Origin of the sequence: Streptomyces decoyicus, from assembly GCF_019880305.1 — a bacterium.
Lineage (GTDB): Bacteria > Actinomycetota > Actinomycetes > Streptomycetales > Streptomycetaceae > Streptomyces > Streptomyces decoyicus.
This window is the reverse complement of the sequence record NZ_CP082301.1, coordinates 748141-805424: the sequence shown is the minus strand read 5'-3', so window position 1 is coordinate 805424 and position 57284 is coordinate 748141. Positions and strand designations below refer to the sequence as shown.

Genomic DNA, 57284 nt, shown 5'->3' with positions numbered 1-57284 from the left:
CGGGCCGCCGTACTCCTCGCCCATGTCGAGCCGGGCGGCGATGCCCTGCTGGAAGGTCCAGCCGGTGCCGTCGCCGCGGGCGAACTCCGCCGCCACATGACGGTTCGTCATCACCACATCCGGGCCGACCAGGAACGCCGTGCCGAGCCAGTCCAGACTGAGATGGCCGGACAGCTCGACCCGCCCGACCCGCGAGAGCGAGGCACGGATCGCCGCCCGGTGGCCGTCGAGCACCGCCCAGTCCCCCTGCTGCGGCGCGAAGTCGTGGTTCCGGACGAGGATGGCCGGCCGGCCTTCGAGCAGCACGATGGCTTCCACGCCGAAGGACTCGTCGTCGTCGATCTCGTCCGCGCGCCCCTCGGCGAGCTTCTCCAGACCGCTCACCCCCGCCGACAGCACACGGGTCCGCTCCTGCTGGGCGAACTGCGCGATCTGCCCGGCGGGCAGCTCGTCCGCGGGCAGCTCCTCCAGGGACTCGGGGACCTCCCAGGACAGCCCGTCCCTCACCCGCGCCGCGACCTCCCGCAGATCCGAGAAGACCTGCTCGGGACCGGCCGCCACCGGCGATCTGCGCCGTCCGTGCATCTCGTCCTCCTCAGCCGCGCTGTGCGGCCTGTTGTGCCGTCTCGATCTCGGCATGGACACCGGGACTGCTGGTCTGCAGATGGCGCATGATGCGGCACATCTGGGTACCGACATTGACGAAGGCCGTGGTCCGGCCCTGGAACAGCACGTTCTCCACGCGCCGGGTCCCCCGGTGGAGCGCCACCACCTTCCAGTCGTCCGTGAAGACCGGCGAGCCCGAGGACCCGCCGCGGGTGTCGGTGAAGTAGCGCACATCGTGCTCGTCGGCCTCGTAGACGAGGTTGTTGCGCAGCGCGACCCGCTTCGGCTGGCCCCCCGGGTGCTGGATGATGTTGACGGCCACGAAGTCCCCGCCGGCGACCGCCAGCGGTTCCGTCGCCAGCCTCAGCACCGGCCGGGCGGGCTCGGCGGCCAGCCGCAGCACCGCATAGTCCAACTCCGTGTCCGCGGCGACGAGTTCGCTGACGGTGGCCTCCTCCGTCTCCACCTCGTCGGTGTCGTAGTCGAACCGGGCGCGGGTGTGCCGGGCCTGGAGGCTCAGATCCTCGGCGTCCGCCACCGGCCGCCCCGCGCCGGTCCCGGTCCTGGCGTTGACCACATGGTGGTTGGTGACGAGCAGAGCGGGAGCGATCAGCCACCCCGTACCGGAGTGCGGGAAGCCGTTGGGCTGAAGCGGCGCGCCCCCTTGGTACGGCGGCACCTTGAGCCGGGCCACCGCCCCTCCGGCCAGCTCGCCGCCCCGCAGGAACCCGATCGGGACCGTGTCGTCCCGGTGGACGATCTGCTCCTTGACCTCCGCGGTGGGGGAGGGCAGCCCGGCCAGCACATCCGGCTCACCGCCCGCCTTCCGCGCCACCTCGTCCAGGGCCTTCTGGAACACGGTGAGCGGTTCGGCCGCGGTGGTCTCGGCGACGGCGTTGCGCAGCCAGATCTCCAGCGGCACCGAGCCGTCCACCAGCCGCTCCACCCGGTTCATCTCGTTCAGGTCGGAGTGTGCCTGTCGCCCGGGCGCGGGGTTCAGCGGCAGCGTGCTGCGGTAGCGGGGCATGATGCCGTCGAGCAGCAGCGGCCGGACGGCGGGATCGGCAAGGCCGGTCTCCACCGCGGCGTCCAGCACCTGCCGGATCTCGTCCGGCGAGAGGTAGGCGTTCACCGGCCGTCAGAACCCATGGGGCTCTTCCTTTCCTCCGGGGGGCGGCTCCTCCCGGGCTCCGGCCCGGTGGCCGCGCGGGTGCCGCTGCCCACACCCATGGCCGCCGCCACCCCGGCGACGAGCTCGCCGCTCTTGTCGGGGACGGCCAGCAGCCGCCGGGCGAGAGTGTCGAGGGTGCCGCGGTCGCGCGCCAGCCGCAGGATCCCCGCGATGCTGGTCGGCGCGCCGCCGGCCGGCTGCCGGGCCGGCCCCGCGGCCTCGTCCAGGATCTCCATCACCGCACCCAGCAGCGCCGGTTGCCGTCCGGTCGCCCGCCGCATCGCCGCGCCCAGGGCGTCCAGCGTCTCGTCGTCGGCCGCCAGCCCCACCACCTCCAGCGCATGGTCGAGCGCGCCGGGGGCCCGGTCGTAGATCTGCGAGGCGACCGCGCGCACGAGGACGGGCCGGTCGGCGAGGACGGCGTCGGGCAACATCCGCAGCCGCTCGGCGAGTTGGCGCCCCGCCTCCAGGTCCGTGCCGTCGACGCCCGCCGTCAACCGGGCACGGGCCAGCAGTGCGCCCATCGCTTCGAGGTCCTGCCCGAGACCTACCGCGACATCCTCCGCCGTGCGCAGCGCGCGGCCCGCGCTCCCCGGATCGCCGGCGTCCTCCGCGAGGCGGGCGGAGAGCAGCAGCAGTTCCAGCCGGCGCTCCCCGCAGCCCGCGTGCTCCGCCGTGCCGATGGCGTCCGACACGGCCCGACGGGCCTCCTCCTGCCGCCCGAGCCGGTTCAGCGTCTCGGCGAGCAGGGCGTGCAGGGGGCTGCACGGCGTCCAGGGCTGTCGTCTGCCGAGCCGTTCGAAGGCCGCGTCGGCGAAGCCCTGCGCGAGCAGATCCTCCACCTCACGGGCCGCGATCCGTTCCCAGTCCTCCTGGTCGGCGCCCGCCGTGACCTGATCGGGAGCGTCTCCGCCGAGCCGGGCGGTGAGCAGGCCCGCGGCCCTCGGGGTCATGTCCTGCTGCGCCCCGATCAGGAACCGTTCGACGCCCGGCAGCCACCGCTCCTCCACCGACCGCGGGTTCTCGTCGAGCCGCAGACGGTGGTAGATCTCCTCGGCGCGCGCCTCCAGCCCGTCCCGTGCGGCGTAGTGGTCGACCGCGCGGCGTTCGACGGCGCGCATCACGGCGGTACGGTCGCCGCCCGGCAGCCGCAGCATGATGGCGCGGACATCGCTGCGGTAGCGCACGGCGTCGGGACGGGCGGGCTCCATCATGTCCAGGCGGCTGAACTCGTCGAAGAGCGCGCGGGCCTCCTCCGGCGTCGTCACCCGCAGCCCGCAGGGTTCGGCGAGGACATCCTTGATGATCTCGGGGGTGATGACCCGGAGCACCAGACCGGGGTGGGCGAGCCGGCGGACGTCCTCGTCGGTGATGTGGCTGAGGATGCGGTCGTAGAGGATGCCCTGGACCAGCATCTGGTCGACCCGGCGGAAGACCTGATGACGGCGGTCGGGCAGGCTGCGGATCAGCTCGCCGGTCCGCTCGGCCCCGAGACCCGCGAGGGTGGCGGCCCGGGCGGCCAGCTTCAGACTCAGCGGATGGCCGCCGACGCGGTCGGCCAGCGCCCGCGCCACTTCGGGGTCCTCCACCCCGCAGGACGCCAGCAGGCCGACGGCCGCCTCCGTGTCGAGCTCGCCGAGTTCGATGTCGAGCGACTTCATGGTCTTCGCGGGATGATCGACCGGCGCCCGCCCGGAGACGATGAGCCGCATCCGCGGATAGACGCTCTGGAACGAGAGATAGATCGCCACCATCCGGCCCACCACCGGTGATCCGCGGTACTGCGCCGCCTCGAACGAGTCGACGACCCACGCGAACGGCGGGTCCTGCGCGCTCTCCCCGCCCTTGCGCTCCGCCACCGCCCGCGCCAGGACATCGGCGAGCCGCCGGATCAGTTCCGTCTCCCGCCCGGCGGCCAGCGACTGGAACTCCTGCGAGGAGCGCCGCCCCAGCACGGCCCGGGTGGTGGCGAGTTCGTGCAGCTGGGTCACCCGCTCCTGCCCCTCCCGCTGGCTGCGGGCCACCTGCTGGCACTCGAGGGCCAGCGCATCCAGCTCGGCGCGGTGGGCGGGGAACTGGATGCCCAGCTGCCGGGCCGACTCGGCGATCAGCGTGACCGGTTCCTGGATGGAGAGGGTGGGCCGCTCGAAGTCGATGTAGGCGAACGGGAAGCAGCCGGCCGGGTCATGGATGCCGTCGAGCACGAACTTGGCCAGGAGCGTGCTCTTGCCCATCCCGCCGGGACCGTGGACGACCAGCGGGGGCACCGGCGCCGGGTGGTGCGCACGGCCGTCCGGCCGGGTTCCGGCAGCCGCGGACCCGCCGGGCGAAGTGACATAGTCCCGCAGCTCCGCGAGTTCGCGCGTGCGCCCCTGGAACGGGCTGCGCAGGAGGCGCTCCAGGGGGTCGAGCAGCCGGGCCCGCTCCAGGGTGTGCTGAAGCTCCGCGGTGTCCGGCAGCCCGGTCATGCCCGGCACCCGGGAGAGCCACAGCACCGCCTGGAGGGCGTCGGCCAGTTCGTCGGTGGTCAGCCGGTCCGTCGCCGGGGGGCTGCCGGACAGATAGGCCAGACAGAAGCGCTCCGGGCCGGGTTCGGCGGGGAGACCGGGATGGCACTCCAGGACGCGCCGGGCGGCCTCGGGTCCGGCCAGCCCGCGCAGTGCCCGCTCCCTGACATCGTCCTTGAGGGACCACTCGGGCTGGTCCTGTGTCCCCATGGTCGTGCAGTCGTCGACCAGTTCCAGTACCGCGCCGCCGGCCCCCTGCCGTTCCCCGGGCAGCCGGAGCCGCAGCGGATCGAAACGGCCCAGGAGACAGGCCGCTTCCCGGTAGGCCCGGCGGGCGGGGGAGACCTCCTGCCTGCGGTCCTCGCCCGTGTGCAGCTCCGCCCGTAACCGCGCGGCGAACAACTCCCGTACGGCAGCGGGCCCCACCGCGGGACGTTCAGAGGGATCGGTAGACACGAACGGCCCCCTCCGCTGCCGTGCACAGCTTGCGCATGTACCCCTCCCGGTCCCCGCCGTCCCCGCCGTCCGTTCCGGTGGCCCGGAGCACCTCGTGCACCGCCACCTCCACGAGCTCGGCGATGGCGGACTCCCGGGGCTGCCCCGTACCGAGGATTTCCGGCGGCGCTTCATGGAAGACCTGGTCGAAGAAGTGGCGCAGATCGCCGGGTTCGACGATGCGCGCCGTGTCCCAGCTCAGATTTCCCCGCAGGTCGTACGGCAGTTGACGCATCGAGCGCCCGTACCCCAGGAGCACCAGCCGGGGCGCCTGGTCGCCGCGTACCGCGGCGTGCTCGTAGATGGCCGTGGCGAGCTGTCCGATGAAGTCCCACACATCGGAGCTGGGATCGAGCTTGTCGCACTCGTCGAGGACCAGCCAGAAGCGCTCCTCGCCGGCCGTCGCCCGGCCGGCCACCCAGTGCGCTGCCTCGTCGATCGACGGCAGCAGGTCGTTGAGCTCCGTGGGGTTCAGCGGTGCGGCCCCTGCCTGCGGACCGGCGACGAAGTCGGCCAGCCGCCGGACGACCTTGGCGGCGGTGGCGGTGCGCGACAGGGTGACGCGCACCGGACGGAATCCCCTGTGCTGCCCGATGTGGCGCAGAAAGCTGTAGGTGTACGACCTGCCGCTGCCCGGCTCGCCGTCGACCAGCAGAACGAACTTGTCGGGGTCCGCGAGGAACCGGCGCAGCGTCTCCCGCAGGCCCTGGCGGTCGATGAAGGCCTCGGTGCCGTTCTTCAGGACGCAGGTACGGAAGGTGTCCTGTGCGGCGTGGTCACGGAAGTCCTCCCGCAGCCGGTCCAGGAATTCCCGGGCCTTCGCGATGTCCGGGAGCACCGCCAGCCGGTCGATCGTGGTGACGGCCTCGACGAGCCTCAGCTGCCGCTGGATGTCCGTGCGCGAGTGGTGGACGAGGGTGCGGGCATTGTCCGTGCTGACGTGCGTCAGCCGCAGTGCGCCGATGAATTCCGGCGGGAAACCGTACTGGGCGAGCTGTGTGTGCGGCTCGGTGGTGTCGAGCAGATAGTTCCGCACCCAGGTGGTGACGAGATCCCACTCCGTTTCGGTCAACGGCATACCGCGCCTACCCGGCACCGTCGAAGACCCGCTGAACCGGCGACCTGACCTCGTGCTGGGCCAGATACTCGCCGATGCCGTGATGATTGCTGCTGTCGTTCGTGACCAGCAGATCGGTGACGCGTTCCTCCGGGGCGTACTCGGGCCGCAGGGTGTGGTCGAGCGCCACCAGATCCCGCAGGTCAGAGGCGTTGCGCCAGGCCGCGACCCCCGCCGGGACGGCCGGCGGCCGCGCCAGATGGCCCTGCACCTCGGCAATCGCCAGCGGCGACCCGACGGTGACCAGCAGCTTCACCTCCCGCGCCTGCTCCATCAGCACCTCATAGGCGATGATCGTTCCCAGGCTGTGGCCGACCACCACGAGCGGGCCCCCGCCCAGGCCGTCCAACTGCTCCTTGACCACCTCGCGCATCGCCGGGCCCGCACCGCCGAAGAAATAGCCGTGGACGTCCTTGAAGGCGTGTTTGACCAGCAGCCGGAACACTGCCGTACGGCCCGGCCGGGGCAGTGGGAGCGCCTCCAGCGGAAGCTCCGCACCGGGCTCGTCCGGCTCCCCGGAAAGGGCCAGGGTGTCGGCGAGATAGGTCATGTCCCGCAGCCAGTCGACCAGCGCGCTCTCGTCGGCGCCGGCCCGCGCCTCCAGCCCGGTGTCCCCGGCTTCGAGGCGCGCTTCGTCCAGCGTCCGCGCCACGAACTCCTCCGGCGGTTCGGGGCCGGCCCGGTCCGGCCGGACGGGCATCTCCTCGATCAGCTCCGGCGGGCCGGCCGGCTGGTCCGTCCGGAAGTCGGGGAGCGGCTCGGGGTACCGCACCGGGGCCCAGTACGCCATCCGCGACGCCTCGGCCATGTCCCTGCCGAAGAGCGCCGTGTCCCACTGGGACTTGAGCAGCTCCGAGCGGACCTTGTTCCCGTTGCCGTGGACGTAGACGACCCTGGGTCGCATGCTCGCGCCTCCCGCCGCTCAGCCGTGCCGAAGCACGATGTCGTCGTGTGAGGCGAGCCGCTTCCAGCGTTCCTCCGGGGCGCGCACGACGGGCATCAGATCGGCGGCGGGGAGCGGGCCCAGGTCCAGCGAGGTGAGCTCGACGACGTCCTTCACCGGCACCTGGAACGTCCGGAAGGCGCCGAGCGGCGGCGGCGCACCCGCCTGCGCACCGGCCAGCGCCCGGTCGGCGTCCCGGGTCAGATCGGGGCTCTGGTCGAGGACGTACGCCGTCGCCGCCAGCGCGCCGTCCTGGAGGAACGCCGCCACCTTCCAGAAGCGCAGCGGCACTTGTACGCCCCGGTACGGCGGGTCGGAGTCGTGCAGTACGGGCCCGGTGAGCACGGTCAGCTTCCGGTCGAAGCCGGCGGCGTGGTCGAGCAGATAGTTCTCCAGCCCCTGCCAGAGCTTCTTGCCCTGGTTGAAGACATCGGCCTGCGGGGCGGCGTTGGTGTAGTGAAAGGTGTCCTCATTGGCCTGGTTCGCCTCCGCTGCCTCGCCCCACACGGGATCGAGCCGGCGCACCAGATGCCCCTTGTCCAGGGAGTTGTCGCGGTACACGTCATTGCCGGCCTGCCGGTCCTTGCCCAGCCGCGGGTCGAACTGCCAGCTGCTCTCCCGTGGCACATGCTCCACCAGACGCTGACCGTCGATACAGACCGCGGTGGCCGCCGCCATCCTCCGGTCCGGGCGCAGCACCACGGTGAAGTGGGTGTACGGCAGCACCACGGTCTCCACGGCGGGGTTGCTCGGCATCGGCAGCGGTACCGGGACTCCGAGGAAGTGCTCGTCGTAGCCCGTACGGCCGGCCGACGACGGCCCGGACCCCGTCCCGGCCACTGCCCCACCGGCCCGTGGGGAATCTGATGGGATCATGCGATAACCGCTTCCCGGTGGCGCGGACCGCCGACCGGTGCCCACCCCGAAGCCACTCGAACAGCCGCGAGCATGGGCGGCGCCCCGTCCGCAGGGGACCGTTCAGGCGGTTGGGCGCACCGACGTGTTCAGACACCGAGGGGCTACGGAACGCATCCAGGCGTTGCCCTCACCAGCCCCGCGAAGGAGCCCCCGCATGGCCACCGGCCTCTCCCTCCACCTCGGACTCAACCAGGTCGATGCCACCAAGTACGGCGGCTGGGACGGCCGGCTCGTCGCCTGTGAGAACGACGCCGACGACATGGCCCGGCTGGCCGGCGAAGCCGGATTCGAGGGCACGACCCTGCTCACCTCCGAGAGCACCGTGAAGAACGTCACCGCCGAACTGCGCAAGGCGGCCAAGAAACTCAAGCGCGGCGACATCCTGCTGTTCACCTACTCGGGCCACGGCGGACAGGTCCCGAACGTCGACGGTTCCGACGACGAGCCGGACGAATTCGACGAGACCCTGGTGTTCTACGACCGTGAATTCCTCGACGACGAGCTGCACCGGGAATTCGCCCGCTTCGCCCAGGGCGTGCGGATCCTGGCCCTGCTCGACTGCTGCCACAGCGGCACCGGCATCGAGGTACGGGAGGTCCTCAGCCCCGAGGCGATGGAGGAGCAGTTCCAGACCCGCGACCCCCAGCAGATCGAGAACACCGCGCGCCTCATGCCGGTCGTGCAGCAGCACGAGGTCTACCAACGCGACAAAGAATTCTTCCAGGAACTCCAGCGTGATCTCGCCGCGGACAAGAGCCGTGCGGCGGAAGCGGACGCCCTGCTCATCTCCGCCTGCCAGGACAATCAGCTGGCCTCCGACGGTGCCGTGAACGGCAAATTCACGGCGACGCTGCTGGACGTCTGGGACGGCGGCTCGTTCCGCGGCGGCTACCGCGCCTTCCACCGCGACATCCTGCGCAATATGCCGCCCACCCAGAGCCCGAATCTGTATCTGGCCGGCCGGCCCGGCGACGCATTCCTGGAGCAGCGGCCCTTCACGGTGTGAGGGACGGGCGCGGCGGCCGCGCACGCCGTGGAGCACAGTGACGGGACGCGGCGCCGGGCGCGCGTCCCGTCCACGGATCACCCCATCCTTCCGCTGCCGGGTGAGAACGCGGAGCCCTACTCGGCGGGGTAGATGTCTCCGCTGGCCATACCGCTTTCCTGCTCACTCTGGGACGCGAGCCTGCGGGCCTTCTCCTGGAGCCGCTTGCGCTCCTCCGGGTCGCCGGACCGTTCCGCGGCCGCCTGCAATTCCTGGGCCTTGTCGCGCATCTGCTGGATTCGTCCGCGTGATTCTCCTGTGGCGCTCATGATCTGTCCTCGAACGGTGTAGAGAGAGCTGCACCTCCCAGGCAATCAGGCTCGGCGGCCCTCGGCACTTCGAAAAGTCACGTTCCGCGAGGGCGCATATCCGGCTGTAATCAGTGGGGGAGGACAGGTGCCGCGACGCCCGGATTCGGGGATCGCGGAACCCTCCCGAACCGACCGGACGGAGCCGGCCGGAGCCCTCGCTCCCGGTCCACCGTTGCGCGACCGTCGACCGCGGCGCGCCCGGCCGTCCCGGCGTGTCTCCACCGGATGGCCTTCCTGGATGGCGAGGGCACACAGAAGGGACGTTGGCTGAACCACAGCACTCTCAACGTCCGCCGAGTGTCAGCGCTTCTGGTGTTTGACGCTCCCCTCGTTCAGTGGAGTCCCTCCATGACATCCGAACCAGCTCTTTGTGGGGGCGACGCCGGACTGTCCTCGACAGAACCCGGCGAGCACTTTCCGCCCATGTCCCCTGAGAAAAACTCGGCCCACACCCTTTTGTGGGAGGCAGTCACCAATCGGCCCTTGGAGGAAGTCGCCGCCCTGGTGGAACTGCTCAAGCGCAGCGGCGACGTTCCCAACCCGGGCGATGAAGCCCTCCGCATGGCAGTGGTCGCCCGTCCGGTGAGCGAGGTCGCCGCGCTCTTCGACATGCTGCGGGCCACCCCGCACACCGCGGAATCGAGCCATGAGGCGCTGCGCGCGGTGGCCGTCGACAGATCCGTCGAGGAGGTGGCGCAGCTGATCGAGCTGTTCGACCGGACGAAGGCCGGCGGCGCCGGTGTCCACGGCATGGCCGATCACTTCCCGGCCGGCCCCGGGGACCCCTTCGAACCAGAACCCCAGCCCACCGCGTCCATGCATGTGCTCGACCCCGATGTGCGCCCCCTGGGCCCCAACGGGCAGCCGCTGAACACCGCCCAGCGCGAGTCCGCGATGGGCCAGCCGCCCCAGCGCGCGCCCTGGGCCCAGCCGCCTGCCCGCACCATGCCGCAGGGCAGCCCGCCGTGGGCCGCCTCGGGGGCCTCCTCGGGCGACGAGGGCCGGCCGCCGGGCTACGCGGTCTCCGGTGTGCTGCGGTCCGTCCTGCGCTGGCCCGGGGCCGTGGCCCTGGCGCTGTGCGGTCTGAGCCATCTGCCCGTGAACTCGTCGCATCTGCAGGGTGCCCAGACGACCGCCGGGCTCTCGATGGCCATCGCCATCGTCTACCTGCTGCTGGCCGGCTGGCTGGCGATGCGCGACACCGCCCTGGTCTGGACGGTGAGCGCCGCCGCGGCGATGATCATCATCGCCCTGCACGCGCTGTCCCGCGCCGGCGTCTTCGCGCCCATGGGCAGCGGCCTGGGAGAAACGGGAATGTGGCCCGAGCTGATGGCCGTGGGACTGGCGATCGTCAGCGCCGGACTCGCGGGCGCGGCGCTGCTCTACCGCCCGCGCCGGGTGGGCCCGGCCGCCGCGCGCGCCTAGCCGGCGACGGCGCAACGGCCGCCAAGGGCGCGGGCCGAGACCCTGACCTGGGTCTCGGCCCGCGCCCTTGGCGGCCGTTGACGCATGGGGCGGCGGGGCGCATCGGGCGTCGGACCGCCGGCACCCCAGGGGCACGAGAGGTCCGGGCACCGGACGCGCCCGCGGTGTCCCCCGCTCGGTCTGCTCGGTCCGCTCGCTCCGCTCAGTCCCTGGTCGAATACCGGTGCAGAATCCAGGCGGGCAGCACGAACCAGCAGACCACGAACCAGACGACCAGCCCCGCGACGACCCAGGGGACGGCGGCATTGTGCAGGGCGATGCGCAGGATCAGCAGCAGCGCGGAGGCGACCGTCCCCAGCAGGAGGACGATGCCGAGCAGGGCCAGGCGCGAGGCCCACATCACCGTCTCGGGCTTCAACCGGTGGCCGGTGACCAGCCGGTGAAAGGTCACCGTGCCGATCAGCGCGCCGGTCGTGGCCGCCCCCAGCAGGACCGTCACCACGTAAATGGCCTTGTCGGTGGGTTCGAGCGTGGTGAAGCGCGGGGTGAAGGCGACGGTGAGCAGAAACGCGAAGAGGATCTGCACCCCGGTCTGGATCACCCGCACCTCTTGCAGCAGTTCGTTCCACCGCCGGTCGGCCCGCTCCTCCGGCGACTCGTCGCGCCCCTCGGACGTGTCACGAGGCCCCAGCGCCGCCACAACGGCTCCTACCGTTTCTCGTCGGTGCGGAACGCCAGCTCGTCGTCCTTCACCTCGACGCGCACCTCGCCCCCGGCCGTCAGCGCACCATCCAGCAGCAGTCGCGAGAGCGCATTGTCCACCTCGCGCTGGATGGTGCGCCGCAGTGGGCGGGCTCCGTATTCGGGCTGATGGCCGCGGTGGGTGAGCCAGTCCACGGCGCCGGGGGTGAACTCGACGGAGATGTCCTGGGCACGCAGCCTGCGGGTGGTCCCGTCGAGCAGCAGGGTGGTGATCTGACGCAACTGGTCGTCGGTGAGCCGGCGGAAGACGATGATCTCGTCGAGCCGGTTGAGGAACTCCGGGCGGAAGTGTTCGCGCAAGGAGCCCAGCGCCCGTTCCCGCGCGCCGTCGCCCCCGTCCGTGCTCTCCGGGCCGAAGCCGAGCACCCCGCGGCCGCCGCTGAGCGCCTCGGAGCCGAGATTGCTCGTCATCACGACCACGGTGTTCTTGAAGTCGACCCTACGGCCCTGGGAGTCGGTCAGATGCCCGTCGTCGAGGACCTGGAGCAGGATGTTGAAGACATCGGGGTGGGCCTTTTCCACCTCGTCGAGCAGCAGCAGCGCATACGGGTGGTGGCGCACCGCCTCGGTCAGCTGTCCCGCGTCCTCATGGCCGACGTATCCCGGGGGAGCACCGACCAGCCGGCTGACCGTGTGCCGCTCCTGATACTCGCTCATGTCCAGTCGCACCATGCGGTCCTCGGTGCCGAACAGCGCCTCGGCGAGCGCGCGGGCCAGCTCGGTCTTGCCCACACCCGTCGGGCCGAGGAAAAGGAAGCTGCCGATCGGGCGGTCGGGGTCGGCAAGCCCGGCCCGCGACCGCAGGATCGCCTCGGAGACGGCCGTGACCGCGTCGTCCTGGCCGATCACCCGGGTGTGCAGCCGTTCCTCCAGCCCGAGCAGCAGCTCCTTCTCCTCCTGGGTCAGACTGCTCACGGGCACGCCGGTCTGCCGCGACACGATCTCGGCGATGTCCTCCGCGGTGACCTGCACGATCCGGCCGTCGCTCAGCGGCTCGCCCCGGCCGGCCTCGATCCGCGCGGCGAGTGCGGCGATACGGTCACGCAGCTCGCTGGCCCGCTCGTACTGCTCGGCGGCGACCGCCTGGTCCTTGTCCCGCACCAGCTGCTCCCGCTCGCGTTCCAGGTCGCGTACGTCGGTGGCCTTGGCGCCGGAGCGGAGCCTGACCCGTGCGCCCGCCTGGTCGAGCAGGTCGATCGCCTTGTCGGGAAGGAAGCGGTGGGCGATATAGCGGTCCGAGAGCTCGACCGCCGCGAGCAGCGCCTCGTTCGTGTAGCGCACCTGGTGATGGGCTTCGTAGCGGTCCTGTAGCCCGCGCAGAATCTCCACCGTGTCGGAGACATCGGGCTCGGGCACGAGGATGGGCTGGAAGCGGCGGGCGAGCGCGGCGTCCTTCTCGATGTTCCGCCGGTACTCCTCCAGGGTGGTGGCGCCGATGACATGCATCTCGCCGCGTGCCAGGGCGGGCTTGAGCATATTGCTCGCCTCCAGCGAACCGCCGTCTCCGCTGCCCCCGCCGGCACCGACGACCGTATGCAGTTCGTCGATGAACACGATCAGCGAGTCGGGGTGCGCACGGACCTCCTCGATGATGCCGTTCAGCCGCTCCTCGAAGTCACCGCGGTAGCGGGTGCCGGCGACGACCGCCGTCAGATCCAGGGCGACGACGCGCCGTCCCGCCAGGTTCTCGGGGACGTCCCCGTCGGCGAGGCGCTGCGCCAGGCCTTCGACGATCGCGGTCTTGCCCACCCCCGCGTCACCGACCAGCACCGGGTTGTTCTTGCCCCGGCGGGAGAGCACCTCGATGGTCTGCTCGATCTGCTCCTCGCGGCCGATGACCGGGTCGATCCGGCCCGCCCGGGCCAGGTCGGTCAGGTCACGGCTGTACTTGTCCAGGGTCGGCGTGTCGTGCTTCGGCGGGGTGCCGTGCTCGGGGCCCGCGTGCTGGCCCCCGAGGCTGCCCTGCGGTGCGGCCTGCGGATCGAAATGGGCGAGGTTCAGGATGCGCCCCGCTGCCGAGTCCATGTTGGCCGCCAGCGCGTCCAGCACATGCTCCGGGCCGATGTACGAGGCCCCGTTGTCCCGCGCCAGATCGTGCGCGCCCAGCAGGGCCCGCTTGACCGCGGGGGTCACGGCCACGCTGGCCTGCTTCGGCCCCGAACCCGCGCCGCGGTCGATCTCGGCCGCCAGCGTGTCGGGGTCCGCCCCCGCCTGTTGCAGCATGCTGCGGGTCGGTTCGGCGGCGAGGGCGGCCCGCAGGAGGTGCTCGGTGCCGAGTTCCGGACTGCCGTGTTCGGCGGCGTAGGCGGCTGCGGAGGTCACCAGATCCCGGGCGGGCCCGCTCATCATGCGGGCGATGTCCGCCTGCCGGGGTGCGGGCTGCCCCGGCTCGCCGCTCGCGGACTGCGCGGCACCGAAGAAGCGCGCGAGGAAGTCACCGAACGAGTCCGGGCCGTAACCCTCCGGACCCATGAATCCGTTGCTCATGTGTGTCCGTTCCGCTGTCACGGCGGTACCGCGACATGCTGCCTTGTCGGGTTCCTTGTGCTGTCGCTACGTGCTCCTGCCCGGCGGGTGCCCGTGAAAGGCGACACCACACGTCGTACACGGCTTCACTGCTTCAGGATCAGGTCCCGCAACCCCATCCGCACCCGGGCAGGCCGGAGCCCGGCAACCCCGCGGCCGGACCCGTGCCGGAACGCCCCGGCTCCGCCGTATGCCGCTCCCGGATGGCGCGGGCGCCCGGAAGACATGTGGCTCGCAGTGCCCGGAGGGATGGTGCGCGGAGGGAAGCGGGTAGGGCCGTCGAGCGTGTTCCGGCCGGTGACGGCGAACACCTGCTTCAGGACTTCCTGACGGCCGTCCGGGCCATCCACCGCCCCTGTTGATCCGCGACCACCAGGTCCTGAAAAAGGCACCGGAGCGCCCCGGCGAACCCCCGATGGGCATGCCCGCCGCGCTCGGCGACGCCCCGCGCACGGTCCACCGGGCGGCGCTGGAGCCGGGGGACCGGGTGCTGCTCTACACCGACGGCGTGACCGGGGCCCGCACGACCGGCGGCGGCCGCTTCGGCCTGGCGGCCTTCACCGACTCCATCATCCGCGCCACCGCGGCCGGAGAACTCGCCTCCGAGGCGCTCCGCCAGCTGATCCACGCCCTTTTGGAGAGCCAGGACGAGAGACTCAGCGACGACGCCACGATCCTGCTGCTCGAATGGCGGCCGCCCGGGGCGCGTTGCAGCGAGCACCCGCCGATCGGCGGCGCGGCCTCACATCTCCTTGTGGATCCGGTTCAGATCGGCGGTCAGCCCATCGAGCCAGATCACCGAGTCCAGGAGCAGCGCGGCGGCCAGCGCGCGGGTGTCCCGGTCCGGGCTCTCGCGCGCGATGGCCGGGGCCACCGCCAGCAGGGCGCGGATGTCGAGTGGCCGGGCCTCTTCCCAGGCCACCTCGCCGTCCGTGCGCAGATGCCGGGCGAGGGACCGGTAGTCGGCCGCCGTCCGGTCTGCCGCATGCCGCAACCAGGCGCCGGCCCCGTGCGCGGTGATGCGGCCGGGCCGGTCGGGCAGCAGCCGTTCGCCGCGCCGCGCGTCCGCCCCGGCGACCAGCAGCGCGGGCCAGTCCGGCTGCGTGGCGGTCTTCTCCCGCAGCTCGCACTGGTACTGGGCCAGGCTCTCCTGCGCGAGCATGAGGGCACGGTTGATCACGAAGACGTCGGTGCTGCCGGAGCGTTCGACGACCCGTGCGGTGGTGTGCCCGATGGCGTCGGCGATGGCCGAGCACAGCCCTGCCATGCTTCTGCGCACCTCCCGGCCCGCGCCCCGTGGCCAGGCCACCAGCCCGCAGGCCAGCCCGATGAGACTGCCGACCAGTACATCCACCAGCCGGACCGGGGCCAGCTGCCAGGTGACGGGGGAGACCTGCGCGAACAGCGTGGCCACGACCAGCGTGAACCCGCCCTGCGCCCAGGCCAGCCCGCGCAGCGGCCCCACGGTGAACGCCACCAGCATCACGACCGGCAGCACGACCGCGTAGACCGTGTCCCGGTCGTGGACGAGCGCCAGCAGCCCGCCGGCCAGTACCGCGCCGACCAGCGTGCCGCTCAGCGCCTGCCGGACCGCGGACCACGTCTCCAGGCTGGTGGTGCGGGTGAGCGTGAGCGTCGCCAGCAGGACCCAGAAGCCGTGCTGGAGGTCGAGGAGTCCGGCGATGGCCCGCGCGGTGGCCAGGCCGAGCGCGAAGCGGCAGGCGTTCTGGAAGATCACCGACCGGGGGGTGAGGTGCGTGGTCAGCCGCTGCCACCACAGCTGGTGGGCATGCGACTGCGCATAGGCGAAGGCGTGCCCGGCGGGGCTCCGTTCGACGGAACGGTCGCCGAGCAGCAGCCGGGTGGCCAGCGCGAGAACGACGGCGCAGTCGGCGGCCTGCACCACCTGGGACCGTCGGCGCAGATAGACCAGCCGGTCGTCGGCGCTGAGCCGCTCCAGGGTGTCCACGGCCCGGTGGGCCCGCACGGGGTTCAGCTCACTCTGGAGGGCCGCCGCGCAGGGGCCCTCGCCGGGCCGCAGCCGCTTGCCGCGCCGCAGTGCGTCCGCCGCCTCACGGGCGGCGGCGCTGATGCCCTGGAGCAGCACCACTGTCTCCGGGTGGTAGACGTCGTGCGGTCCGGCCGCGGTGTGCAGGGCTTCCAGCCGCGCCAGCAGGGTGCGGACCGACTCGGTGGCGTGCGCCATGGCCTTGTGGGTGAGGGTGGGGGAGGCGGGCAGGTCGGCGGGCGGCACACGCGACGGACGCAGGGCGTCCCCGGTTTGGCGCGCCCGTGCGAGCGCTTCCGCGGGAAGGGGCCCGCCGTGGTGGTCGGCCAGGTCCGCGGCGGCGTCGGAGGCATCGGCCAGCAGCCGGCAGAAGGGCGGGGTGTCCGGTTCGGGCAGCACATAGCGCTGGGCGAGTGCGAGCAGGACGGCTCCCAGCAGGAAGCCGGACAACCGCTGGCCCAGGGCGTCCGGGGCATACGGCGGGAAGCACGGCAGGATGTAGAGCAGCTGCATGCCGGGTGCCGCCCCGGCGATCCGCGGTCCGGTGGTGCCCGCGTACGCCACCACGAAGCCGATGACGAGCATGCCGAGGACGGCGGCCCAGGTCTGCACGGCGAGCAGCGTGCCCAGCGTGACGAGCGCCAGCCCGGCCGGGATCGCGGTGAGGACGGTTGCGGCGCGCTGGCGCCCGGACCCCGGGATCCGGGCCAGCACGCCGAGCGCCACCACGGTGAACGTGGCGTAGACGGACATGACGGTCAGGCCGAGCGCGTAGCGGCAGAGGTAGAAGGCCACGCACGAGCCCGCTGTCACCCGGACCGCGTTGCCGACCACGGAGCGGTGTCCGCGCAGGCCGTGTCTGCCGTGCTCCAGCAGATAGCGCAGTCTGCGCAGCACCGCCCCGGCGGGCCCGCCGGCCGACTGCCGCGGCCCGGTCCGCGGGGAAGCTCCCTGTAGCGGGCTCACCTCTCCACTATTGGCCAGCGGGTCCGGGTCCGCACCGCGCGGGCGCCCGGCGGCCGCGTCGAGGAAGCGGTCGGCGGCCGCCCCGGGCCCGGAAGCGCCGGGTACTTCGAACAGAAATACCTCTTTGCTGGAAGACCGGGAGCACCAGGAAGAGCGGGACCACCAGGAAGGCAAGGGCCGCGGAAGGGAGTTGGTGATCTCCGCGGCGGGCCTGCGCGGACACGGACCGTAGACTGCGGCACGTGACGGAGAAGAAGGCGGGCGCCGTGGACACCGGGGACGCGGAGCAGCCTGCGCTGCCGGCCACCAGTTGGGCGGTGCTGGGCCTGCTCTCCTTCGGTGAGGAGCTCTCCGGCTACGACCTGAAGAAGTGGTCGGACTGGTCGCTGCACTTCTTCTACTGGAGCCCGTCCTTCAGCCAGATCTACGGCGAACTGAAGCGGCTGGAGAAGGTGGGCTACGTCAGCTCCCGGATGGTCGCCCAGGAGACCGGCAACCGCGACAAGCGGGTCTATGTGATCACCGACGAGGGGATGGCGGCGGTCCGCCACTGGGCGCGCGAGGCGCCGGTGGAACCTCCCGTCCTCAAGCACGGGGTGATGCTGCGGCTGTGGCTCGGTCATCTGCTGGAGGCCGACCGGATGCGTGAAGTGCTGGGCCGCCACCGGGAGTACGCGGAGACGATGCGGCAGCGCGCCGAGGTGGACGTCGCGGGCGCCCACGCCGATGAGGCCTGGGCCTACCCCTCGCTCGTCCTGAAGTGGTCGGAGCGGTACTACACCGCCGAGCGGGATCTGGCCGATGCCATGCTGGCCGACCTGGAGGAGAGGGACCGCAGGCACCTGTAGGGGGGGTGCGGCGGACGCCGGCTCGTTCTGCGGAACGTCGGATTCCTGAGCCCGCGATGTGGCGGCGCGGCGCCGTCGTCCGAGACGCCGGACGACGGCGGCACGTCCGCGGTCAGCCGGCGAGGACACGGGCGCGGCAGTCGGCCGGAGTCCCCCACGCGTCCCGCAGCGGGCGGGCCTTGCGGATCCACAGCGAGAGGTCCAGCTCCTCCGTGTAACCGAGAGCGCCGTGCAGTTGCAGTGCCGTACGCGCCGCGGCATAACCGGCCTCGCCCGCCGCGACCTTCGCCGCCGCCACCTCCCTGCCTGCCGACGGGGCGCCCGCCGCCAGCGCCAGGGCCGCCGCGTACACCAGCGGCTGGGCGAACTCCAGCCCGATGAGGGTGTCCGCCAGCCGGTGCTTGACCGCCTGGAAGGAGCCGATGGGCACCTGGAACTGGGTGCGTCGCTCGGCATGGGACACCGTCGCCGCGAGCAGGGCCCGGCCGAGGCCGAGGGACTGCGCCGCGGTGGCGAGCCGTGCGACCTCGACGGCGTGCGCGGCGGCCGCGGTCACCGCGGGGCCCCTGGCCACCACGGTGCCGCCGAGCGGGCGGGCCAGCCGTCGGGCCGGATCGAGGGAGGGCTGCACGGGGCCGTGGGTGTCCGTACGGCGCACCGTGTCGCCCTGGACGACGAGGACGGCATCGGCGGCATCGGCGTCCAGCGCGTAGGGGGCTCCGGCGCACAGGCTGACCACGGCGTCGCCCGCGGCGATCCGCGGCAGCCACACCCCGGCCCCGGCCTCCTCGCCCAGACGCTCCAGGAACGCGGCCGCCGCCACCGTCTCCACCAGCGGACCCGGCACCGCGTGGCGTCCCAACTCCACGAAGGAAAGGGCGAGTTCGACAGGAAGCGGCCCCACCCCTCGGTGCCGCTCGGGAACGGCGAGCGCGAACACGTCCGCCGCCGCGACCCGCGCCCACAGCTCACGGCCCGGCTTCTGCTCCCCGGCCGCCCAGGCGCGCACCACGGCCGGCGTGCCGGACGCCCCCAGCATGCCGTCCAGCGTGCGGGCGAACTCCCGCTGTTCATCGGTCAGGAGGAACCGCATCACCTGCGCCCCTTCGGCAGGCCGAGCAGTCGCTCGGCGACGATGTCGCGCTGGATCTCGTTGGTGCCGGCATAGACCGGGCCGGCGAGCGAGAAGGTGTACCCCTCGGCCCAACTCCCGTGCGCGGGTGCCTCGTCGGCGTCGTCGGCGAGCATGCCGTACGGGCCGAGCAGGTCCAGGGCGGTCTCGTGCAGGGCGATGTCCAGCTCGGACCAGAAGACCTTGTTCAGGCTGGACTCGGCGCCGATCGACCCGCCGGCGGCGAGCCGGGAGGCGTTGGCATAGGTGAAGAGCTGGTACGCGCGGGCGCCGATCAGCGCGTCGGCCACCCGCGCGGCCAGGGCCGGGTCCGCCGCCCCGGGAGCCTCGCGCCACAGCGCGGCCAGCCGCTCGGCGGCCGCGGTGAAGCGGCCCGGACTGCGCAGCGTCAGGCCGCGTTCGTTGCCCGCGGTGCTCATCGCGACCCGCCAGCCCTGCCCCGGCTCCCCGAGGACGTCCGCATCCGGCACGAAGACGTCATCGAGGAAGAGTTCGGCGAAGGCCGGCTTGCCGTCCAGGCGGCCGAGGGGGCGTACCGTCACGCCCGGTGCGTCCAGCGGGAACATCAGATAGCTGAGCCCCTGGTGCGGCCGGGCGGTGTCCGGGTGGCTGCGGAACAGCCCGAAGGCGCGATCGGCGAAGGCGGCCCGGGAGGACCAGGTCTTCTGCCCGTTCAGCAGCCAGCCGCCGTCGGTCCGTACGGCGGTCGAGCGCAGCGACGCCAGATCCGATCCCGCCTCCGGCTCCGACCAGGCCTGCGCCCAGATGACCTCGCCGCGGGCCATGGGGCCGAGGATGCGGGCGCGTTGGGCGGCGGTGCCGTGCTCGAAGAGGGTGGGGGCGAGGAGGTTGATGCCGTTCTGGCCGACCCGCCCCGGGGCGCCCGCGGCGTAGTACTCCTCCTCGAAGAGCAGCCACTGCAGGAGCGAGGCGCCCCTGCCGCCGTACTCCTCGGGCCAGGAGACGACCGACCAGCGGTCCGCGGAGAGCCGGTGCTCCCACTCCCGGTGGGCGGCGAAACCCTCCGCGGTCTCCAGCGACGGCAGCGGTTCGGCGGGTACGTGCCGGACGAGCCAGTCGCGGGCCTCGGTGCGGAACTCCTGGTCCGCGGCGCTGACTTCGAGGTCCATCAGGCCCCCGCCTCTCGGGTGGCGGTCGCGACCGGCCCCTCCCGTTCGTCGTACACGGCCTCGTCGTCGTGGGCAGCGGGCATCCGCCCTCCTTCCCTAACAAGTGTTTGGTAGATTAACGTACCGGCACGAGCAGCGTCGAGGCCTCCGCCACCGCCGAGCGCCTTCGGACCGGATCCGCAGCCGGCTGCGGGAAGAGGAGGCTCACGTATGACACCGCCCCCCTACGTGCCCGGCCACCACCTGCTCGACGGCCGGACCGCCGTCATCACCGCGGCCGCCGGAGCCGGCATCGGCGGTGCCACCGCCCGCAGATTCCTGGAGGAAGGCGCCAGTGTCGTCCTCGGCGACGCCCATACGCGCCGGCTGAAAGAGACCACCGAGGCGCTCGCGGAGGAGTTCGGCGCCGCCAAGGTCGCGTCCCTGCCCTGCGATGTCACCGACGAGGACCAGGTCGACGCCCTGCTGGCGAGCGCCGAGGAGCGCCATGGGCGCCTCGACATCGTGGTCAACAACGCCGGGCTCGGCGGCACCGCCGACCTCGTCGAGATGACCGACGCACAGTGGGCCAAGGTCCTCGATGTGACCCTGAACGGCACCTTCCGCTGCACCCGGGCCGCCCTGCGCCGGATGAAGGACACCGGCAGCGGCGGCGTGATCGTCAACAATGCCTCGGTGGTCGGCTGGCGTGCCCAGCGCGGCCAGGCCCACTACGCCGCGGCCAAGGCCGGGGTGATGGCGCTGACCCGGTGCGCGGCCATGGAGGCCGCCGAGTACGGCGTGCGGATCAACGCGGTCGCCCCCAGCCTCGCGATGCACCCGCACCTGGCGAAGGTGACCACGCCCGAGCTGCTGGCGGAGCTCACCGAGCGGGAGGCGTTCGGCCGCTACGCCGAACCATGGGAAGTCGCCAATGTCATCGTCTTCCTGGCCGGCGACTACGCCTCGTACATGACCGGGGAAACGGTGTCCGTCAGCTCCCAGCATGCGTGAGGCGCAACGGGTGCGACGGGCCGTGTGCCGCACCGCCCCGGGGAGGACGCACACCGGAACCCGTCGACCGTGCCGCCCTGCACCGCCTTGCGGAACCGGCCGCAACCTCCGCAGAATCTGACCAAGGAGACCACCATGTCCGAGGCCTATATCGTCGACGCGGTCCGCACCCCGGTGGGCAAGAAGGGCGGCGGTCTGTCGGCCGTCCACCCCGCCGACCTGGGCGCGCATGTGCTGACGGCGCTGATGGCGCGCAGCGGGGCCGATCCGGCCGCCGTCGAGGATGTCGTGTTCGGCTGCCTGGACACCGTGGGCCCGCAGGCCGGGGACATCGCCCGGACGTGCTGGCTGGCCGCCGGCCTGCCCGAGGAGGTGCCCGGCGTCACCGTCGACCGCCAGTGCGGCTCCTCGCAGCAGGCCGTGCACTTCGCGGCGCAGGGGGTGCTCTCCGGCACCCAGGACCTGGTCGTCGCGGGCGGTGTGCAGAACATGTCGCAGATCCCGATCGCCTTCGCCAGCCGGCAGGCCGCCGCTCCGCTGGGGCTGACCGAGGGCCCGTTCGCCGGGTCCGCGGGCTGGCGGGCCCGCTACGGCGAGGCGCCCGTCAACCAGTTCCACGGCGCCGAACTCATCGCCGCCAAGTGGCACCTCTCCCGTGAGGACATGGAGGAGTTCGCGCTCCGCTCGCACCAACGGGCCGTCCGCGCCCTCGACGAGGGCCGCTTCGACCGCGAGATCGTCCCCTTCGGGGAGGTCACCGCCGACGAAGGGCCGCGCCGCACCACCTCGTTGGAGCAGATGGCCGGGCTGCGGCCGGTCGTCGAGGGCGGCCGGCTGACCGCGGCGGTCTCCTCGCAGGTCTCCGACGGCGCGGCCGCCATGCTCCTCGCCTCCGAGCGGGCGGTGGCCGAGCACGGCCTCACCCCGCGGGCCCGTATCCACCATCTGTCGGTGCGCGGCGAGGACCCGATCCGGATGCTGTCCGCCCCGATCCCGGCGACGGCGTATGCGCTGAAGAAGGCGGGCATGCCGATCGACGCCATCGACCTGGTCGAGATCAACGAGGCGTTCGCGCCCGTGGTGCTGGCCTGGCTGAAGGAGACCGGCGCCGACCCCGAGCGGGTCAACGTCAACGGCGGTGCCATCGCCCTCGGCCATCCGCTCGGCGCGACCGGCGTCCGGCTGATGACGACGCTGCTGCACGAACTGGAGCGCACCGGCGGCCGGTTCGGGCTCCAGACCATGTGTGAGGGCGGCGGCCAGGCCAACGTCACCATCATCGAGCGACTCTGACGCCGCATCAGGATTGCGTGACCGGCAGCGCGGCCAGTGTCGCGCGCGCCTCGGCCATGATCCGGTCGACGAGTTCCGCGCAGGACGGCAGATCCTCGATCACCCCGGCGACCTGGCCGGAGGCCATCACCCCCAGATCGGTACGGCCGTCGACCATCGACGCCTTCAGCAGCATCGGGGTGTTCGCGGCCAGCAGGACCTGGCTCCAGGAGAGTTCCCTGCCGTGTTTCATCGCCAGGCCGTCGCGGACCAGCTGTGCCCAGCTCAGGCCGGACAGCTTCCTGAACGATGCGGCCCGGCGGACTGCTTGGAGCAGCGCGGTGGTGCGCCCGGACCGCTCCAGCGCCTCGACCAGCTCGCTGCGCAGCATCCGGTGCGGCAGCCCGTCGACCTTGGTGGTGACGGTGATGTCCTTGGCGTCCGCCGCCAGATAGCGGTCCTGCACGGCCTGCGGCACGGTGCTGTCCGACGTCAGCAGAAAGCGGGTGCCCATGGCGACACCGGCCGCGCCGTAGGCGAGCGCCGCGACCAGGCCCCGGCCGTCGAAGAAGCCGCCCGCCGCGATCACCGGGATGTCGACCGCGTCCACGACCTGCGGAAGCAGCACGCTCGTGGCGACGCTCCCGGTGTGGCCGCCGCCCTCCCCGCCCTGGACGACGACCGCGTCCGCGCCCCAGGCGGCGACCTTCTCGGCATGGCGGCGGGCACCGACGGACGGGATGACGACGACACCCGCGTCCTTCAGCCGGGCGATCAGCTCACGCGAGGGGGCCAGGGCGAACGAGGCGACCCGTACGCCCTCCTCCACCAGCAGGCGCACCCGCTCGCCCGCGTCTGCCGCGTCCGCCCGCAGGTTGACCCCGAAGGGCGCATCCGTACGGGACGCGACCTCGCGGACCGCCGAGCGCAGTTGCCCGACGGTCATCGTGGCCGAGGCGAGAATCCCGAGTGCGCCCGCGTTGGCCGTCGCCGAGACCAGCCGGGGCCCCGCCACCCACCCCATGCCGGTCTGCACGAGGGGGTGGCGCACCCCGACCAGCTTCGTCAGCGGCGTCTCGATCCGGACGTCCGTCATGGCGTCGGCACCTCGCGGTCGCGCCGCCCCTCCGGGTCGAGGACCGTACGGATCAGCCGCAGTTCGGTCGGAGTGGGCTCCCGGGTGGGGGGCACCTCGTCGGGCAGCGCCAGCGCGAACCCGGTGGCCTCCTGGACCTCCTCGACCGTGACTCCGGGATGTACGGAGGCCAGGCGCATGGTGCGGTTGGGGGTCGCGAAGTCGAAGACGCCGAGGTCGGAGACGACACGGGGAATGCGGTGGTAGCGGGTCGCGGACGGTCCGGCGGCGGCCGCGCTGTCGTACCCGACCCCGCTGATCATGTCGACCTTCTCGACGAAGACCCGCTTCGAGTGCGTCGGCACCCAGTAACTCACCGGATTGTTGAGGGTGTTGACCGGTGCGCCGCGGACGCCGAGGAGCTGGCGGGCGGGCCGCTGCCAGTCGCCGATGCAGGAGATGTTCTGGTTGCCGAAGCGGTCGAGCTGGCTTGCGCCCATCATCACATGGCGCCGGCCGCCGGAGACCATGGTGAGGTGCTGACGGTAGGGCAGCCAGCCCTCGGCCGCCCCGTCGAGGCAGACGATCATCGCCTCACCGTCGGTGAGGAGCAGATCGGGGGAGAAGGTGCGCTGGGCGAGCCGGGCGCCGATCGACGGGATCAGGCCCATCGGGCTCGCGAGCACCTCGCCGTTGTCGCGCCAGGCGTCGGCGCAGGCGATCGCGCAGTACTCGGCACGGGTCGTCGTGGTGGTGGCGCTCACTGCTGCTCCTCGTGCCAGGTCTGGACTGCGGACTGGTAGGCCTTCTCGTCCCCGGACAGGAACCGCTCGGCGAACTGCGGCCAAGGCGTGGTCGCATAGAGCTTCTGGAAGGGCTCGTCGCGGCCGTAGTCCGGGACGCAGGAGGTGAAGTGCGCGCCGTTCGGGGTCTCGACGACGCCGGTGACCGCGTGCCGCTTGACCAGGAGGGTCTGCGGGACGGCCCCGACGAAGCCGTCCACGAGCCGCTCGCAGGAGACATATGCCTCGTCCGCGGCCTCGCAGAACAGGTCGTCGAAGTACGGGTCGGGGCCGAGGTACTGGCCGTTTCCGCGCCGGTCGGCACGGTGGAGGTGGACCAGCGCCGCGTCCATGCGCAGGGCCGGCATCGCGACGAAGGTCTCGCCGTCCTCGTAGGGCGACGTGACGGTCTTCAGAGCGGGGTTGACGCGCATCACGTCCGAGCCGAGGCCGGACCGTACGGGCAGGAACGGCAGCCGGTTGGCGGCGGCGTGCAGGCCCCACATGAACATCGCCTCGTCGATCTCCGTCAGCTCGAACGCGCCGCGCTGACGGGCCGCGCGGAAATGCGGTTCGAGGGGGATCGAGTCGAGGGTCGCGAACGCCGCGACGAGCCTGCGGATCCTGCCCGCGGCGGCGAGCAGACCGACATCGGGGCCGCCGTACGAGACCACGGTCAGATCGGTGACATCGGAGCGGAGCAGCGCCCGCACCAGCGCCATCGGCTTCCGGCGGGAACCCCAGCCGCCGATGCCGAGGGTCATACCGCTGCGCAGCCGGGAGACGACGTCCTCGGGCGTCATGGTCTTGTCGGTCACGGGTCAGGCCCCTTTCGTCGGTGTGCCGCCCGGCGCACCGAAGGTGTCGCGGACGCGGTCGGCGACTCCGCTGAGGTTCGCCTCGAAGGTGAAGCCCTGCTCGAAGCGGTAGCTGCGCCGTACGTCGACGGGGTCGATGCCGTTGAGGGCGGCCTTGGCCAGACGGAGGAGAAAGCCGTCCTTCTGTGCGATCTCGTGCGCCAAGTCCCGTGCCGCATCGCGCAGTTCGGCGCGCGGGACGACCTTCCAGACGGAACCGTGTGCCTGGAGTTCGGCGGCGGTGGCGGTCCGTGAGGTGTAGTAGAGCGCGCGCATCAGGTGCTGCGGGACGAGCCGGGCCAGATGGGTGGCCGCGCCGAGCGCGCCGCGGTCCAGCTCCGGAAGCCCGAAGGTGGCGTCGTCGCTGGCCACGATGGCATCCGCGTTCCCGACGAGGCCGATGCCACCGCCCAGACAGAAGCCGTGCACCGCCGCGACGACGGGGACCTCGCACTCGTAGACCGCCGAAAACGCCTCGGCACAGCCGCGGTTGGCGCCGATCAGGGCACCGTGCCCGCCGGCTGCGGTGTCCCGCTGCATCTCCTTGATGTCGACCCCCGCGTTGAAGCCGCGGCCCTCCGCGGTCAGCACGACGCAGCGGACGGCGGGGTCACGGCCGGCCGCGCGCACGGCCGCGGCGAGGTCGTACCAGCCCTGTACGGGAAGGGCGTTGACCGGAGGGAAGTCGGCGGTGATGACGGCGATGCCCTGGTCCGGCTCGGAGGTGGAGACACCCATGAGCAGATCAGCTACCTTTCCACCAAGCGTTTGTTAGGTAGCGAAGTTAGCAGCGGATGCCGCGCTGCGGGAGGGGTGCCCGTTGAGCCTGGCTCTCGATCTGTCCGGGCGGCTGGCCGTCGTCACCGGCGGCACCCGGGGCGTCGGCGCCGGCATCGCCCGCGCCTTCCTCCAGGCCGGTGCGGAGGTCGTGGTCTGCGCACGACGACCACCGGACACCCCGGTCACGGCGGCCGGCCGCCAGGCGTACTTCCGCGCCCTCGACCTGCGCGACGCGGCCGCCGTACCCGCCTTCTTCGCCCGACTCGCCGCCGACTACGGCCGCTTGGACTGCCTCGTCAACAACGCAGGCGGCACGCCGTACCGGCTGCTGGGGGAGGCGGACGCCGCGCGGCACGCCCGGGTCGTCGCACTCAACCTCCTCGCGCCGCTGACCGCCTCGCTCGCCGCCTACGAGGTGATGCGGGACCGGCCGGGCGGCGGTTCGGTCATCATGATCGGCAGCGTCAGCGGCACCCGCCCCTCGCCCGGCACCGCCGCCTACGGCGCCGCCAAGGCCGGTCTGGACCACCTCGCCCGCTCCATGGCCGTCGAATGGGCCCCGGAGGTACGGGTCAACACCCTCGTCCTCGGCATGGTGCGCACCGAACTCGCCGCCCTGCACTACGGCGACGAGGCGGGTATCGCCGCCGTCGGCGCCACCGTCCCGCTCGGCCGGCTCGCCGAACCCGCCGAGATCGGCGACGCCTGCGTCTTCCTCGCCTCCGACCGCGCCGCGTATCTCACCGGCGCGAGTCTGCTCGTCCACGGCGGAGGGGAGCGCCCCGCCTTCCTCGACGCCGCCACCGTCAACCACCCCACCGCGCCCGACGCCACGAAGGACATCTGACATGACCGGAAAAGGAGCACGGACATGACCGGCACGGGGATCTGCACGGGACGCGTGGCCGCCCTCACCGGAGCCGGCCGTGGCCTCGGCCGCGCCCACGCCCTGGCCCTCGCCGCCGAAGGCGCCCAGGTCGTGGTGAACGACCTCGGGGTGGCTCCCGACGGAGCCGGCTCCTCGGCCGGTCCGGCCCAGCAGGTCGCCGACGAGATCCGGGCCCGCGGCGGCCGGGCCGTCGCCCACACCGGCGACATCACCACCACCGACGGCGCGGCCTCGCTCGTCGCCACCGCCCTGGACGCCTTCGGGCGCCTCGACACCCTCGTCAACAACGCCGGCTTCCTGCGCGACCGGATGCTGGTCAACCTCGACGAGGACGACTGGGACGCCGTCATCCGGGTTCACCTCAAGGGCCACTTCCTGCCACTGCGGCACGCCGCGGCGCACTGGCGGGCCGAGGCCAAGGCCGGCCGCAGGCCCGACGCCCGGATCATCAACACCAGTTCGGGCGCCGGTCTGCTCGGCAGCGTCGGCCAGGGCAACTACTCCGCCGCCAAGGCCGGCATCCTCGGCCTCACCCTCGTCGCCGCCGCCGAACTGGCCCGCTACGGCGTCCAGGTCAACGCCCTCGCACCGGCGGCCCGTACCCGTATGACCGAGCGGACCTTCGCCGGGACGATGGCGGCGCCCGCCGAGGGGGAGTTCGACGCGATGGCCCCGGAGAACGTCTCCCCGCTGGTGGTCTGGCTGGCCTCGGCCGACAGCGCCGGGGTCACCGGCCGGGTCTTCGAGGCCGAGGCGGGCCGGATCACCGTGATGGAGGGGTGGCGCCCCGGCCCCACCGCGGACCGGAAGAGTCGCTGGACACCGGCCGAGGCGGGCGAGGCCGCCCGCGAACTGCTGGCAGCGGCCGGGACCCCACAGCCGGTGTACGGCACGCGGTGACGCACGGCATCACGGCCCCGGACCGGGCGCCGCCAGCGGCCCTCCACGGCGCCCTTCAGCCGGAGACCGTGGCACCACCGTGTGCACGCCGCCGCGGCGCGCTGACCGCGAGCAGACCGAAGGCGCCGAGGAACGCCAGCACGGACGTGCCGCGCAGGACGGACTCGATGGCGGGCCCGTCGGCGGCCGCGGTCGACGGGGAGCCGCTGATGACCTCCAGCACCGTCGTCGCGACGGTCACGCTCACCGCACCGAACAGCACCAGCGCGGTCAGCACCAGCCCCGACGCCGCACCCGTCCGCTCCGCAGGGACATGCGCCTGGGTGGCCACGTTCGTCAGCGCCCACCCCAGCCCGATGCCCACCCCGCAGAGCGCGAAGACCACCGCGTACCAGCCCAAGGGCCGCACCCAGGTCAGCAACAGCAGCCCCGCACCGCTGGTGAGCATGCCGCAGGCCATCAACCGCTCGGCACGCCACCGCAGGGCCAGTCGTCCGGCACCGTAGCTGGCCGCGCCGACCCCGCAGGACAGCGCCAGGAAGACCACCCCGGCGTGGAACGGCGACAGCCCCCGCGCCTGTTGCAGATAGAGCGCCGAGAGCACCGCGATCAGGCAATAGACCACATTGGAGAGCGAACCCGCGAGGGTGATCACGTCGAACTTCACATTGCGGAAGAGCGACAAATCGATCAACGGCTCCGGCGTGCGCCGTTCCAGCGCCACGAACAGTACGAGGGAGGCGATCCCGACCGCGACGGCGGCCAGGGTGGGCGCGGAGGCCCACCCCCAGCCCTGTCCCTGGTCGACCGCGAGCATCAGGCAGCTGAGGCCGAGGGCCACGGTCGCCGCGCCGGGCAGGTCGAGACGGCGGGTCGCCTGCTCGTCGCGGGTCTCGGGGACAAAGCGCAGCACCAGCAGCGCGGCGGCCAGACACACCGGCACATTCAGCAGGAACACCGCACGCCAGCTGACGTGTTCGGCGAAGACACCGCCCACGAACGGCCCCAGCGCGGTGCCGACGGCGCTGAACGCCAGCACCGTACTGACCGCCCGCCCCTGCCGGTCGTCGCGGAAGTAACTGCTCACCACCGCCACGGAAACGGGAAAGATCAAGGCCGCGCCGATGCCCTGCACGATCCGGGCGGCAATGAGCCAGGGCGCGTTCTGTGCGGCGCTGCACACCACGGACAGGGTGGCGAACACCATCAGTCCGATCACGATGACCCGTCGCCGCCCGTGCAGATCGGCGGCCCGGCCACCGACGATCATCAATGCGCCGATGGCCACCATGTAGCCGCTGACCAGCCATTGGAGATCGGTCGACGTGGTGCCGAAATCCCGGGCGATGACCGGGAGCATCAGGTCGAGCGCGAACCAGTCCATCTGCACGATGAGCATGGACAGCGCGGCAGCACAGATCACTGCCCGGTCCCGGTGGGAGAAGGTGCCGCCCGGGGCGGCCTCCTCTGCCTGCTCCGCCAAGCGATGGCGCACGAGCACTCCTCGGCCGTAAACCCGTAACCAACCGGTCTGCGCAGCCGTCTTGGTTCTCAGGATAGGAGGCGGCGTCCGGGGCCGCATGGCGGCGTATTCCTGGTGCCCCTGGGGCGTCAGTCTCCTGGGCCGGCCGGCCTCGCGAGTGCGGCGGCGCGGGCGAGCAGCTCGACGAGCATGTCGAAGGTGAGCCGGCCGGTGAACGTATTGCGCTGGCTGGGGTGGTAGCTCCCGAGCACCTGGAGTTCCTGCCGCCGCCCGGTGGCGGGCAGGGTCAGCTGTACGCCGTGGCCGAACGCGGGGCGGGGCCGGGGGAGCGGCCACCCGGCCTCGCCCAGTACGGGCAGCAGCGCCTGCCAGCCGAAGGCGCCCAGCGCCACGACCGTGCGCAGGTGGGGGCTGAGAAGTTCGAGCTCCGCCGACAGCCATGGCCGGCAGGTGTGCCGTTCGGCGGGTGTGGGCCGGTTCTCCGGCGGAGCACAGTGGACCGGTGCGGTGACCCGCACTCCGTACAGCTCCAGCCCGTCGCCCTGGTGCGTCGCGGTGGGCTGCGAGGCGAGACCGACCGTATGGAGAGCGGCGAACAGGAAGTCACCGGAGGCGTCCCCGGTGAACATCCGGCCGGTGCGATTGCCGCCGTGCGCGGCGGGTGCCAGCCCGACGATGGCCAGCGCCGCATCCGACGGCCCGAACCCCGGGACGGGACGCGCCCAGTACTCCTGGTCCCGGAACGCCGCACGCGGATGCGCGGCAACCTCCTCGCGCCATTCCACCAGCCGGGGACAGGCCCGGCACCTGGCCACCTGCGCATCGAGCTCCGCGAGCTTGCCGCACCGCCCTGCATGAAAGGCGGGAAAGGCACCGTCGTCAGGTCCCGGCGGCGACCCCGCCGCTCCTGTCTCGTCCATCCCTCCACGCTAGAGGACCGAGGGGAAGGGTGAGGGTCACCGGCAGTCGGTGAGCGCATGACGTGCTGTCGTGCTTGTCGTGCTGTGGTGCTGTGGTGCTGTGGTGCTGTGGTGCTGTCCGGTGTGCTCGGAAATCCTTGTTGCCCTGTTCGTGGCCCTGCGGCTATGGGCCTGGTCATCCGTAATCGAACAGAGGGAGTGGCGAGAGCCACAACGAACACGGAAGAACCGTGATCAGCAGCTCTGCTGACGACTGATCAACGGTTGAGAGGGCCTTGCCAAGGCCGGAGTCGGACGAGATCCGACCACCCCTTCTCCGCTGTCGATGACAGACAGCGTTCTCCTGGGCCTGATCAACTACCTGGTTCTGTGGTTCCGGACGGTCCTCGGCCTCGACGTCGAGAACTCCGGCTACCTCCTCACCGCCATGATGCTCGGGGTCGTGCTGACCTCCTGGATCAGCGCCAAGGTCATGGCCCTGCTGGAGCTCAAGCGCCAGTCGACCGCCTGGGACTGGAAGATCTCCGAATCCGTCGAGCAGATCACCGGAGAGCCGCCGCTGACCCTGCGCAACTGGGTCGACGAGAACCTCCACCTCTTCGGCTGAGCCGACCCGCCCATCGGCTCCCCGACCGATAAGGCCGTACGGGTCCGAAGGCCGGCAAGACCGCCTTCGGACCCGTCGGCTTCGGTCGATGACTCGATCGGCTGCTGGGCATCGGTCATCCGGACCGGGGCTGGGGCTGGGGCTGGGGCTGGGGCGTGGGCGCGGCGCGGCCGGCGAGATGCGAAGGGGGCTCGATGCCTGCGGGAAGTGCGGGGTCCGGTTCCAGGGGACCCCAGGAGGTGTGCAGCGGAAGAACCCCTGCCCACAGGCCGAGTTCGGCGTCCGCGCCGTCCGCGTCGTCCGGCGGTCCGGTCCGGATCTTCACGGATGCCTCGTCGAGCGAGAGGGCGAGCAGCGCCGTCGCGGCGAGTTCCCTGCGGCTGGGGCGCCGGGCGTAGTCCCACTGGCCCGGCGTCGCCTGTTCGGTGAGACAGCGCAGACCGGCGAGCTTCTCGTCCGGGTCGGTGACCGGGCGGGGCGTGCCGAACACCATCGCACTGCGGTAGTTGACACCGTGCTCGAACACCGAGCGGGCCAGCACCAGCCCGTCGACATGCGTCACGGTCACGCAGACGCTCGCCCCGGGCGAGGCGGCCAGGCTGCGACTCGCAACCGACCCGTGGAAGTACAGCGTGGTGCCGTCCGAACCGTAGACCGTGGGCACGACCAGCAGCGTGCCGTCCACCATCACGCCGATATGGCAGAGGAACCCGGCAGCCAGCACGGCATCGAGGGCATCGCGGTCGAGACTGCCCTGCTCGCGCAGCCGGCGATGGCGTGTGCGCGCGGTCTCCGGAAGCTTCCGGGCAGGCGGCGGGGAGGTCATGACGGCCCTTCCGAGGGGTGACGACGGGGACCGGGCGCCCTCACGACAGCGCGCCCACGCCAAGGACGCACCGAACTCACCTCGGGTACCCGGCACTGCGCGAGATCCTACTGATTCCACGCATTGCTGGCTACATAGCGCATGAATTCGTTGCGAGCGCGCCTTATCGCGACGGATTTCGTAGGTGCGCTATGAGGTAGGCCGACAGTGTGACGCCGGGCAGTGCGTCAGATCAGCTCGACGGTGTCCCCGAGGCGTACACGTCCCGGCCGGGCGACCGTGGCCAAGGCGTCCAGCCGCATGTCGTGTGCCTGTGCGATGGCTCGCAGGATCAGTGGGGAGTGCGGCAGGTCCTGCTGGGCCTCGTTGGTCATCACGCATCGCTCGCTGGCGCGCTCGAACCGTACGCACAGGGCGCCGCCGATGCCGCCGAACCACTCGTCCTCCACGAACGGAGGCGTACCCGGCGGCGTCCGGACCAGCAGGTTCGGACGGAACCGGCGCTCGTCGACCGGCACGCCGGGAACGGCCGCGCGGACCCAGTCGAGGGTGGCGGTGGTCAGGACGCTGAGGGGGAGCTGGTCGAAGTGCGAGATAGTGCCCTCGCGGGCCACTTCGACGTCGTCCCGGTCCAGGTAGTGCCGCACATAGGAGGTCGGGTCCGGTACCGGCTCGCCGTCGGGGTCCAACAGCTCGGGCGCCGCCGTCGCCGCTCCTCCGGGGTACCGGGACCGCAGCCGCAACAGTCCCGGCATGCGCCGGAACCGGCGGGTGTTCTTGCCCGAGCCGAACTTGCCCTCGGCGTCCCGCACCGCGTGGAGCCGGTCGCCGACGAGGCCCCGGGCATCCACGGCGGCCCCGTCCAGCAGCTCACCGCCGGTGGACTTGATGGGGTACCGCCAGATCCGCTCGATCGTGCCGAGCACCGTGCCCATGCCCGCCCCTCCCGCGAGTCGACTGTCGGTGGTGTCAGTTGGCTTCCGCGGCCACTCGCACCCCGAAGCCGATGAGCACCACACCTGTCACGCGGTCCAGCAGCCGCCGGACGCGCGGCCGTTCGAAGACCGAGCGCGCCCGGGACACGAGGCAGGCGTAAGAACCGAGCCAGGTCAGGGTCAACGCCGCGTGCAGCAGGACCAGCAGACCCATGCCGGCCGCCGAGGGCAGGTCTTCCGGGGCCAGGGTCGGCAGCAGGCCGGTGTAGAAGACGGCGATCTTCGGATTGAGGACGTTGGTGATCAGGCCCGTCAGGTACGCGCGTCCCGAGCCGGTGGCCGTCGGCCCGGCGGCCCGCGGCGCGCAGCGGCGGCTCTGCCAGAGGGCCTGCAACCCGAGGAAGCCCAGGTATGCGGCGCCCAGGACCTTGACGACGAAGTACGCCTCCGCCGAGGCCGCGAGGATCGCCGCGAGCCCGACGACGGTGAACGCGCCCCACACGAGCAGCCCGGTGGTGATCCCGGCGGCGGTGCGCAGGGCCTCCGCCCTGCCGGAGGCGATCGCGCGCTTGGTGACCACGGCCATGTCCGGCCCCGGCACCACGGTCAACAGGGCGAGCACTCCGGCCGCCATGGCTGTCTGCGTCCACATATGACCAGTCTGCTGGGAAGCGATCACATCCGGGATGTGACACCAGTCACGGTCGGACGCGCCCGCGGCGTCGGGAAGCGCCCGGACTCCGGATGCGGCGGTTCTCCGGTGCGGGCCGCTCGCCTGTCCCGTCGCCCTGGGGGAACTCGCCCGCGAGCAGGGGTGGTTCCGCTCTCCTGCCGACCTTGGCAAGTCCCTAGGACACACAATAAAATGTCACACCTCATAGAAGGAGACTTCGTATGGTCACGCGCACCCGCCCATGGCACGGCATCATGGTCGCCACCACCCTCCCCTTCCGCTCCTTCCGCAATGAACTCTCCGTCGACTACGAGGCCTACGCCGCCCAGGTTGCCCGGCTCCTCGCCGCCGGGTGCGACGGTGTCGTCCCCAACGGCTCCCTCGGCGAGTACCAGACGCTCACCGACGAAGAGCGGGCCCGTGTCGTCCGCACCGCAGTGGAAGCCGCCGGTGACGGCGACCGGGTGATGCCCGGCGTCTCCGCCTACGGCAGCGCGGCATCGCGCCGCTGGGCCGAGCAGGCCGCCGAGGCGGGCGCCGGTTCCGTACTGCTGCTGCCGCCCAACGGCTACCGGGCCGACCCGGCCGCGGTCCGCGCCCACTTCGCCGAGGTGGCCGCGGCCGGGCTGCCCGTCGTCGCCTACAACAACCCCTTCGACACCAAGGTCGACCTCACCCCCGGCCTCCTCGCCGAGCTGCACGCCGACGGCAGCATCGTCGCCGTCAAGGAGTTCAGCGGCGATGTTCGCCGCGTCTACGAGCTCGCCGAAGTCGCCCCGGAACTCGACCTGTTGATCGGCGCCGACGACGTCCTCCTCGAACTCGCCCTGGCCGGCGCCGTCGGCTGGGTCGCGGGCTACCCGAACGCGCTGCCCGAGGCGTGCGGCACCCTCTACCGGTCCGCGGTCGCCGGCGACCTCGACACCGCGCTGCCCCTCTACCGCGCCCTGCACCCGCTGCTGCGCTGGGACTCCAAACCCGAATTCGTGCAGGCGATCAAACTCTCCATGGACCTCGCCGGACACCACGGAGGACCGACCCGCCCACCTCGCTCCCCGCTCACCGCCGAGCAGTCGGCCGCGCTCCGCTCCGCCACCGAGAAGCTCCTCGCCGACGGCCACCACTGAGAGGGGCTCCCCATGCGCACCCGCCATGTCTTCCACGCCGTCGACTCCCACACCGAGGGCATGCCCACCCGTGTCATCACCGGCGGCGTCGGCACCCTGCCCGGCGCCACCATGGCCGAGCGCCGGGCGCACTTCGCCGCCCACCGCGACGACATCCGTACGCTCCTGATGTACGAGCCCCGCGGCCACGCCGCCATGAGCGGTGCGATCCTCCAGCCGCCGACCCGCCCCGACGCCGACTACGGCGTGCTGTTCATCGAGGTCTCCGGCTACCTCCCGATGTGCGGGCACGGCACGATCGGCGTGGCCACCGTCCTCGTCGAGACCGGCATGGTGGAGGTCCGGGAACCCGTGACCACCGTGCGGCTGGACACGCCCGCCGGACTGGTGACCGCCGCGGTACAGGTGCGGGACGGGGCGGCCACGGCCGTCACCCTCACCAACGTGCCCGCGTTCTGCGCCGGACTCGACCGCAAGGTCACGGTCCCGGGCTACGGCACGCTCGGCTACGACCTCGCCTACGGCGGCAACTTCTACGCGATCCTGCCGCTGGACCGCGTCGGACTGCCCTTCGACCGGGCCCGTAAGGACGACATCCTCGCCGCCGGGCTCGCCCTCATGGACGCGGTGAACGCCACCGACCGTCCGGTCCACCCCGAGGACGAGCGGATCGGCGGCCTCAAGCACGTCTACTTCGCCGCGCCGGGGTCGGACGCCATCCGCTCCCGGCATGCGATGGCCATCCACCCCGGATGGTTCGACCGCTCGCCGTGCGGAACGGGTACCTCCGCGCGGATGGCGCAGCTGCATGCACGCGGTGAACTCCCCCTCCACCAGGACTTCGTCAACGAGTCCTTCATCGGAACGGAGTTCACCGGCCGCCTCGTCACGGAAACCACGGTCGCCGGGCGCCCGGCCGTCGTCCCCACGGTCACCGGACGGGCCTGGGTGACCGGCACCGCGCAGTACTTCCTCGACCCGTCCGATCCGTTTCCCGGGGGTTTTCTGCTGTGACCACCGGCCGTGGTGACGGCCGTTGACACCACCGGGGAGTTTGCACAACGTGACATTGTACGCTGGCACTCCGCGTCAACTCGGAGGAGCACGATGGGTGAACTCAAGCACCGCAGCCTGGTCACCGCTCAGGAGCGGCTGCGCGATCAGGTCGCCCATCAGCTGCGCGCGGCGCTGATCGCGGGGGAGCTCCGCCCGGGGTCGGTCTACTCGGCCCCGGGCCTCGCCGCGGACTTCGGTGTCTCCGCCACCCCGGTACGCGAGGCGATGCTCGACCTGGCCCGGGAGGGGCTGGTCGAACCGGTCCGCAACAAGGGCTTCAGGATCACCGAGGTCAGCGAGCGCGACCTCGACCAGTACACCGAGATCCGTGCCCTGATCGAGGTCCCGGTGGTCGGCCAGGTCACCCGCACCGCAGGCCGGGCACAGCTGGAGGCCCTCCGGCCGGCCGCCCTGGAGATCGTCGCGGCCGCCCGGGCGCACGACCTCATCGGTTACCTGGAGGCCGACCGCCGCTTCCACCTCGAACTGCTCGGCCTCAGCGGCAACGACCGCCTCGTCGAGACGGTCGGCGATCTGCGCAAGCGCTCCCGCCTCTACGGCCTCACCCGCCTCGACGAGCGCAACCAACTGCTGCCCTCGGCCGAGGAGCACGTGGAGCTGCTCGACGTGATGCTGACGGGCGACGCCGAGGCGGCCGAGTCCTGTATGGCCCGCCACCTCGGTCATGTCCGGTCGCTGTGGGCCCAGGGCCGCGACGAACCGCTGGTACCGCACCCACAGCGCGCGTCGGTCGTCCGCCAGGGCTGACGACCGGCGCCGCCGGGTCAGGCCCCTCCGGTGAGCAGCCCTGCCATCCACTCCTCCACCCCGTCGGCGGTGCGCGGCAGCGCCGACGACATCAGCCGGGCCCCGTCCGCGGTGATCACCAGATCGTCCTCGATACGGACACCGATGCCGCGCAGTTCCGGTGGCAACGTCTCGTCGTCGGGCTGGAGATAGAGCCCCGGTTCGACCGTGAGGACCTGCCCCTCGGTGAGGACGCCGTCCAGATACTGCTCCGCGCGCGCCCGGCCGCAGTCATGCACATCGAGCCCGAGCATATGGCCCGAACTGCACAGCGTGTAGCGCCGGTACAGGCCGCTGTCGGGGGTGAGCGCTTCCGCCGCCGGGACGGGCAGTACGCCCCAGTCGGCCAGCCCCTCGGCCAGGACGCCCGTGCAGGCCCGGTGGAAGTCGCGGAAGCTCGCGCCCGGTTTGAGGGCGGCGATGCCCGCGTCCTGCGCGGCGAGCACCAGGTCGTACACCCGTCGCTGGACGGGGGAGAAGCGCCCGGAGAGCGGCAGGGTGCGGGTGATGTCGGCGGTGTACAGCGTGTCGGTCTCCACGCCCGCGTCCAGCAGCAGCAACTGGCCGGGATCGAGCGGGCCGTCGTTGCGGATCCAGTGGAGCACACAGGCATGGGCGCCGGCGGCGGCGATGGTCTCGTACCCCGTGCCGTTGCCCTCGGCGCGGGCGCGCAGCTGGAAGACCCCCTCGATCCAGCGTTCGCCCCGCGGGTGGCGCAGTGCGGTGGGGAGGGACCGTACGACATCCTCGAAGCCGGTGGCGGTGTGATCGACGGCCTGCTGTAGCTGTGCCACCTCCCAGTCGTCCTTGACCAGTCGCAACTCGCTGAGTACGGATGCCAGTTCGGCATCCCGGGAGGCGTCGCGGTCGGTCCGTCGGCGGACGAGGTCGTCCAGATGCGCACAGCGGAGGCCGGTGAGCCGCCCGGCCTCGGCCAGATCGGGGTGGCGGCCCACCCAGAACTCGCCGTAGCGGCGGTCCCGGTAGAACTCGCCGCCGCTGTCCCGAGGTGACCGCGGCCGCAGGTACAGCACCGCCTCCCCGTCCGGCTCCAGCACCAGGACATGCCCCGGCTGGTCCTCGCCCGTCAGCCCGGTCAGCCAGGCGTAGGCGCTGTGCGGGCGGAAGCGGTGATCGCAGTCGTGGGAACGGACCGTCAACTCACCGGCAGGGACGAGCAGTCGTTCGCCGGGGAAGCGTGCGGTGAGCCGGGCCCGGCGGCCGGCGAACCGGTCGAAGCCCGGAACGCGGGACCCGTCGGGGAGCGGCGTGGCGGCCCAGTGGTCGGTCATGAAGCCGGCGAGGGCGTCCGACACCGGCAAGTCATGGCTGCCGGTGTGGAGTTGGGGGGCGGGCGAGGTCATGTCGACACCTCCGGGAAAGAAAAGTACCTGAAGCCTTGTCAGTGCAATTTCACATTACTATGTTACGGGTCACACTTCGTGGAGTGAAGGCCATGGCCCCCACCCCCGGACAAACCCCCACCCCCCTCCCGGAGGTTCAGGTGTCACATCCGCGTATGCCGCGCAGGATCCTGCTGGCCGCGACGCTCGCCACCACCCTCGCCCTGCCGGCCGTCCAGGCGGCCCAGGCGGCACCCCGCACGTCGGCGCTCCCCGCACAGCGGACCCAGGCGCAGCAGTCCGGACACCGGCCCGCGGCGCCCCCGGCCAACCCCTTCGACCAGGTCCAACGCCTCGCCAGGACACCGAAGTTCGACGCCTCCCCGGCACCGGCGCCGCGCACGGTCACGGAGAGAGGTCGCATACCGGGCCCGCAGACCAAGCCCTCCACCGCGCCGCACCGTCAGAGACCCGGCGTCGCGCCCTGCACCCTTGACGGCATCACCGGCCTGAGCCCCGAGCGGTTCGCGGACTTCCTCGCCGACCCGGCCGTCACGGCCGACGACTGCCTGCGCAGCCTCGTCTGGACGTGGGACGCCCGGCTCAGCCCCGTCATGTCCGACGCGCACGTCCAGGCCGTGGCCCGTCGCATCACCAGCCTTGCCGCCGCCCACGACGGCAAGAACAGCAGCCATCTGTACGAGATGTTCACGTATCTGCACGCAGTGGCCTACCAGGACTTCTCGCACGACGAGATCGACACCACCGACGCCCCCACCGTCGACGCCGTACGCCGCGCCGTCGACGCCTTCCGCTCCGCCGCCCGCACCTTCGACGTCACCCGGGCCAATGCGGACACCCTGCGCGAAGCCCTGTACGCCGCCAGCGCCCCGGGCCTGCGCCAGCATCAACTCGACCTGATCCAGCGGGTCCTGGCCACCATGGACGCGGCCCACCCCGCCACCCACAAGGACCAGGCCTGGGGCAACGCCGCCCTCGCCGCGCTCTCCGTCAACTACCTCGGCGTCTACCCCGGCAACAAGGACACCGCCTTCCAGTACGCGGTCGCCTCGGACCCCGGCTACCGCGCCGTCTTCAAGGCCTTCGTCGGGTACACGCACCTCAAGGGCACCCCCAACGCATGGGTCGTACGCGACGCGCTCGGGGAGTACGGCCGCTTCGGTCAGATCCCCTCACTCAAGAAGGCCGTCGTCGCCGACCTCGGAGCCCTCCTCCCCACCACCGTGGCGAACTTCGGCGAGGGCAGCGAACCCTGGGCCAAGGTCGCCACGTGGCTGGGCTTCTTCGACGCCTGCAAGCCGTACGGGGTGTGCAAGGAGGACATCGAGAAGCGGATCTTCCCGCGCACCTACTCCTACGACAACGGCTCCATCAAGGTCCGCACCGCCCTCGACCGCGCCGTCGTCGATCAGCTCTACTACGCGTCCAAGCAGGTCAGGGCCCAGTTCCACCGGGTGCTCGGCACCGGCGAACCGCTCGCCGGCGACCCCAACACCACGCTCACCATCGTCCTGTACGCCTCGCGCGGCGACTACGAGGTCTACCACCCGCTGCTCACCGGCATGGGCACCAACAACGGCGGCGTCTACATCGAGCAGGGCGCGACCTTCTACACCTACCAGCGGCGCGTCCCCCAGGACTCCAGCCTCACCCTCGAAGAGCTCTTCCGGCACGAGTACGTCCACTACCTCAACGGCCGTTTCGCCGTCCCCGGCTTCTTCGGCGAAGGCCCCTGGTACGAGGGCGACCGCACCACCGCCATGGACGAGGGCAGCGCCGAGTTCTTCGACGGCTCGACCCGCGACAACGGCATCGCCGTCCGCCGGTCACTCGTGCGCGACATCATCGCGGACACCGCGGGCGGCAAACCCCGGATGACCGTCAACGAGTTCCTGCACGCGACGTACGACCACGACGGCTTCCGCTTCTACTCCTACGCCGGGACGTTCTTCGAGTTCCTGTGGCGCGAGCACCCGGCGCTACTCCAGGAGATGTACCGGCATCTGCGCGCCGACGACCCGGCCGCGTTCGACTCCTGGCGCCACCGCATGGGGTCCGACGGGGGCCTGCAGCAGCAGTACGACGCCTTCCTCGACGCACAGATCGCCCTCGTCGACGACCTCTTCGTACCGAACACCACGTTCACGCCCCAGGGCTCCCTGAAGTTCGCCACCCCTGCCGAGGTGCAGAGCGCCTTCGCCGCCGCCACCGCCAACACGCCCGCCTGCAAGGAGGGCGACCCGGGCCTCGGCCGGTTCACCTGCACCGGCCGGATCACCGCCAATCTCGGCAACTCGGGCAGCCCCGACCAGGTCTTCAAGGACATGTCCGAAACCGTCGACTACTTCATCCTCGACCGCACCAAGCCCGCCGCGAACAACTTCACCGATATGAACTGCTCGTTCGGGCCCACCGAGATCTGGCCCTCGGGCCGGGCCGGCAGCGCGGACTTCCGCTGTGAGGGCCCGTTGCGGCGGTGACCCGGCCGTCGCGCTCGGCGGTCGCACGGCCCGTCGTGCCGCGGACGGGCCGTGGCCGGGCGCGGCGCACCGGGCCTCCCGGGCTCGATCGGGCCCGCCGCCCGCCGCCCGCCGCCCGGTGGCCGCCGGCCACCGGCCGTCAGTCGTCGGGCAGGGCGAGCCGGCGGGACGTACCGGGCGTGAGGGAGAACGAGCGGTCGCGCAGCTTCACCCGCACCGCGGCGTTCTCGGAGGCCGGTACCGCGATCCGTATCTGCTCGGCCCGGATGCGCAGATCGATGTCCCAGTGGCGTCGGAAGCGGATGCGGACCCCGAACTTCGAGAGCTCGGGCAGCGGCGCCGGGTCGAGCCACAGCGCCTGGTCGCGGGTTTCCAGGCCGGTCATCCCGCGCTGGACGAATTCCAGGGTGCCGGCCATCGCCCCCAGATGGATGCCCTCCGCCGTGGTGCCGCCCTGGACGTCCGCCACATCCCCGGTCAGCGCCTCCTCGCAGTACGTCCACGCGTCGGGACGGTGGACACGGGCCAGGACCCAGGCGTGGACCAGGGCACTGAGAGTGGAGCCGTGGCTGGTGCGGTGCAGGTAGTAGTCGACGGTGGCGTGCCAGATGTCGTCGTCGAGGGGGTGCCCGAGGGCGCGGAAGACCGAGGCGAGTTCCGACGGCGAGAACAGATAGCCCAGCATCAGCACATCGGCCTGTTTGGAGGCCTGGTAGCGGTTGGCCGTATCGCCCTCGGCCTCCAGGATCCGGTCCAGCCGGCGGATGTCGCCGTAGCGGTGCCGGTAGCCGTGCCAGTCGAGCTCGGCGAGGTCCCCGTATCCGGCGAACTGGCTGATCACCCCGCGGTGGTAGGGCACATGCAGCCGGTGGGCGATGTCCTCCCAGCGCTCGGGCTCGTCCGGGCACAGCTGGAGACGTTCGGACAGCTGCCGTTGCTCGGCCTCGGGGAGCGTGCGGCAGAGTTCGAGGGCACGCATCAGCACCCAGGCCGCCGTGACGTTGGTGTAGGCGTTGTCGTCCACGCCCGGTTCGATGGCTCCCGGATAGCCGTCGTGGTACTCGTCGGGACCGACGACCCCGCGGATGCGGTACCGGCCCAGGCCGGGGTCCCATTCCGCGGCCGATGCCCAGAAGCGGGCGATCTGGAGCAGCATCTCCGCGCCCCTGGTGTGCAGGAACTCCGTGTCGCCGCTGGCCTGTCCGTACTGCCACACGTTGTAGGCGATCGCCGACCCGACGTGGTGCTGGAGCCGGGAATGATCGGGCAGCCAGCGCCCCGAGTGCGGATTGAGATGGAGCTCCTGGGTCTCCTCGCGGCCGTCCCCGGCGCTCTGCCACGGGTACATCGCCCCGGAGCGGCCCGCTTCCCGTGCCGCGTGGCAGGCGGCGGGCAGCCGCCGGTAGCGGTAGTCGAGCAGGGCCCGGGAGACCTCGGGAAGGTGCAGATTCAAGAACGGCAGCACGAACAGCTCGTCCCAGAAGACGTGCCCGCGGTACGACTCTCCGTGCAGGCCCCTCGCCGGTACCCCGACGTCCAGCTCGGCGGTGTGCGGCGAGAGGGTCTGGAGGAGGTGGAAGAGGTGCAGACGCAGAATCCGGCCGGGCTCTCCGGGGACCTCCAGCTTGGCCTGCCGCCACAGGTTCTCCCAGGCGCGGCGGTGCGACGCGCGCAACTGCCGGAAGTGCGGGGCCAGCACCACCGCGTCCACGGCCGCATGCAGCGGGCTGTCGATCGCCGGGTCGCGGGAGGTGTACAGCGCCACCGTCTTGTCGACGACCGCGGGGGAGTCGGGGCTGACGGGCACCACCAGGGTCTGGGCGGCCTGTAGCGCGGTGAGCTGCGGGCGGGGCACCACGCCCCGGCCGGAGGTGGCGCGGGTCCGGGCGGCCAGCGCGATACGGATGTCCGAGTCGAGGGTGCGGCAGCTCAGCCACACCGTGTCCCGCCGCTCGGTACCGGTATCCCACCCCGTCAGATGCTGGTCCGCCAGCTCGCGGTAGCGCGCGACCCCGGCATTGCGCACCGCCCCGTCGATCCCGGACTCCACCTCCACCGTGCCCGCCCATCCGTGCGGGACGAAACAGGTGCGCAGCGCGGCCAGATGGGGTTCCCCCATGTGCACCAGGCGGCATTGCTCCACGCTCAGGCGCCGGCCGGCCTCGTCCTCGTAGACCGACCAGCGGGTCAGCGTGCCGTGCCCCAGGTCCAGGGTCTGCCGGTGCTCCGTGAGGTGCGCGTGGTCGGGGGAGAGCCAGGGGCCGGGAGCCGCGTCGGCGGGACAGATCCGGTAGCGCAGCGGGAGCCAGTTGGGCAGGTTGACCATGTCCTCGTTCTCGACGGGGCGGCCCCCCACGGTGGAGAGGAGCCGGTTGTAGCAGCCGGCGGCGTAGGTGCCCGGGTAGTGCGCGGGCCCGGCAGGCACCTCGGACGCCGCGCCGCGGGTGGCGAAGTAGCCGTTGCCGAGCGCGCACAGCGATTCGCGCAGCCGTTCCGCGGCCGGGTCGTACCCCTCGTACGACCAGGTCCACGCCCGCGTCATGCCCCCTCCCCGGACGTCAGCAGTTCGCCCGGGTCGCTCACGACCACATCGGCGCCACGGCGGCGCAGCGCGGTGGCGCTGTACGGGCCGGCCGTCCGGTCCACGCCCACCACCAGGCCGAAGCCGCCGCGGCGGCCGGCCTCGACACCGGCGAGCGCGTCCTCCACCACGGCGCTGTCCTCGGCCGGGACACCGAGCCGCCGGGCCGCTTCCAGGAACAGCGCGGGGTCGGGTTTGCTCGGCAGATGGAGCCGGCGTGCCTCGTTGCCGTCCACCACGGCCTGGAAGAGTCCGAGCAGATCGGCGGCGGCCAGCAGCTCGGTCGCATGGCGGGACGCCGAGACGGCGGCGCACGGCACCCCGTGGTCCCGCAGCGCCTGCAACAGGCGCACGGTGCCGGGCCAGGTGGTGACGGCACGGTTTTGCAGACTCGCGGTGAACAGCTCGTCCTTGCGGGCCGCGACGGCGCCGACGGTGCCCGTGCCCGGCGCGTCGTCCGGAGAGCCGAGCGGCAGCTCAAGACCCCGGGAGCGCAGGAAGGCCGCCGCCCCGTCCTGCCGGGAGCGGCCGTCGACATACTGAAGATAGTCGTCCACCGGGTCGAAGGGCCGTTGTCCGCCCGCGGCCGCCAGACACGCGTCGAAGGCGCTCTTCCAGGCCGCGGCATGCGTCCGGGCGGAGTCGGTGATGACCCCGTCGGTGTCGAGGACCACGGCCCGCATCGAGTGCAGGCAAGCGGCCAGGGACGGCGCGCCGGTCATGGTGACGGTTCCGTTCGTCGGTGTCTCCCTTCCATGGCACCACGGCCGGCGGCCCCGGGCGCGCCGCACGCCCTGGGGCGAGTGCCGTCCTGCCGCGTCGTCCCCTGCGCGCACCGGAACACGGTGCGACGGTGGCAGTACGGACCTCTTCGCCGAGCAGCGGGAAGGGAGTGGGGGCGATGGAGCATCCGCTGACCGTGGGGACCGACGGATCGGCTGCCGCGCTCCGTTCGCTGGACTGGGCGGTGGACGAGGCGGCACGGCGCGGGCTGCCGCTGCGGATCGTCCACGCCTCCCGGTGGGAGCGCTACGAGGGAACGGCGCCGCAGGGGCCGGGCCGCCCCGGTGAGCAGGTGCTCGCGGAGAACACCGTGGCGTCCGCCGTCGAACACGCCCGCCGCCGTCACGCGGACCTGACGATCTCGGCGGAGGTGCTGGCCGACGACCCGGTCACCGCCCTGCTGAACGAGGGCCTCCATGCGACGGCGCTGGTCCTGGGCTCGCGGGGCCGCGGGGAGGTCGCCGGACTGCTGCTGGGGTCGGTCGGTCTGACGGTTGCGGCCCGCGCCCGGTGCCCGGTGATCGTGGTGCGCGGCGACGAGGCCGCACTCGCGGGGACCCACGAGCGTGTCCTCCTCGGCGTCACCGACCCGGCCGACGACCTGCCGGCCGTCCGCTTCGCGTTCCGCGCGGCCGAGGCCCGCGGCTGCACGCTGGAGGCGGTGTGCGCCTGGCACCGCCCCGCCCATGAGCCGCCCGAGGCGCCGCCGCTCCCCGCGGGCGCCCGCCGCTACCACGAGCAGCAGGCAGCGGCGGTGCTGACCGACGCGCTGACGGAGGCGGCCGGTGAGCATTCCACGGTGCGGGTGCACCGCGCCCTGGTCGAGGGGCCGGCACACAAGGTGCTGGTGCACCGCGCCGCCGCCGCGGATCTGCTGGTGGTCGGAGCGCAGCGCCGCCACGGTCACTTCGGCCTGCGCCCCGGGCGGGTGGCGCACACCGCTCTCTGCCATGCCGCGTGCCCCGTGGCGGTGGTGCCGCGGCATGCCTGAGCCGGCGTCACCGACCCGCCCTACTCCTCCAGCGCCGCCGCGTGATCGGGAACGTAGGTCTGGAGATCCCGGGGCGGGCGCTGGTAGCCGGTGGCCGGCGGCCGCGGCGGCAGGGTCAGCTCCGGCGGGGTGATGTCGCGGTAGGACACCGTCGACAGGAGATGCGCGATCATGTTCAGCCGGGCCCGGCGTTTGTCGTCGCTCTCGACGACGTACCACGGTGCCTCCGCGATGTCCGTGTGGACGAACATCTCGTCCTTGGCCCGCGAATACTCCTCCCAGCGGGTCAGCGACTCGAGATCCATGGGGGAGAGCTTCCAGCGCCGCGTCGGGTCCTTCAGCCGGCGCCGGAACCGCTGTTCCTGCATCTCGTCGCTCACCGAGAACCAGTACTTGCGCAGCAGGATCCCGTCCTCCACCAGCATCCGCTCGAAGACCGGGCACTGCCGCAGAAACCGCTGGTGCTCGGCCGGCGTGCAGAATCCCATGACCCGCTCGACACCGGCCCGGTTGTACCAACTGCGGTCGAACAGCACGATCTCGCCGGCCGCGGGAAGGTGCTCCGTATAGCGCTGGAAGTACCACTGGCCGCGTTCCCGTTCGGTGGGCCGGGGCAGTGCCACGATCCGCGCCACCCGCGGGTTGAGGTACTGGGTGACGCGTTTGATCGTGCCTCCCTTGCCGGCTGCGTCCCGTCCCTCGAAGACGACGACGAGCCGGGCACCCTCGGTACGCACCCACTCCTGGAGCTTCACCAGCTCCGTCTGCAAGCGGTACAGCTCCCGCTCGTACAGCGACCGCGGCAGCTTCCCGGGGCCGATGCCGTGCTGCTTGTGCGCCATACGACGACGGTACGGAGAAAAGCCTCCGGTGGCTCAGGCGTGCGAGCCGAACGGGGCCAGGACCTCGCGTTCGATCCGCCGCCGGACATGCTCGGTCAGCGCGGCGAGCCGCTTCGAGACCTTCGCCCGCACGGGGTGCGGCGACCGGATGTACCGGGCCGTGGCGGGCAGCCCCGCGACATCCGCCGCGACCCGCCGCCGGGCGTCCTCCAGCCGGTCGCGCGGGGTGCAGCGCTCGCCGCCGCGCATCAGCGTCTCCAGCAGCGGCGTACTGCCCGCAGGGACCGGCTCGTCGGCCAGGCCGAGCACATCGACGCACCCGGGCCGGCGGAAGACCTGCTTGCGCCCCGGGGCGGTCGCCTTCGCCGACGACAGCTTCATCAGGGGGCGGCCGTCATAGGCGACGAGCTTGTAGGCCGAGTCCAGCGCGGGAGCATCCGCGCTCACCCCGACGAGGCTGCCCACGGCGTAGACGTCGATCGGCGCTCCCGCCCGCGCCAGATCGTGCACCGCGAACTCGTCCAGCCCGCCGCTGGCGACGATGCGCACCTGCGGCAGCCCCGCGTTGTCCAGGATCGAGCGTGCGCGGAAGGCCAGCCCGGCGAGGTCCCCGCTGTCCAGCCGGATGGCCGATCCGTCACCACGGCCCAGCCCGTTGAGCACCCGGGCCGCTGCCGCGACGCCGGATTCGGTGTCGTAGGTGTCCACCAGCAAGGTCACCGGTCCGGGATGGCAGAGCGCGAACGCGGTGAACGCCGCCTCCTCGTCCCCGAACGCCTCGATGTACGAGTGCGCCATCGTGCCGACCGCCGGCAGATCCTCGGCGTGGGCCGCCGCCACATTGCTGGTGCCCGCGAAACCGGTCATCGCACCCAGCCGTGCCACCTGGTGGGCGGCGTCGGTGCCATGGGTGCGCCGCAGCGAGAAATCCACCACGGAGCGTCCCCGGGCGGCGAGCACGCATCTGACGCACTTGGACGCGATGGTCGTCTGATGGCTGAGGTGGTGGAGCACATACGACTCCACGAGCTGCGCCTGCGGCAGCGGAGCGGTGACCTCCAGCAGCGGCTCACCGGCCAGCACCACCCGCCCCTCCGGCACGGCCCGGACCTCCCCGGTGAAGCGCATGCCCAACAGCGGAGCCAGGTCACTCGACGGCCGTTGCAGCACCTCCGCGAAGACCTCGACATCCTCGCGTCCGACAGCGAAGCCGGAGAGAAAGTCGAGAGCCGTCTCGGCCCCGGCGGCGATCAGAAACCCCCGGTCCGGCGGCAGGGCGCGGACGAAGCAGCTGAACGTCGCCGGTTGCGTCATGCCCTCGTGGAGGTACGAGAGGGCCATGGTCACTTCGTACAGGTCGGTGATCGTCGCATCCGACATGGCCGACTCCTTCCGCGGACCGCCGCGCCACCGGCCGGCCGGGGACGGCGCCCGCACCTCACGCCATCGCGCTCGTCCAGCCGTAGGCGGCGCGATGCTCATGCCGGGGCGGTGCGGCTCCGACGCCTTCGAGGTCGAGGTCCGCCACCCGCTGCAGCTGCCCGGCGAGGTCCCTCATCGCACGCCCGGCCGCAATCTCGTCCCCGATCTCCGGTACGTCCGGGTCCTCGGGGCTGCACCGGGCCGTCCCGTGCCCGGTCAGCGTGGTGGTTCCGGTCCGGAGCACCACGCGTGCCTTGGTCGTTCCGTCCTCCTCGGAGAGGTACAGACGGACGGGCCACTCGACTGTCGTTGCCATGGCTCACCTCTGCCTTCCTGCCGGGGGCCGCCTCCTCAGGCCGCACACGGGTCCGTCGTGCCCTTGGCAGCCCGTCCCCGCCGCATGAGCCCTCACCGTCATCATCCGCCTTCTCCCGCGGGGCGTCCTGGTGCCGGCCACCGGCCGTCTCGGACCGTGGACGCCGGCTGTCGCACGGTCACTCGTGCGGCACCACGGCCACCGGACACGGCGCGTGGTGGACGACCGCCTGCACGACATGGCCGATACGGCGCGTGGGCAACCGGAGCAGGTGCCGTCGGCCGACGACGAGCAGGCCCGCGTCCGCCGCGCTGTGCAACAGGGCCGGCGCCGGGCTCTCCATCACCACCCGCTCGTCCACCCGCAGGTTCGGGTGCTTCTCCCGCCACGGCTCCAGGGCCGCGGCCAGCTCCTGCCGCGCGTCCCGCGCCGCCTCCTCGGCGGCGATCGGCTCCACGCCCCCGCCCCGGTTGTACGCGTACGCGGGCAGGTGCCTGCCGTGCACGACGCGCAGGGTCACACCCCGCCGTGCGGCGCTGTCGAAGGCGAAGGCGAGCAGTGCCTCGCACGGTTCGTGCAGGCTCAGCCCGACCATCACCTCCCCGTCCCGCCCGACCGCCGGCGCGCCCTTCCGGGCGCGTACCAGAACCGTGGGGGAGGCGGTGTGGGCCACCAGCTGCAGACCGAGCTCGCCGAGGGCGAAGCGGCCCACCGGGCCCAGGTCCCGGGAGCCGAGGACCAGCAGGTCCGACTGCTCCGAGGCTTCCTGTAGGGCCTCCAGCGGGTCCTTGGGCACCAGGAGCTCGTCCACCGGAAGGTCCGGGAAGCGGGTGCGCACCGCCGTGCGGGCCTCGCCCATCATCCGATCGGGCCAGTAGTTCTGGTCTCCTTTTTCAGGGGGGTGGCGCGCCGGTTCCGCCGCCAGCATCACCCACGCATGCAGCAGCCGCAGGCGTGCCCGGCGCAGCTGTGCTTCCTGTGCCGCCCACAGGGTCGCGGACAAGGACTCGGGCGTACCGTCCACTCCGGCGGTGATGACATCCTTCATGCTCTCGCTCCGTTCCTGGCGCGCTCGGCGCCTTCGCGCCCCTACCTCAAGGGTGCTCGACCTCGCGCGCTCCGGCACGAGCCGACCGGCCCCCACCCGTCGACGCCGGTCAGCGCGGGCCGTGCCGTGCCGGGTGCCGTCGTCCGCCGCCCGGCCCGCGTCAGACGGCCGGACTCCCGTCGGCGTCAGACCGCCGGCCGTCCCGTCAGTGCGTCAGACCCGTCCGTGCGCCTTCTGCGCCCGCCTCGCCAGCGAGTCGATGACCACGGCGATGAGCAGCACACCGCCCGTGATCATGAACTGCACGGCCGTCTGGATACCCATGAGGGCCACCCCCGAGGCGATCGACTGGATGACCAGGACACCGAGCAGGGCCGACCAGGTCCGGCCGCGTCCGCCGAACAGACTGGTGCCGCCGATGACCGCGGCGGCGATGGCATCCATCAGCAGCAGGCCCGCCCCCGACGTCTGGCTGGCCGACGTGACGCGTGAGGCCAGGAACAGACCGCCGATCGCGGCCATCGTGCCGGACATCATGAAGACCGAGATTCGGACCAGATCCACATTGAGGCCGGTGCGGCGGGAGGCCTCGACGCTGCCGCCGAGCGCGAAGATCATGCGTCCGTAGCGCGTGCGGCGGAGCACGTAGTCGAGACCGACGAGCACGACGAGGAAGATCAACAGGGCCAGGGGGAGCCCCAGGAACTGGTTGAGCACGGCGGCGGAGGCCATGGTGATCACCGCCAGCACGCCCGTGCGCAGGAGGATCTCGCTCAGCGGCCGGGCGGGCACGCCGGCGGCCCGGCGCCGCCGCGCGTCGTGGAACGAAGCGAGGAAGTACCCGGCGGTGCCGAGTGCCGCCAGGCCGTAGGCGGCGGCCACATTGGTGAAGTAGTAGCCCGTCAGCATCGCGAGCAGGCCCTTGTCGTCGAGGTTGATGGTCCCGCTGGAGCCCAGGATGTAGAGCATCAGGCCGTTCCAGCCCAGCAGGCCCGCAAGGGTGACGACGAACGCGGGCACCCCGACCTTGGCAAGGAAGAACCCCTGTATCGCCCCGATCACCATGCCGCCGAGCACCGCGACCAGCAGCGCCAGCCCCTCCGGCACGCCGTGTTGCACGTTCAGCACCGCGAAAGCAGCCGCCGCGAGGCCGCTCACCGAACCGACCGAGAGGTCGATCTCGCCGAGCAGCAGCACGAAGACGACGCCTACCGAGATCATGCCGGTGCCGACGATGTCCACGCTCAGACCGGACAGATTGCGCGGCGAGAGGAAGTTCTCGTTGAGGCTCTCGAAGATGATCCAGACCACGACCAGGCCGAGGGCGACCGGGACCGAGCCGAGTTCGCCGCTGTGGAACCTGCGCTTGAGCAGGTCGAGGGTGTTCCGCGGGCCCAGCCCGACCTTGAGCCGGCGCAGGCCGGCGGTGGTCCCGCTCTTGGGGGTGCCGCCTTCCCCGCCGGCCGGTCTGTGCTTCCTGAGCGCCCATGTTCTGCTCACAGTTCCCCCTCCCGCCCGTGAGCCTTGCGGCGCGTCACGGCGTTGTCCGTGGCTCCGGTGATCGAGGAGATGATCTGTTCGTGGGACGTGGTCGTCACATCGAAGAACCCGTTGTTGCGGCCGAGTCGCAGTACGGCGATCCAGTCCGCGACGGCCTTGACGTCACCCATGTTGTGGCTGATGAGCAGCACGGCGAGACCACGTTCGCGCAGCCGCTCCACCAGGTCGAGCACTTGGGCGGTTTGCTCGATCCCGAGGGCGGCGGTGGGCTCGTCGAGGAGCACCAGCCGGGGTTCGCCGAGCAGCGAGCGGGAGATCGCCACGGTCTGCCGCTGGCCTCCGGAGAGCGAGGCGACCGGGAGGCGCACATTGGGCATCCGGATGGAAAGGGTGTCGAGCAGGCCGAGGGTGAGGCGCTCCATCTCCACCTCGTCGAGGATTCCGGCCCGGTGGATCTCGCGGCCGAGGAAGAGGTTGCCGACCACGTCGAGGTTGTCGCACAGCGCGAGGTCCTGATAGACGGTGGCGATTCCCAGGTCCTGGGCTTCGTGGGGGCGGGTGATCTGCACGGGCCGGCCCTCCCACTCGACCACGCCCTCCTCGGCGGGATCGACACCGGCGATCACCTTGATCAGCGTGGACTTGCCCGCGCCGTTGTCGCCCACGAGCGCGACGACCTGACCGGCACGTACCTCCAGATCGACATCCGCCAGCGCCTGGACGGCGCCGTACCGCTTGAAGACTCCGCGCAGCGCCAGCAGGGGTGGTGCCGGCCTCGGCCGCCGGAGGGTTGCGCCGGACTCCATACGTACCTGCCTTATCCGGTGAGCCCCGCCGCCCGGCAGGCGGACGCGAACTTGGGGGTGCAGATCTGATCGATCGTGTACATGCCGTCCTTGACCACCGTGTTCTTGATGTTGTGCACGGTCACGGAGACCGGGGTGAGCAGCACGGCCGGGATGCCGCGGGTGGTGGGGCTGTTGACCGTGTGTGTCGTGATGCCGTCCAGCTTCTTGCCGCGTCCCAGCGCGACGGCCATGGCGGCGGCGGTGTCGGCCTCGGGCTTGAAGGGCTTGTAAACGGTCATGGACTGATCGCCCTTGACGATGCTCTGAATGGCGCTGAGTTCGGCATCCTGCCCGGTGATGGGGGGCAGCGGGTCGACCTTGGCGGCCCGCAGGGCGGAGATGACGCCGGCGGCGAGCCCGTCATTGGCGGAGTAGACGCCGTCGATGTTCTCGGCACCGAGCGCCGAGATGGCGGCGGACATGTTGAGATTGGCGTTCTCCGGTCGCCACCCGGCGGTCTCGTAGGCCTTCCCGATCTTCACCCGGCCCTTGAGCACGGCCAGTGCGCCCTGCTGGAACCAGGCGGAGTTGGGGTCCGTCGAAGCGCCGTTCATCATGACGATCTGGGCGCCGTGGGCCTTGTCGCCGAGGGCCTTGAGAAGCGCCTCGCCCTGGAGCCTGCCGACCTTCTCGCCATTGAAGGAGACATAGGACGAGACCGGCCCCTCCACGAGGCGGTCGTAGGCGACGACCGGGATTCCTGCCGCCCGCGCGCTCTCGACCGGCGCGCGGAGCGACTTGGAATCGACGGCGTCGAGGATCAGTACCTGGACCCGCTTGGTGATCATCGCGTCCATCTGCTGCTGCTGGGTGGCCACATCGTGCTCCGCGCTGACGGTCTCCACCATGCACTCCGGGCACAGCTGATGGATCTTCTTCTCGATCAGGGGCTTGTCGAAGTGGTAGAGGCGTGAGGTGTTGTCCGGGAGCAGTACGCCGATCTTCACGGCGCCACCGGAGGCAGGCCCGCTCGGCTCGTGCGCTCCGCCGGCCTGCCCACAGGCGGCCGGCCCGGCCACCATGCACAGCCCGGCAAGGAGTGCGGCAGCTCCACGCGGACGAGCACGCATCAGCGGGCCTCCCCATCCTCCGGCCGGCCGTCCGGGGCGGCCGGCACCTCCTCGGCGCCGAGCTGCTCGCCCGGCCGCAGGGCGACCTCGCTCCACACCTGCTTGCCGCCGCTGAGCGGCACCGAGCCCCAGGACGCCGACATCGCCTCGACGAGCAGCAGCCCGCGGCCGCCGGTCGCCTCCCAGTCCACGCTGGCCGGTTTGACGGGTGCCCGGGGCGAGGCGTCGTTCACCGCGATCCGCAGCCGGTCCGCGGCCAGTGTCAGATCCAGCCGCACTTCCCCCTGGGTATGCGCAATGGCGTTGGTGACCAGCTCCGAGACCACCAGCAGGGCCACGTCCAGCTCCTCGGTCACGTTCCAGGAGCGCAGGGTGCGCGCGGTGAAGCGGCGGGCATGCATGACGGCGTCGGGCAGCCGCCACACCGTCCAGCGCACCCGGGTCGGGCGGACGCGCATCCCGTCGTAGCGCAGCACCAGCACCGCCACATCGTCGTCGCGCCGCTTCGCGTCCCCGAGCAGTTCGTCGGCCAGCCGCCCGGCATCGGCCGGATCGGCCGCGGCGAGCAGCTCGCGCACCCGGCCGATGCCGTCCTCCAGACGCAGCGTGGACGACTCCACCAGGCCGTCCGTGAGCAGTGCGAGAACCGTGCCGGGGGTCAGGCCCACCTCGGTCAGCGGGAACTCGCCCTCCGCGGCCACCCCCAGCGGGGGCCCGCCCTCGACCGACAGCGCCTCCGTACTGCCGTCGGGGAACCGCAGCAACGGCGGCAGATGTCCGGCCCGGACGAACCAGGCAATGCCCTCCTCCATGTCCAGATCCACATAACAGCAGGTCGCGAACAGATCGGTCTCCATGCCGAGCAGCAGCCGGTTGGCATGGGAGACGACCACATCCGGCGGATGGCCCTCGACCGCGTAGGCCCGGATGGCCGTGCGCATCTGGCCCATGATCGTGGCGGCGCCGGCGCTGTGGCCCTCCACATCGCCGATGACGAGCCCCACATGGCCGTCGGAGAGCGGAATGACGTCGTACCAGTCGCCGCCCACTTCGAGCCCCATCGTGGCGGGCAGATAGCGGGCGACGGCCACCCCGCCGGGCAGCGTCGGCAGCTTGCGGGGCAGCAGACTGCGCTGGAGCATCGTGGCGAGTTCATGCCCGGCGTCCAGTGCATGCGCGCGTACGAGGGCCTGGCCCACCAGCCCCGCGGTCGCCGTCAGCAAGGACCGCTCCTCCGGCCCGAACGGGTGCTCCTCCTCCCATCCGATCAGGCACATCCCGACGATCCGGCCGTCGGCGGGCAGCGGCAGGACGGCGAGCCCGCCGGGCCCGATGCCCGCCAGATCGGGTTCGAGGGCGGCGCCCGGAGGCCACAGGGCCACATGGCCGCCCCGCAGCACGCTCTCCAGCGTGGGCAGGGAGTGGCTCGACGTATCCGGCCACTCGGACCGCCACTCGGACCGCCATGCCGCGGGCCAGGCTTCGGGCTCCGGCGGGTCGAGGACGGTCACCACGAACCGGTCGGCCTTCAGCTCGGCCACCGCCACCCGGGAGGCCGCCAGCGGCATCCGCAGGGCGGAGACCACCACCCGGCTGACGTCCCGGATGGTCGTGGCGCCGGCCAGCGCGGCGGACAGCCGCTGCACGACGGAGACCTCGTCCGCGCCGGGGCGCAGATAGGAGGCGTCGGCAACCACTCCCAGCACGCGCTGCGGGGCGCCGTCGGCGTCGACCAGTACCCGGCAGCGCAGGCTCAGCCAGCGCAGTTCGCCGTTGGGCCGGCGGATGCGGATCGACAGCTGCTGGCCGGAGGTGGGCAGTCGGCCCGGCTCGACGAGCGACATCAGCGCGGGAACGTCGTCCGGTGCGGTGCGCTCCAGCAGCGTCTCCACCCGCCGGTCGAACTGCTCGGGAGCGATGCCGAACAACTCCATCACCTGGGCGTCCGCGTCGATCCGTCCGGTGCCCAGCGTCAGCGTGAACGCGCCGCCCCGGAGGGTGTCCAGCCCCGGCCCCAGCAGCGACCGCCGCTCCGTCCGCGCCATGGCGCGGGCCGCGACGGCCTCCAGTCCCGCGGCCACCTGGTCGGCGTGCAGCTCCAGCAGATGGCGGCGGTCGACGTCGAAGGCGTCCGCCGCCTTGTCCATGACCACCAGGCATCCCAGCCGTTTGGCGTCCCCGCCCAGCGGCAGTACACCCATCGAGACGTCGGCCGGCAGCGCCCCGGCACCGTCCCAGGGCTCCGCACCAGGACTGCCCGGGGGACCGGTGACGCCGTACTGCGCCAGCTCCGCCGGGCTCAGCCACAACGGGAGGCCGGTGCGGAAGGCGGCGGCAACCGGAGAGTTGCCGGACAGCGCGAAGCCCGTCGGCAGGCCGTAGGGAGCGCCGGAGCCGCCGACCATCTCGGCCAGCTGAAGTTCGCCGCCTCCTGCGGCAGGCACATAGACGGCGGTCAGCTCAGCCCCGGTGGACCCAGGGACTCGTGCGGTCACTGCCTGCACCGCCTCCGTATGCCGGAAGCCGTCGTCGTAAGCCACGGTCGCCGTGTCCGCCCTCGGGGGCCAGAGCGTCCACCCCGCCACCGCCTCACCGGATATGTCGTCATTCACGGCCTCCTCTCCATGGTGCGGCACGCAGGGAGGCGGGAGCGAGTCGGTGAGCGGATCACGGTGTGTGACCAGGGCAGACCTCCACGGCCGCGGCTCGGACGGATCGTCCCTGAGGGGCGGCGAGGTACGGATCAGCGGGTGACCGGCCGGATGGACTGGGCGTGCCGGAACACATTGCGCGGGTCCCAGTAGTCCTTGACCGCCTGGAGGCGTGCGTAGTTGTCGCCGTAGTACAGGCGGTGCGCGGGCTGGCCGGAGCGGTTCCACTCGGGGTCGTCGAGGTCGGTGTCGGGGTAGTTGATGTAGCACCCGTCGGTCACCGGCGCCGGCTGCTCCCCGGCCGGGGCGGTGGTCGGCGACAGCACCGGCACCCCGCCGGTGTCCTTGTAGACATCGCGGTAGAACTCGCGGATCCAGCGCAGGTGCGGTGCCGCGATCGAGGGATCGATGTCGGCGTCCTGGTAGTCGGCGACACCGTCGTCGTTGGAGTCCTTCTGCCAGCTCCAGTACGTCTGGTACTGGAGCTTCAGCACGGAGCTGCGTTGGTAGACCGCGGTCTCGGCACTGTCGGGGAGGTTGATCGCGGCGCCGTAGGAGTCGACCTGGAGCAGCGCCTGCGGGTTGCTGTAGTCCTTGCACGACAGATGGGTGAAGATGGCGTCGAGCTGCGGTTCGGTGAAACCGCGCGTCATATACGCCGACTTGTATTTGCCGCACTGGTTGTCGCCGGAGCCGTTGAGCGTCTGGGTGGCGGTGAGCCACGGCAGCCGGGTCGGCACATGCAGACCGCCCATGGGCGCATGCTCGCCCATGCGCCGGTCCAGCGGGGTGGGTTCGACGCCCAGATCCTGGGTGAGCCACTCCAGGAAGGCATCCAGCCGTTCCACACTGTCCGGCCTCGTGGCGTCGAGCTGGGTGATCAGCCCGATCTTGCCGTTGGCGCGTTGGTTCAGCTTCAGCAGGGTGAACATGTCGCTGTAGTCGCGTCGGAGGGACGCCGGGAGTTCCGGGGTGTTCTCGTACTCGAAGAACAGCCCGTAGTTCCGCACCAGCGACTTGAAGCGGTCCGGGTGGTCCTTGAGGTCCTCCCACGGCCAGGCCACGGCATGCAGCAGGACCTCGGACGGGGGCTTGGGCAGCCCCTTGAACCAATACCTGGTGACGATGCCGAAATTGCCGCCGCCCCCGCCGGTATGGGCCCACCACAGATCCCGCAGCTCCTGCTCGGGCGCGTCACGGCGCGCGATCACGACCTCGGCATGCTGTCCGTCGCGGACGACGACGACCTCCACCGCGTAGAGGTAGTCGACGGTGAGGCCGTGCTGACGGGACAGCAGGCCGTAGCCACCGCCGGCCACATGGCCGCCGGCGCCGACCGAGTAGCAGGAGCCGCCGGGCAGCGCCACGCCGAAGGGCGCGTAGAGGTGGGTGGCGACATGCCAGTTGTTCGCCCCGGACTCCACGCAGTACGCGCCCATCTGCTGGTCCAAGTAGGCCCGGTCCATCTGCGCGAGGTCGAGGATGACGCCCACGTCGTCGCCGCAGACGAAGTTCTCGTAGCAGTGGCCGCCCGACCGGACCGTGATCCGCCGATGGAGATCCTCGTCGGAACGGTGGCTCGCCAGATACTTGTTGAGCGCGGCGACGGCCTCGCGCGTCGAGCTGACCACTGACACATAGTCAGGTGTCGCGATGAACCGCTGGTTGAATCCTCTCCGGAGGGCCTCGTAGCGGGCATCCCCCTGGCCCACCTCGGTCCCGCATGCGGCTCCGGCCGCGATCTCGTGGACGGTCATCTGGTCTCCCCTTGTCGAACGGCAGCACAACGTAGTCAATTGACTACTATCCGTGACGAACGCAAGGGGTGCGAGTACCTGAAAGGAGTCAGCCGGTGCACCGGGATTGACTTCCGCATTTCCTGTACTTCCCGCACTGCCCGCGCTTTCCGTCCGTGGCGTGACGGCTCGACGGCCAGGACGACGCGACGGCCGCCGTCGCGCCGGTCAGCCCGGTGTCAGTACGGCTGCCCCCTCCACCCGGTCGGCGGCCAGGTCCGCGAGCGCCTGCGGCGCGCGGCTCAACGGGTAGGGGCTGACGGTGACCCGGATACCGATCCGCGCCGCGGTGGCCAGGAACTCACGGCCGTCCTGGCGGGTGTTGGCGGTCACGCTGCGCAGATTCCGCTCGCGGAAGAGATGGCGCTGATAGTGGAGCGGGGGGATGTCGGTGAGATGGATACCGGCAACGGCGAGTGTGCCCGAGCGGTCGAGGGCCTCGAGCGCCACCGGCACCAGATCGCCCACCGGCGCGAAGAGAATCGCCGAGTCCAGCGGTTCGGGAGGGCGGTCGTAGGCGCCGCCGGCCGACGATGCGCCCAGATCGAGGGCGAGTTGACGGGCACGCGCGGACCGGGTCAGCACATGCACGGTCGCGCCTTCGGCCAGTGCGACCTGCGCGGCCAGATGCGCCGAGGCGCCGAAGCCGTAGATCCCGAGCCTGCCGCCGGAAGGCAGTGCGCTGCGGCGCAGCGCGCGGTAGCCGATGATCCCGGCGCACAGCAGCGGCGCCAGCAGCGTGGCGTCCTGGGCGTCCGGGAGCGGGTAGGCATAGTCCGCGGGGACGAGGGCGGCACCGGCGAATCCGCCGTCGGCGTCCCAGCCGGTGTACAGGGACGCCGGGCAGAGGTTCTCGTGGCCCGCACGGCAATACCGGCAGCTGCCGCAGGTGCTGCGCAGCCAGGCCCCGCCGGCCCGGTCGCCGGTGCGGAACACCGTCACCGCCTCGCCGGTGGCGACCACGCGGCCGACGATCTCATGGCCCGGTACGGTCGACGGCCGGTGCGGGGGCAGATCGCCCTCCGCCAGATGCAGATCCGTACGGCACACCCCGCAGGCCTCCACCGCGAGCAGCAGGTCACCGGGGCCGGGCTCGGGAGCGGGACGGCGGACGGAGGCCAGCGGCCCGGAGTCGATCGGGCCAGGACGCCGGACGACCCAGCCGGACACCGGGTCCGGGCCTGCAACGGGGGCCATGTCCCCAGGATGGCGCCCACCGGAGAGACCGACAAACGGTGCGGCGGGGCCCGTCGGCGCCGCTCCGGAGGCCTCGCCATACGGGCGTGCCCCGGTCACGGTCGGGCCGCGGGTGGCCGGGCCGTGCGACAGGGCGGATCCGCCTACCTGAAGAGCGCGGCCAGCTTCCGGATCATCCTGGCGAACAGGCCCGGGCGGGCGGGGGGCGGGGTCGCGGCGGTGGCCGGCGGCGGCTCGGTCGGGGGCGGCTCGGTCGGCGGCGGGGGCGCCGGAATGGCCGGCCGCTGCGGGACGGCCTCGTCGGCGGGTGAGCGCGGGGGCTGCGGCCTGTTGCGTGCGAGCTCGGCGCGGACGAGCGCGCCAAGAGCGGCAAAGACGTCGAGGGGCATGCCGAATCTCCTGCGGTGGAAGTGCCGAGAGCTGATGACGGCAGGCCACGATCGCCCCACGGCCCCGTGGCGGGGTGGGGTGGGCGAAGGCGGCCGGGGCGGCTCAGCAGCGCA

At 71.9% G+C, this 57284-nt stretch carries 49 protein-coding genes and 1 pseudogene (2 of these 50 only partly in view); 14 read left to right on the top strand and 36 right to left on the bottom strand.

The genetic code is table 11. The features are described from left to right. The 6 genes in view from K7C20_RS03320 to K7C20_RS03295 are tightly spaced (at most 18 nt apart) and all read right to left on the bottom strand, a layout consistent with a single transcriptional unit that may run on beyond the window. Positions 1-585 carry the 5' portion of a trypsin-like serine peptidase gene (locus tag K7C20_RS03320; RefSeq protein ID WP_053209058.1) on the bottom strand. Its footprint begins 480 nt before the window's first position, so 585 of the gene's 1065 nt are visible here — the first part of the coding sequence; the start codon lies at positions 583-585; its stop codon lies beyond the left edge, outside the window. A gap of 10 nt (positions 586-595) precedes the next feature. After that, positions 596-1738: a trypsin-like peptidase domain-containing protein gene (locus K7C20_RS03315; RefSeq protein ID WP_053209057.1), complete on the bottom strand. Its 1143-nt coding sequence runs from the start codon at positions 1736-1738 to the stop codon at positions 596-598. Next, positions 1735-4740, bottom strand: a complete 3006-nt coding sequence (locus K7C20_RS03310; RefSeq protein ID WP_209443888.1) for an ATP-binding protein — start codon at positions 4738-4740, stop codon at positions 1735-1737. The genes K7C20_RS03315 and K7C20_RS03310 overlap by 4 nt, the downstream gene beginning before the upstream one ends. Continuing rightward, the gene (locus K7C20_RS03305; protein ID WP_048828804.1) at positions 4721-5857 is read right to left on the bottom strand and encodes an HAD family hydrolase; all 1137 of its coding nucleotides are present in this window, start codon (positions 5855-5857) and stop codon (positions 4721-4723) included. The genes K7C20_RS03310 and K7C20_RS03305 overlap by 20 nt, the downstream gene beginning before the upstream one ends. Positions 5858-5864: 7 nt before the next feature. Further along, a complete protein-coding gene (locus tag K7C20_RS03300; protein ID WP_030076731.1) occupies positions 5865-6800 on the bottom strand; it encodes an alpha/beta fold hydrolase in 936 nt (311 codons plus the stop codon). 18 nt (positions 6801-6818) lie between these two features. Continuing rightward, positions 6819-7715, bottom strand: coding sequence for a DNA/RNA non-specific endonuclease (locus K7C20_RS03295; RefSeq protein WP_030076729.1), 897 nt, complete (start codon positions 7713-7715; stop codon positions 6819-6821). Positions 7716-7911: 196 nt separating this feature from the next. Between K7C20_RS03295 and K7C20_RS03290 the strand changes: the two genes are divergently transcribed. Further along, positions 7912-8763 (top strand): caspase family protein, encoded by an 852-nt coding sequence (locus tag K7C20_RS03290; RefSeq protein WP_030076727.1) that lies wholly within the window; start codon positions 7912-7914, stop codon positions 8761-8763. Positions 8764-8879: 116 nt separating this feature from the next. Here K7C20_RS03290 and K7C20_RS03285 read toward each other — a convergent pair whose 3' ends face one another. Continuing rightward, on the bottom strand, positions 8880-9071 hold the full coding sequence (locus K7C20_RS03285; RefSeq protein ID WP_030076726.1) for a DUF6381 family protein: 192 nt from the start codon (positions 9069-9071) through the stop codon (positions 8880-8882). Between the two features lie 525 nt (positions 9072-9596). Here K7C20_RS03285 and K7C20_RS03280 point away from each other — a divergent pair. Continuing rightward, positions 9597-10538, top strand: coding sequence for a hypothetical protein (locus tag K7C20_RS03280; protein ID WP_030076724.1), 942 nt, complete (start codon positions 9597-9599; stop codon positions 10536-10538). A 202-nt stretch (positions 10539-10740) separates the two neighbouring features. Here K7C20_RS03280 and K7C20_RS03275 read toward each other — a convergent pair whose 3' ends face one another. Both K7C20_RS03275 and K7C20_RS03270 read right to left on the bottom strand, forming a co-directional pair. Continuing rightward, the gene (locus K7C20_RS03275; RefSeq protein ID WP_053209056.1) at positions 10741-11238 is read right to left on the bottom strand and encodes a DUF6328 family protein; all 498 of its coding nucleotides are present in this window, start codon (positions 11236-11238) and stop codon (positions 10741-10743) included. Between the two features lie 8 nt (positions 11239-11246). Beyond that, the gene (locus tag K7C20_RS03270; protein WP_030076720.1) at positions 11247-13787 is read right to left on the bottom strand and encodes an ATP-dependent Clp protease ATP-binding subunit; all 2541 of its coding nucleotides are present in this window, start codon (positions 13785-13787) and stop codon (positions 11247-11249) included. 379 nt (positions 13788-14166) lie between these two features. On the opposite strand from K7C20_RS03270, the pseudogene K7C20_RS03265 reads away from it, so the two are divergent. Further along, positions 14167-14523, top strand: a pseudogene (locus K7C20_RS03265) (PP2C family protein-serine/threonine phosphatase); the annotation flags it as partial. A gap of 45 nt (positions 14524-14568) precedes the next feature. Here K7C20_RS03265 and K7C20_RS03260 read toward each other — a convergent pair. Beyond that, a complete protein-coding gene (locus tag K7C20_RS03260) occupies positions 14569-16800 on the bottom strand; it encodes an FUSC family protein (protein ID WP_053209054.1) in 2232 nt (743 codons plus the stop codon). Positions 16801-17042: 242 nt separating this feature from the next. Here K7C20_RS03260 and K7C20_RS03255 point away from each other — a divergent pair, with 242 nt between their 5' ends. Then, positions 17043-17648, top strand: coding sequence for a PadR family transcriptional regulator (locus K7C20_RS03255; RefSeq protein WP_030076712.1), 606 nt, complete (start codon positions 17043-17045; stop codon positions 17646-17648). Positions 17649-17760: 112 nt separating this feature from the next. Here the strand turns inward: K7C20_RS03255 and K7C20_RS03250 are convergent, their stop codons facing one another. Beyond that, a complete protein-coding gene (locus K7C20_RS03250; RefSeq protein ID WP_053209053.1) occupies positions 17761-18741 on the bottom strand; it encodes an acyl-CoA dehydrogenase family protein in 981 nt (326 codons plus the stop codon). Beyond that, positions 18741-19910 (bottom strand): acyl-CoA dehydrogenase family protein, encoded by a 1170-nt coding sequence (locus tag K7C20_RS03245; RefSeq protein WP_053209052.1) that lies wholly within the window; start codon positions 19908-19910, stop codon positions 18741-18743. Before K7C20_RS03245 ends, K7C20_RS03250 begins: the two co-directional genes overlap by 1 nt. Before the next feature lie 210 nt (positions 19911-20120). Here K7C20_RS03245 and K7C20_RS03240 point away from each other — a divergent pair, with 210 nt between their 5' ends. Both K7C20_RS03240 and K7C20_RS03235 read left to right on the top strand, forming a co-directional pair. Next, entirely contained in the window at positions 20121-20903 is a 783-nt protein-coding gene (locus K7C20_RS03240; protein WP_030076706.1) for an SDR family oxidoreductase, read from the top strand. Positions 20904-21038: 135 nt separating this feature from the next. Continuing rightward, positions 21039-22196: an acetyl-CoA C-acetyltransferase gene (locus K7C20_RS03235; RefSeq protein WP_053209099.1), complete on the top strand. Its 1158-nt coding sequence runs from the start codon at positions 21039-21041 to the stop codon at positions 22194-22196. 7 nt (positions 22197-22203) lie between these two features. Here the strand turns inward: K7C20_RS03235 and K7C20_RS03230 are convergent, their stop codons facing one another. The 4 genes from K7C20_RS03230 to K7C20_RS03215 are packed head-to-tail and all read right to left on the bottom strand — an operon-like array spanning position 22204 to position 25627. After that, positions 22204-23256: an NAD(P)H-dependent flavin oxidoreductase gene (locus K7C20_RS03230; RefSeq protein WP_048828819.1), complete on the bottom strand. Its 1053-nt coding sequence runs from the start codon at positions 23254-23256 to the stop codon at positions 22204-22206. Between the two features lie 11 nt (positions 23257-23267). Next, positions 23268-24014, bottom strand: a complete 747-nt coding sequence (locus K7C20_RS03225; RefSeq protein WP_030076699.1) for a CoA-transferase subunit beta — start codon at positions 24012-24014, stop codon at positions 23268-23270. Beyond that, positions 24011-24850 (bottom strand): CoA transferase subunit A, encoded by an 840-nt coding sequence (locus K7C20_RS03220; RefSeq protein WP_053209051.1) that lies wholly within the window; start codon positions 24848-24850, stop codon positions 24011-24013. The genes K7C20_RS03225 and K7C20_RS03220 overlap by 4 nt, the downstream gene beginning before the upstream one ends. Positions 24851-24853: 3 nt before the next feature. Next, complete coding sequence (locus tag K7C20_RS03215) at positions 24854-25627, bottom strand: enoyl-CoA hydratase family protein (protein ID WP_030076695.1); 774 nt, start codon at positions 25625-25627, stop codon at positions 24854-24856. 82 nt (positions 25628-25709) lie between these two features. Between K7C20_RS03215 and K7C20_RS03210 the strand changes: the two genes are divergently transcribed. After that, on the top strand, positions 25710-26516 hold the full coding sequence (locus tag K7C20_RS03210) for an SDR family oxidoreductase (protein WP_053209050.1): 807 nt from the start codon (positions 25710-25712) through the stop codon (positions 26514-26516). Positions 26517-26540: 24 nt separating this feature from the next. Then, a complete protein-coding gene (locus K7C20_RS03205) occupies positions 26541-27458 on the top strand; it encodes an SDR family oxidoreductase (RefSeq protein ID WP_030076691.1) in 918 nt (305 codons plus the stop codon). A 55-nt stretch (positions 27459-27513) separates the two neighbouring features. On the opposite strand, the gene K7C20_RS03200 is transcribed toward K7C20_RS03205, so the two are convergent. Both K7C20_RS03200 and K7C20_RS03195 read right to left on the bottom strand, forming a co-directional pair. Continuing rightward, on the bottom strand, positions 27514-28953 hold the full coding sequence (locus K7C20_RS03200) for an MFS transporter (RefSeq protein WP_160328706.1): 1440 nt from the start codon (positions 28951-28953) through the stop codon (positions 27514-27516). A 116-nt stretch (positions 28954-29069) separates the two neighbouring features. Further along, positions 29070-29861, bottom strand: coding sequence for a uracil-DNA glycosylase (locus K7C20_RS03195; protein WP_030076687.1), 792 nt, complete (start codon positions 29859-29861; stop codon positions 29070-29072). A gap of 325 nt (positions 29862-30186) precedes the next feature. On the opposite strand from K7C20_RS03195, the gene K7C20_RS03190 reads away from it, so the two are divergent. Then, positions 30187-30468, top strand: coding sequence for a hypothetical protein (locus K7C20_RS03190; RefSeq protein WP_030076685.1), 282 nt, complete (start codon positions 30187-30189; stop codon positions 30466-30468). A gap of 115 nt (positions 30469-30583) precedes the next feature. Here K7C20_RS03190 and K7C20_RS03185 read toward each other — a convergent pair whose 3' ends face one another. The 3 genes from K7C20_RS03185 to K7C20_RS03175 all read right to left on the bottom strand — a co-directional run bounded on the left by K7C20_RS03185 (position 30584) and on the right by K7C20_RS03175 (position 32881). Then, positions 30584-31294 (bottom strand): pyridoxamine 5'-phosphate oxidase family protein, encoded by a 711-nt coding sequence (locus tag K7C20_RS03185; protein WP_030076683.1) that lies wholly within the window; start codon positions 31292-31294, stop codon positions 30584-30586. Positions 31295-31521: 227 nt separating this feature from the next. Continuing rightward, on the bottom strand, positions 31522-32229 hold the full coding sequence (locus K7C20_RS03180) for an MOSC domain-containing protein (protein ID WP_030076681.1): 708 nt from the start codon (positions 32227-32229) through the stop codon (positions 31522-31524). A 34-nt stretch (positions 32230-32263) separates the two neighbouring features. Further along, positions 32264-32881: a LysE family translocator gene (locus K7C20_RS03175; protein WP_053209048.1), complete on the bottom strand. Its 618-nt coding sequence runs from the start codon at positions 32879-32881 to the stop codon at positions 32264-32266. Between the two features lie 242 nt (positions 32882-33123). Here K7C20_RS03175 and K7C20_RS03170 point away from each other — a divergent pair, with 242 nt between their 5' ends. The 3 genes from K7C20_RS03170 to K7C20_RS03160 all read left to right on the top strand — a co-directional run bounded on the left by K7C20_RS03170 (position 33124) and on the right by K7C20_RS03160 (position 35853). After that, positions 33124-34029: a dihydrodipicolinate synthase family protein gene (locus K7C20_RS03170; protein ID WP_053209047.1), complete on the top strand. Its 906-nt coding sequence runs from the start codon at positions 33124-33126 to the stop codon at positions 34027-34029. Positions 34030-34041: 12 nt separating this feature from the next. Then, positions 34042-35043 (top strand): proline racemase family protein, encoded by a 1002-nt coding sequence (locus tag K7C20_RS03165; protein ID WP_030076676.1) that lies wholly within the window; start codon positions 34042-34044, stop codon positions 35041-35043. 93 nt (positions 35044-35136) lie between these two features. Then, a complete protein-coding gene (locus K7C20_RS03160) occupies positions 35137-35853 on the top strand; it encodes a GntR family transcriptional regulator (protein WP_048828799.1) in 717 nt (238 codons plus the stop codon). A 17-nt stretch (positions 35854-35870) separates the two neighbouring features. Here K7C20_RS03160 and K7C20_RS03155 read toward each other — a convergent pair whose 3' ends face one another. After that, the gene (locus K7C20_RS03155) at positions 35871-37256 is read right to left on the bottom strand and encodes an aminopeptidase P family protein (RefSeq protein ID WP_030076672.1); all 1386 of its coding nucleotides are present in this window, start codon (positions 37254-37256) and stop codon (positions 35871-35873) included. A gap of 155 nt (positions 37257-37411) precedes the next feature. Between K7C20_RS03155 and K7C20_RS03150 the strand changes: the two genes are divergently transcribed. Further along, a complete protein-coding gene (locus K7C20_RS03150) occupies positions 37412-39736 on the top strand; it encodes a collagenase (protein ID WP_053209046.1) in 2325 nt (774 codons plus the stop codon). 139 nt (positions 39737-39875) lie between these two features. Here K7C20_RS03150 and K7C20_RS03145 read toward each other — a convergent pair whose 3' ends face one another. Together K7C20_RS03145 and K7C20_RS03140 are read right to left on the bottom strand one after the other, a co-directional pair. Then, positions 39876-42278, bottom strand: a complete 2403-nt coding sequence (locus tag K7C20_RS03145) for a glycoside hydrolase family 65 protein (protein ID WP_053209045.1) — start codon at positions 42276-42278, stop codon at positions 39876-39878. Further along, positions 42275-43039: an HAD family hydrolase gene (locus K7C20_RS03140; protein ID WP_053209044.1), complete on the bottom strand. Its 765-nt coding sequence runs from the start codon at positions 43037-43039 to the stop codon at positions 42275-42277. Before K7C20_RS03140 ends, K7C20_RS03145 begins: the two co-directional genes overlap by 4 nt. A gap of 179 nt (positions 43040-43218) precedes the next feature. On the opposite strand from K7C20_RS03140, the gene K7C20_RS03135 reads away from it, so the two are divergent. Further along, positions 43219-44091 (top strand): universal stress protein, encoded by an 873-nt coding sequence (locus K7C20_RS03135; protein WP_053209043.1) that lies wholly within the window; start codon positions 43219-43221, stop codon positions 44089-44091. A gap of 20 nt (positions 44092-44111) precedes the next feature. Here K7C20_RS03135 and ppk2 read toward each other — a convergent pair whose 3' ends face one another. From ppk2 to K7C20_RS03075, 12 genes are all read right to left on the bottom strand, one after another. After that, a complete protein-coding gene (gene ppk2, locus K7C20_RS03130) occupies positions 44112-44933 on the bottom strand; it encodes a polyphosphate kinase 2 (RefSeq protein ID WP_053209042.1) in 822 nt (273 codons plus the stop codon). Between the two features lie 33 nt (positions 44934-44966). Further along, positions 44967-46313 (bottom strand): nicotinate phosphoribosyltransferase, encoded by a 1347-nt coding sequence (locus tag K7C20_RS03125; protein ID WP_030076655.1) that lies wholly within the window; start codon positions 46311-46313, stop codon positions 44967-44969. A gap of 58 nt (positions 46314-46371) precedes the next feature. Then, positions 46372-46671: a dsRBD fold-containing protein gene (locus tag K7C20_RS03120; RefSeq protein ID WP_030076653.1), complete on the bottom strand. Its 300-nt coding sequence runs from the start codon at positions 46669-46671 to the stop codon at positions 46372-46374. Between the two features lie 178 nt (positions 46672-46849). Next, positions 46850-47719, bottom strand: a complete 870-nt coding sequence (locus K7C20_RS03115) for a universal stress protein (protein WP_030076651.1) — start codon at positions 47717-47719, stop codon at positions 46850-46852. A gap of 213 nt (positions 47720-47932) precedes the next feature. Next, a complete protein-coding gene (locus K7C20_RS03110; RefSeq protein WP_030076649.1) occupies positions 47933-49219 on the bottom strand; it encodes a sugar ABC transporter permease in 1287 nt (428 codons plus the stop codon). Then, on the bottom strand, positions 49216-50025 hold the full coding sequence (locus tag K7C20_RS03105) for an ATP-binding cassette domain-containing protein (protein ID WP_048828798.1): 810 nt from the start codon (positions 50023-50025) through the stop codon (positions 49216-49218). Before K7C20_RS03105 ends, K7C20_RS03110 begins: the two co-directional genes overlap by 4 nt. 11 nt (positions 50026-50036) lie before the next feature. Next, positions 50037-51137, bottom strand: coding sequence for a sugar ABC transporter substrate-binding protein (locus K7C20_RS03100; protein ID WP_030076645.1), 1101 nt, complete (start codon positions 51135-51137; stop codon positions 50037-50039). Next, a complete protein-coding gene (locus K7C20_RS03095) occupies positions 51137-53542 on the bottom strand; it encodes a SpoIIE family protein phosphatase (protein WP_245171088.1) in 2406 nt (801 codons plus the stop codon). The genes K7C20_RS03100 and K7C20_RS03095 overlap by 1 nt, the downstream gene beginning before the upstream one ends. Positions 53543-53880: 338 nt before the next feature. Further along, the gene (locus K7C20_RS03090; RefSeq protein ID WP_048828797.1) at positions 53881-55545 is read right to left on the bottom strand and encodes an FAD-dependent oxidoreductase; all 1665 of its coding nucleotides are present in this window, start codon (positions 55543-55545) and stop codon (positions 53881-53883) included. A gap of 207 nt (positions 55546-55752) precedes the next feature. Continuing rightward, positions 55753-56781 carry a zinc-dependent alcohol dehydrogenase family protein gene (locus K7C20_RS03085; RefSeq protein WP_053209041.1) on the bottom strand — a complete coding sequence of 343 codons (1029 nt, stop codon included), beginning with the start codon at positions 56779-56781 and terminating at the stop codon, positions 55753-55755. Positions 56782-56924: 143 nt separating this feature from the next. Next, entirely contained in the window at positions 56925-57170 is a 246-nt protein-coding gene (locus tag K7C20_RS03080) for a hypothetical protein (protein WP_053209040.1), read from the bottom strand. 103 nt (positions 57171-57273) lie between these two features. Then, positions 57274-57284, bottom strand: the 3' end of a protein-coding gene (locus tag K7C20_RS03075; protein ID WP_053209097.1) for a hypothetical protein. 430 nt of this gene lie beyond the right edge of the window; only the last 11 of its 441 coding nucleotides appear in the window; its start codon lies beyond the right edge, outside the window — the gene reads right to left on this strand; the stop codon is at positions 57274-57276.

Bases quoted from the DNA above. Each gene is read 5' to 3' on its own strand.
- K7C20_RS03305 (WP_048828804.1), bottom strand. From the start codon at position 5,857: ATGCCGTTGACCGAAACGGAGTGGGATCTCGTCACCACCTGGGTGCGG.
- K7C20_RS03300 (WP_030076731.1), bottom strand. From the start codon at position 6,800: ATGCGACCCAGGGTCGTCTACGTCCACGGCAACGGGAACAAGGTCCGC.
- K7C20_RS03295 (WP_030076729.1), bottom strand. From the start codon at position 7,715: ATGATCCCATCAGATTCCCCACGGGCCGGTGGGGCAGTGGCCGGGACG.
- K7C20_RS03290 (WP_030076727.1), top strand. From the start codon at position 7,912: ATGGCCACCGGCCTCTCCCTCCACCTCGGACTCAACCAGGTCGATGCC.
- K7C20_RS03285 (WP_030076726.1), bottom strand. From the start codon at position 9,071: ATGAGCGCCACAGGAGAATCACGCGGACGAATCCAGCAGATGCGCGAC.
- K7C20_RS03270 (WP_030076720.1), bottom strand. From the start codon at position 13,787: ATGAGCAACGGATTCATGGGTCCGGAGGGTTACGGCCCGGACTCGTTC.
- K7C20_RS03250 (WP_053209053.1), bottom strand. From the start codon at position 18,741: ATGCGGTTCCTCCTGACCGATGAACAGCGGGAGTTCGCCCGCACGCTG.
- K7C20_RS03245 (WP_053209052.1), bottom strand. From the start codon at position 19,910: ATGGACCTCGAAGTCAGCGCCGCGGACCAGGAGTTCCGCACCGAGGCC.
- K7C20_RS03240 (WP_030076706.1), top strand. From the start codon at position 20,121: ATGACACCGCCCCCCTACGTGCCCGGCCACCACCTGCTCGACGGCCGG.
- K7C20_RS03235 (WP_053209099.1), top strand. From the start codon at position 21,039: ATGTCCGAGGCCTATATCGTCGACGCGGTCCGCACCCCGGTGGGCAAG.
- K7C20_RS03215 (WP_030076695.1), bottom strand. From the start codon at position 25,627: ATGGGTGTCTCCACCTCCGAGCCGGACCAGGGCATCGCCGTCATCACC.
- K7C20_RS03205 (WP_030076691.1), top strand. From the start codon at position 26,541: ATGACCGGCACGGGGATCTGCACGGGACGCGTGGCCGCCCTCACCGGA.
- K7C20_RS03195 (WP_030076687.1), bottom strand. From the start codon at position 29,861: ATGGACGAGACAGGAGCGGCGGGGTCGCCGCCGGGACCTGACGACGGT.
- K7C20_RS03190 (WP_030076685.1), top strand. From the start codon at position 30,187: ATGACAGACAGCGTTCTCCTGGGCCTGATCAACTACCTGGTTCTGTGG.
- K7C20_RS03185 (WP_030076683.1), bottom strand. From the start codon at position 31,294: ATGACCTCCCCGCCGCCTGCCCGGAAGCTTCCGGAGACCGCGCGCACA.
- K7C20_RS03180 (WP_030076681.1), bottom strand. From the start codon at position 32,229: ATGGGCACGGTGCTCGGCACGATCGAGCGGATCTGGCGGTACCCCATC.
- K7C20_RS03175 (WP_053209048.1), bottom strand. From the start codon at position 32,881: ATGTGGACGCAGACAGCCATGGCGGCCGGAGTGCTCGCCCTGTTGACC.
- K7C20_RS03170 (WP_053209047.1), top strand. From the start codon at position 33,124: ATGGTCACGCGCACCCGCCCATGGCACGGCATCATGGTCGCCACCACC.
- K7C20_RS03165 (WP_030076676.1), top strand. From the start codon at position 34,042: ATGCGCACCCGCCATGTCTTCCACGCCGTCGACTCCCACACCGAGGGC.
- K7C20_RS03160 (WP_048828799.1), top strand. From the start codon at position 35,137: ATGGGTGAACTCAAGCACCGCAGCCTGGTCACCGCTCAGGAGCGGCTG.
- K7C20_RS03155 (WP_030076672.1), bottom strand. From the start codon at position 37,256: ATGACCTCGCCCGCCCCCCAACTCCACACCGGCAGCCATGACTTGCCG.
- K7C20_RS03150 (WP_053209046.1), top strand. From the start codon at position 37,412: ATGCCGCGCAGGATCCTGCTGGCCGCGACGCTCGCCACCACCCTCGCC.
- K7C20_RS03145 (WP_053209045.1), bottom strand. From the start codon at position 42,278: ATGACGCGGGCGTGGACCTGGTCGTACGAGGGGTACGACCCGGCCGCG.
- K7C20_RS03140 (WP_053209044.1), bottom strand. From the start codon at position 43,039: ATGACCGGCGCGCCGTCCCTGGCCGCTTGCCTGCACTCGATGCGGGCC.
- K7C20_RS03135 (WP_053209043.1), top strand. From the start codon at position 43,219: ATGGAGCATCCGCTGACCGTGGGGACCGACGGATCGGCTGCCGCGCTC.
- ppk2 (WP_053209042.1), bottom strand. From the start codon at position 44,933: ATGGCGCACAAGCAGCACGGCATCGGCCCCGGGAAGCTGCCGCGGTCG.
- K7C20_RS03125 (WP_030076655.1), bottom strand. From the start codon at position 46,313: ATGTCGGATGCGACGATCACCGACCTGTACGAAGTGACCATGGCCCTC.
- K7C20_RS03120 (WP_030076653.1), bottom strand. From the start codon at position 46,671: ATGGCAACGACAGTCGAGTGGCCCGTCCGTCTGTACCTCTCCGAGGAG.
- K7C20_RS03115 (WP_030076651.1), bottom strand. From the start codon at position 47,719: ATGAAGGATGTCATCACCGCCGGAGTGGACGGTACGCCCGAGTCCTTG.
- K7C20_RS03105 (WP_048828798.1), bottom strand. From the start codon at position 50,025: ATGGAGTCCGGCGCAACCCTCCGGCGGCCGAGGCCGGCACCACCCCTG.
- K7C20_RS03100 (WP_030076645.1), bottom strand. From the start codon at position 51,137: ATGCGTGCTCGTCCGCGTGGAGCTGCCGCACTCCTTGCCGGGCTGTGC.
- K7C20_RS03095 (WP_245171088.1), bottom strand. From the start codon at position 53,542: ATGGTCGGCGGCTCCGGCGCTCCCTACGGCCTGCCGACGGGCTTCGCG.
- K7C20_RS03090 (WP_048828797.1), bottom strand. From the start codon at position 55,545: ATGACCGTCCACGAGATCGCGGCCGGAGCCGCATGCGGGACCGAGGTG.
- K7C20_RS03085 (WP_053209041.1), bottom strand. From the start codon at position 56,781: ATGGCCCCCGTTGCAGGCCCGGACCCGGTGTCCGGCTGGGTCGTCCGG.
- K7C20_RS03080 (WP_053209040.1), bottom strand. From the start codon at position 57,170: ATGCCCCTCGACGTCTTTGCCGCTCTTGGCGCGCTCGTCCGCGCCGAG.